A 55,408-nucleotide genomic window follows, 5' to 3' on the forward strand; every position below is an offset into this window, starting at 1 on the left:
CCTCGACGCAGTTCTCCGATGGCGGCGAGTTCGGCATGGGGGCCGAGATCGGCATCGCGACCGGCAAGGTCCATGCGCGCGGCCCTGTCGGCCTCGAGCAGCTCACCACGTTCAAGTATCAGGTCCACGGCGACGGGCAGACGCGGCCGTAAGGTCCGTTTAACTTCAATTCGAGACATCGGGCGCGGGGCAGCGCCCGGGAGAAGACGCCGCGGCAGTGCACTGCCGCGGCGTAAGCACAAGATCGAAGGGCAGGCATGAACACCGAAGCGCTCATTTCACTTGCAGGCTATTTCGTCCTCATGCTCGGCATCGGGCTCTATGCCTTCAGGGAATCGACCGACGATTCCGAAGGCTATCTCCTGGGTGGGCGCAAGCTCGGCCCGGCGGTCGGCGCATTGTCGGCCGGCGCGTCGGACATGTCGGGCTGGATGCTTCTGGGCCTGCCGGGGGCGATCTATGTCGCGGGCCTGTCGAGCGCCTGGATCGCCGTCGGCCTGACGGTCGGGGCCTTCTTCAACTACCTGCTCGTGGCGCCGCGCCTGCGGATCTATACCGAGATGGCCGACGACGCGATCACCATCCCGGATTTCTTCGAGAAGCGCTTCAACGACAGGAGCCACGCGCTGCGCATCCTGTCAGCGGTCGTCATCATCGTCTTCTTCACCGTCTACACCTCTTCGGGCGTGGTCGCGGGCGGCAAGCTGTTCGAAGCGTCCTTCGGCCTCGACTACACGCTGGGGCTGTTCCTGACGGCGGGCGTGGTCATCGCCTATACGCTGTTCGGCGGCTTTCTCGCCGTGTCCCTGACCGACTTCGTGCAGGGCTGCATCATGTTCCTGGCGCTCATCATCGTGCCGATCGTGACGATCGGCGTGCTGGGCGGCCTGGAAGACACGGGAGGCCTGCTCGAGGCGCGCAATCCCGCCATGCTCAGCATGACCGAGGCGGCGACGCCGAACGGCGCCGAGGCGCTGTCCGTGGTCGGCGTGATCTCGCTTCTGGCCTGGGGGCTCGGCTATTTCGGCCAGCCGCATATCATCGTGCGCTTCATGGCGATCCGGTCGCTCAAAGACGTCACCATGGCGCGCCATATCGGCATGACGTGGATGATCATCACCGTGCTCGGCGCGCTGGGCACGGGCCTTGCGGGCGCGGCCTATGTCGCCGCGAATGAGGGTCAGGTCGCGGAATATCTCGCGGGCAAGGGCGGCCTCGAAGCCTTCGATGCCGAGACGATCTTCATCGTCCTCAGCCAGATCCTCTTCCATCCCTATATCGCCGGCTTCCTGCTGGCCGCGATCCTCGCCGCCATCATGAGCACGATTTCGAGCCAGCTCCTCGTCTCGTCGAGCTCCCTGACGGAAGACTTCTACAAGGTCTTCGTGCGCCGGGGCGCGAGCGACCGCGAGCTCGTCACCGTCGGGCGGATCTCGGTCCTCGCCGTCTCGCTGATCGCGATCTTCCTGGCCTTCGACGACGACAGCAACATCCTCGACCTCGTTTCCAATGCCTGGTTCGGCTTCGGCTCTGCCTTCGGCCCGGTCATCCTGCTCAGCCTCTACTGGAAGCGGATGACGCGCAGCGGCGCGCTGGCGGGGATGGTCACGGGCGCGGTCGTGGTCCTGTTCTGGATCTACGGACCCGTCGGCGGCGATGTCGCCGCGATCATTCCGGGCTTCCTCGCCTCTTTGGCGGCGGTCGTCGGGGTCAGCCTCGCGACCAAAGACGTGCCCGAATACATCCAGCGCCGCCATGAGGACATGGCCGCCGTGGTCAAGGGCGATGCGCCCGAAAGCCTCGTCGCCGAACACGCCGCGGCGACGACACCGGCAAGCTGAGGAGAGGGGGCATGAGCGGGATCACGCTTCTCGCCTATGCCTTCTTCGTCGCCGCCGGGATCGGCGGCATCGCCTATCTCCTGCACCGCACCGGGCATGGCCGCCCGGCGGTGCTGGAGGAGGCGGAGGCGCGGCGGCTCCTTCAGGAGCGGACGGGAGGGCCGGTCGCCGGGCCGCCCTTCGTTACGGAGGCCGCGCTCCTTTTCGCTCTGGAAGACGGCATCGGCGTCGTGCGGGCGCAGGGTCGCTTCCCGCTCGTCCGCGTCATCGGGAAAGAGGATGTCCGCGACGTGCAGGCGCGCGCGAGGCGGCTGACCCTGCGCCTCCGGGGCTTCGACGATCCGAGGCTGGTCCTGCGCACCGATGATCCCGAAAGCCTGCGCGACTGGCTCGCCGCGGCGGGTCTCGCGGAAGAGGCCGAGCCGCGCTAGGCTCGCAGCCATGAGCCCCGAGAGCCTGCCCGATATCTCGTCCTTCGCGGCGCCGGTCTATATCGGCTTCATCCTGCTCGAGATCGGCCTGATCACCTGGCGCGGCGCGAAGGGCGCCTATGAGACGAAGGACGCGACCACCAGCCTCGCAATGGGCACGGGGAACCTGACCTTCGGCCTGATCTTCGCGGGCAGCATCTATGCGGCGATCTATGCGGGCCTTCTATGGCTGCACCAGTTCGCGCTCTTCGATATCGGCCTGTCGGTCTTCGCCGTCGCGGCCTGCTTCGTCCTCGACGACCTCGCCTATTACTGGAACCACCGCTTCAGCCACACGGTGCGCTGGGCCTGGGCGAACCACGTCATCCATCACTCGTCCCAGCACTACAATCTGACGACGGCGCTGCGGCAGCCCTGGTTCGGCTTCGCCACCGGCCTCTTCGTCCTCAAAGTGCCGCTGGTCCTTCTGGGCTTCCACCCCGGCATCGTCGCCTTCTGCGCCTCGCTGAACCTGCTCTACCAGTTCTTCATCCACACCGAGACGGTGGGCAAGATGCCCCGGTGGGTCGAGGCGGTGTTCAACACGCCGTCCCATCACCGGGTCCATCACGGCAAGAACCCGCGCTACCTCGACTCGAACTATGCCGGCGTCTTCATCCTCTGGGACCGCCTGTTCGGCACTTTCGTGCCGGAGGACGAGGCGGAGCCGGTGAATTACGGCCTCGTCAAGGATATCGGCACGTTCAACCCGCTTCGGGTCGCCGTGCACGAATATGTCGCGATCGGACAGGATGCGAGCCGCCCGGGCCTGACCCTGCGCCAGCGCCTCGCCTATGCCTTCGCGCCGCCCGGCTGGTCCCATGACGGCAGCCGCAAGACGAGCGAGGAAATCCGCGCCGAGGCCGGCCTGCCGCCGCGGCGCAAAGGGCGGGCGCCGGCCATGGCCCCGGCGGAGTAGGCCGGTCTTGTGGGGGCGGGCGGCCCTCTCTAAGTCGCGAGCACCAGTTTCGAGGAACCGCCTGTGGCCGTCATCGCTTACATCGTCAACGCGCTCATCGACCTCTACATCATCATCCTGATCGTCACGATCATCGCCAGCTGGCTCGTCGCCTTCGGCATCGTGAACCGGAACAATCAGATCGTCGATGCGATCCTGCGGACCTGCTACGGCCTGACGGAGCCCGTCCTGCGGCCGGTGCGCAACATGCTACCCTCCATGGGCGGCATCGATATCTCGCCCATCTTCGTCTTCATCGGTCTGCGCGCGATCCAGCTCGGTCTGAACAATTACGTGTTCGGTCCTGCCGTCCGGAACGGGTTCTGAGATGACCGCGCGCGTCCTCGACGGCAAGGCGCTCTCGGCGAAGCTGCGGGCGCGGGTGGCCGAAGCCGCCAAGGGCCTGCCGAATACGCCCGGCCTCGCCGTGGTGCTCGTGGGCGAGGACCCGGCGAGCCAGGTCTATGTGCGCAACAAGCACCGCCAGGCCGAAGAGGCGGGGTTCAAGAGCTTCGTTCACCGCCTGCCCGCCGACACGCCAGAGGACGAGGTGGTCGCGCTGGTCGAGCGGCTGAATGGGGATGAGGCGGTGGACGGCATTCTCGTCCAGATGCCGCTGCCGGGCGGCATGGACGCGCTGCGCGTCATCGCGGCCATCGATCCGGACAAGGATGTGGACGGGCTGACCGAAACCAATGCGGGGCGCCTGCTTCTCGGTCGCCGGGGCCTCGTTCCCTGCACGCCGCAGGGCTCGATGATGCTCGCCGCCGAGGCGCTGCCGGATCTGACCGGCAAGACGGCCGTGGTGGTCGGGCGCTCGATCCTCGTCGGCAAGCCGCTGGCGCTCCTCCTCCAGGCGGCGAATGCGACGGTCACCATGGCGCATTCGCGCACGGCGGACCTTCAAGCCGTCTGCCGGGAGGCGGACGTGCTCTGCGCCGCCGTCGGCCGCCCGGGCCTTCTGACCAAGGACCACGTCAAGCTCGGCGCCGTCGTCATTGATGTCGGCATCAACCGCGTGGATGCGCCCGAAAAGGGTGAGGGCAAGACGAAGCTCGTCGGCGACGTCGCGCCCGATGCGGCGGAGGTCGCAGGCGCGATGACGCCCGTTCCCGGCGGCGTCGGCCCGATGACCATTGCCTGCCTGCTGCGCAACACCGTCCTCGCCGCCGCGCGCAGAAGGGGTCTCGCCGACCCCGACGTCTGACCCGCCAAGGCCGGCTCAGCTCGTCAGCAGGAAGACGCCGAACCAGTCTTTCTCGTCCGTCCACATCCGGTCGAGGCGCCAGCCCGCGCGCCCGGCCAGCGCCTCGAAGCCGTCCACCGTATATTTGTGCGAATTCTCGGTGTGGATGGTCTCGCCCTCGGCGAAGGCGATCTCCTCGCCCGCCACCGTGACGGTCTGCGGCAGGGCGGAGACGAGGTGCATCTCGATCCGCTCGCGCTGCGCATTCCATCGCGCCTCGTGCCGGAAATGCATGAGGTCGAAATCGGCGCCGAGCTCGCGGTTGATGCGCGTGAGAAGGTTGAGATTGAACGCGGCCGTCACGCCGCCCGCATCGTCATAGGCCGCGCGCAGCACCGATTCGTCCTTCACGAGATCCGCCCCGACGAGGAAAGCGGCGCCGGTTCCGAGGGTCTTGAGGCTCTCGCGCAGGAAGTCCTCCGCGCCGCCCGTATCGAAATTCCCGATGGTCGAGCCGGGGAAGAAGCCGAGCCGCGAGGAGGCCTCCGAGAAGGCGGATGGCAGCGTCGTCGCTTTCGTGAAGTCGGCCGCCTGCGGGACGACCTCAAGCGCGAGGAAGCGGGTCCGGAGGCCGTCCGCCGCCTCCTCGAGAAATGCCGCGGCGATGTCGATCGGCACATAGACGGATGGCGAGATCGCTTCGATGAGGCGGACGGATTTCCGGCTCGATCCGCTGCCGAACTCGGCCACTGCCGCGCCGGAGAACCGCTCGGCAAGGTCGGGAAGCGCCTCGTCGAAGATGCCGTCCTCGGTCCGGGTGGGGTAGTATTCGGGAACCGCCGTGATCTCCTCGAACAGCTCGGAGCCGCGCTGGTCGTACAGCCATTTCGGGCTCAGCGCCTTCTGCTTCTGGCGCAGGCCGGCCAGCACCTCGCGGGCGAACTCCGTATCGGTCACTTGGTCTGTCTTTCGATTGAGGTTCAGGCGTCTGGGCTTCAGGCGTCGCGCGCGAGGCGGAGGCCGGAGAACTGCCAGCGTTTGTCGGGCGCGAAGAAGTTCCGATAGGTGGCGCGGACATGGCCCGGCGGGGTCGCGCAGGACCCGCCGCGCAGGACCATCTGGCCGGACATGAACTTGCCGTTATATTCGCCGACCGCGCCCTCGGCGGCGCGGAAGCCCGGATAGGGCAGGAAGGCGCTGGCCGTCCATTCCCATACATCGCCGTAAAGACCCGACAGCGCGCCGCCATCCTGCGGCGCCGGGCGGAGCCTGCCGCTGCCCGCATCGTTCCCTTCGGCCGGCCGATCCCGCGCAGCCACCTCCCATTCATGCTCGGTCGGCAGGCGCGCGCCCTCCCATTGCGCCGCGGCCCAGCTGGCGAAGGCATCGGCCTCGTAGAAGCTGACATGGGCGACGGGCGCATCGTCGTCGATCGGCTGGCGGCCGCGCAGGGTCATGACGCTCCAGCCGTCTTTGTCTTTCCGCCAGTATTCCGGCGCGATCCAGTCCTGCGCCTGCCGCGCCGCCCAGCCATCGGACAGCCAGAGGAGCGGGTCGTCATAGCCCCCATCCTCGATGAAGGCGCGCCATTCCCCGCAGGTCACCGCGCGATTGCGCAGGGCGAAGGGGCGCAGAAGCGCGTCATGGGCAGGTCCCTCGCAATCGAAGGCGAAGCCTCCGCCCTCGTGCCCGACCCGGAGGATGCCGCCATCATGGCTCGTCCACCCGGCGCCGTCACGCGCCGCGGTGACGGGAAGGGGGGTGGGGGACCTGTAGGCCGGCTCGATCGGGTTCTGCGCGAAGGCGTGCAGGATGTCGGTCAGGAACAGCTCCTGATGCTGTTCCTCATGGGAGAGGCCGAGCGTGACGAGCGCGGGATCCGCGGTGCCCTGTTCGAGAGCGTCCGCCATCGCCGCATCGACATGGGCGCGGTAGGAGAGGACCTCCTCAAGAGAGGGGCGGGTCAGGAGCCCCCTTCTCGCCCGCTCGTGCCGCTCTCCCACGGCCTCGTAATAGGAGTTGAAGAGAAAGCCGAATTTGGGATCGTAGGTCTCGTACCCCTCCAGCTTCGCGAGCAGGAAGGTTTCGAAGAACCAGGTCGTGTGGGCGAGGTGCCATTTGGCGGGGCTCGCATCGTCCATGGACTGGACGGTGGCATCGGCATCCGACAGGCCCTCGGCGAGGCCGAGCGTCGCGCCGCGCACCGACCGGTAGCGGTCCGCGAGAGAATGAGCAGAGCCTTGCGAACGTTCTGCCGGGGTCTTGCTGGCCAAGAGATGTCTCCCGCTCACTATGATGAGACGTTTGCAGCTTGCTTGCGCTTCGGCAACGCGGTGCGTTAGCGCGGGGCCGCCATGAGACGTCACGAGCGCGCGATACCTTCCTTCCGGCCCGGCCAGCGCGTGGGCCTGTTCGGCGGGTCGTTCAATCCGGCGCATGGCGGGCATCTCGCCGTGGCGGAGGCTGCGCGCGCCGCCTGCCGCCTCGACCGCGTGGTCTGGCTCGTCAGTCCCGGCAATCCGCTCAAGAGCGCGAAGGAGTATCTCGGCTATGGCGAGCGCCTCGCGCGGGCGAAGGCGCTGACGAAGGGGCGGCCCTGGATCGAGGTCTCGGCTGCCGAAGCCCGTCTTGGCACCCGCTACACGGCGGACACGCTGACGGCGCTCAAAAAGCGCGGGCCGAATGCGAATTTCGTCTGGATCATGGGCGCCGACAGCCTGGCGGGCTTCTCGCGCTGGCGGGACTGGCGCTTGATCGCGCAGATGATGCCGATCCTCGTGGTCAGCCGCCCCGGCGCGACCATGAAGGCGCTGAAAGGGCGGGCAGGCCTCAGGCTGTCCCGCTTCCGCCTGCCGCCGGCGCTGGCGCCGACGCTGCCGAAGCGGCGCCCGCCGGCATGGATCTTTCTTCCGGCGGTGCATGACCCGGCCAGCGCCACCGCCATTCGCGCCGAATTGTTTACCCTTCCGAAATGAACACTACCGCCGAGGCGGTCGCGCTGTTATCTTGGGACTGTCGCCGCGTCCGTGCGACGCTTGTTGAGGAGCAAGAGCTGATCGCTTCGCTTAGTTCCGGTGCCGACCTGCGGGTCGTCGCACCCGACCATGAGGGTCCGGCCGCGCCGGAAGCCTCTTCTGCGGGCCGGGCGCCCGCGCCGGCCCTGCCGCTCGTCCTGAACCGCCTCGAAGAGGACCAGGCCGAGGATGTTGTCCATATCGACCTGACCGGAAAATCCGATGTCGCGGATGCCATGATCGTGGCCTCCGGCCGCTCGCAGCGGCATGTCGGCGCCATCGCCGACAAGATCCTGCGCGATCTCAAGGATGGCGGTCACGGCACCGTCTCCGCCGAAGGCATGCCCGCCTGCGATTGGGTGCTGATCGATGCGGGAGACGTCATCGTGCACCTGTTCCGGCCCGAGGTGCGCAGCTTCTACAATCTCGAGCGCATCTGGGCGCCCGAGACCTTCGCGCCGGCCAGCGCGCCGCAAAGCACCTACGCCCCGGCGACCGACGCCGGGACCGAGTAGGCTTGCGTCTCGGCATCGCGGCCATCGGCAAGGCGAAGCCGGGGCCGCATGAGGCGCTGACGAGCGACTATCTCGGCCGGGCGCAGGCGCTCGGCCGCTCGCTCGGCCTCAACGGCCCGGACCTCAAGGCGATGGAGGCGCCGCGCGCGCTGGAGGGGGCTGCCCGCCAGGCCCGCGAAGCGGACCTTCTGCGCGACGCCATCCCGCCCGATGCCCGTCTCATCCTGCTGGACGAGCGGGGAAAGGACCGTTCGAGCCGCGAGCTGGCGGGCCTGATCGGGGCCCAGCGCGACCAGGGCACGCCCGCGCTCTTCTTCCTGATCGGAGGCGCCGACGGTTTTCCCGCGGAATTCCGAGCGGAACTCCGCCCCCGCACCGTGCAGAGCCTTGCATTCGGACGGGCGACCTGGCCGCACAGGCTGGTGCGGGCGATGCTGGCGGAGCAGATCTACCGCGCCGCGACGATCCTCGCCGGCCATCCCTATCACCGGGACTGACCTTACCCAGACTTCGCTGGCGGACCGAGCCGCCCCTGCGCTACGGGAGGTCCATGCGCCGCCTCCTGCTGCTCCTCTTCCTCCTCCCGCTGGCCGTGTCCTCCGCCGCCCATGCGCAGGACGCGACCGAGGCCGAGCGGCTGCGGGAGATCGAGCGTCTGCGCGAGGAAAAAGCGCGGGACGTCGAGGCGCTGCGCTCGCGGACCGAGCAGGCGGCGGCGACCCTGCGCCAGCTCAAGGCGCGCCTCGTCGACACGGCCGAGAGCCTTCAGGACGCGGAAGCCAGCGCCACCGAAGCCGAGGCGGCGATCGCCCGCCTCACCCGGGAGCGGCGCGAGGCGCAGAGCGAACTCCAGACGCGCCGCCGCTCGATGTCGAACGTCCTGGCGGCGCTGCAATCGCTCGAGCGGTCGCGCCCTCCGGCGCTGGTGGTCTCTCCCGAGGATGCGAACAGGGCGGCGACCGCAGCCGTCGCGCTTTCGGCGGTGACGCCGGAAATCCAGTCGCAGGCGGCCGCTCTGCGCGCCGATCTCGACCGGATCGAGGCGCTGCGCCTCGAGGCCGAGCGGGAGCGCCTGGCCCTGAGCGAGGCGGAGAGCGCGCTGGCCGAGCGGCGCCGTCTTCTCGAAGACCTCCTGGCCGAGCGCGAGCGCCGACAGGCGGCGGATGTCACGCGCCTCAGGCGGATCGAGCGCGAGGATGCCGCGCTGGCAAGAGAGGCGAGCACGCTGCGCGAACTGATCGAGGGCATCGACCGGCGGGACGAGGCGCGCGAGCCGGAGGCGCCGCCGCCTTCGCTGCCGACCCGCCCGCGGGCGCAGCCGGAGGTCTATGCGGCGCTGCCCGCCAGCTTCGCCGATGCCGCCGCCAAGCTGCCGCTGCCGGCGGCGGGACGCATCGTCACCCGCTTCGGCGATTCGCTCGAGGGCGGAGGACGGGCGCAGGAGCTCGTTCTCGCCACCCGCCCGGGCGCCGTGGTGACGGCCCCGTTCGGCGGCACGGTGAAATGGGCGAAGCCTTACGGCGCCCTCGGAAACATCGTGATCCTCGATGTCGGCGACGGCTATTCGGTGGTCCTGATGGGGCTGGGCAGCTTTGCGGTGCGGCGCGATGACGAGGTGCGCGCCGGCGAGCCGCTGGGCTATATGGACACTGGCGGCGAAAGAGCCCTGCGGCTGCATATCCGCCGCCAGAACGAGGCGCTCGATCCCGAGCCCTGGCTGCTGCCCGGCATGATCGCGCAGGCGCAGTGACCCGCCCTACCGGACTGTCACGGCCCGGAAGCTGCAGCACCCTTTGCCAGAGGCGCTTCACGTGCCACATTGAACCCGTATCAGAACAGGAACGCGACCTATGAAGAAGCGGCTGCCGACCTCCCGCCGGTCTCCGATCATGAGGAGTGCCTCCATGCCTGCGCTTGCCGCGTCGGCTCTGGCGGGCGGCGCGGTGACGGCCGCTTTCCTCACCAACGGCTTCGCGAGGCCCGGCTTCGATGCCGACACGTTCCGCCAGCTCGACCTCTTCGGCGAGGTCTTCGAGCAGGTGCACGAGAACTATGTCGAGGATCCCGAGGATGCGGCCCTTGTCGAAGGGGCGATCGACGGCATGCTGTCCAGCCTCGATCCGCATTCGAGCTATCTGAGCCCCGACGATTTCGGCGCCATGCAGGAGCAGACCCGCGGCTCCTTCGCCGGTCTCGGCATCCAGGTGACGCTCGAGACGGAAGAGCCGGGCAAGGGCCTCGTCAAGGTCGTCTCTCCGATCGATGACACGCCGGCCGCCCGCGCCGGCCTCGAGCCCAACGACCTCATCTACGAGATCGACGGCGAGAGCGTGTTCGGCATGACGCTGACCGACGCGATCGACCTGATGAAGGGGCCGAAGGGCACGCCGGTCGATCTCAAGATCATCCGCGAGGACGTCGACGAGCCGCTCGACTTCACGCTGGTGCGCGACGTCGTCACCGTGAACCCGGTCGTCAGCCGCCTCGAGCGGGACGGCTTCGGCTATCTGCGACTGGCGAGCTTCACGGCGCAGTCCGAGAAGAAGCTGCTCGCCGCGCTCGAAAGCCTCGAAGAGGAAGCGCCCGGAGGGCTGCGCGGCCTCGTCATCGACCTGCGGAACAACCCCGGCGGCCTTCTCGACCAGGCCGTCGCGGTGTCCGACGCCTTCCTCGAGGGCGGAGAGATCGTCTCGACGCGCGGCCGCAAGGCGAAGGATTCGATGCGCGAACTCGGCAGCCCGGGCGATCTCCTCGCGGGCAAGCCGATCGTGGTTCTCGTCAATGGCGGTTCGGCCTCGGCCTCCGAGATCGTGGCCGGCGCGCTCCAGGACCGGAACCGCGCCCTGCTTCTGGGAACCAAGACCTTCGGGAAGGGCTCGGTCCAGACCGTGCTGCCGCTGCAGAACGGCATGAACGGCGCGCTTCGCCTGACCACGGCGCGCTACTACACGCCGTCGGGCCGCTCGATCCAGGCCCAGGGCATCGTGCCCGACATCGTCATGCCGATCACCCGGCCCGGCCAGGAAGAGCCGACGGAACGCCGCTCCGAAGCCGATCTCCGCGGCGCCCTCGACGTGCCCGCCGAGGACGACCAGCTCAGCACCTCCCAACAGATCCTGATGGAAGGCCAGGCGGAGCTCGAGCGGCAGGAGCGCGAAGAAGAGAATGCCACGGCGCTCTTCGTCGAGCCGGTGGAGTGCCCCGAGGGCGAAGATTGCCAGCTCAACCGGGCGCTCGACATTCTCGAGGACCAGGTCCGCTACGACCAGCTTCTCGCCGATGCCGGCATGATCGAGCGGCGCTGACGCGCCGCTCTTTCCTCGCCGGCCGTCACTCGGCCGGCGATGCCGCTTTCCTGCCGGTGGGCGTGTCGGGCTCCGTCGTCGGAACGCCCGCCGCCGCGGCCTCCTTGCGCTGGGCCAGCAGGATGTTGCGATAGCGGCTCTGCACCACCGACACGCAGACCATCACGAAGATCACGAAGTAGAAGGTCGCCTTCGACATCGCCTGCACCTCGAAGCCGAAGAAGTGCATGTGGGCGAGGTGGCCCGCATCCGACAGCAGCAGGACGCCGACGACCAGAAGGATGAAGAGCCCGAGCACCTCATAGGCCCGGTTCTTCTCCAGGAAGGTCGCGACATGATCCGAGAGCCAGATCATCAGGCCGCCGCCCGCCAGGATCGCCACGGCGAGGATGACGAAGACCTCCGACAGCGCGATCGCCGAGAGCAGGCTGTCGAAGCTGAAGATCAGGTTCATCGCCACGATCCAGAACAGGGCGCCGCCGACGCTGCGCTTCGGGCTCGTCTCGGCATGTTCCAGGTGATCGACCGATAGCAGGTGGAAGATCTCCTTCATCGCCGTCCAGATGATGAATCCTCCGCCGAACAGCGTGACCAGCGCCCGCACCGTGAACTCGCCTGTGAAGGGCCGGGTCTCGATCGAGAACAAGGGCTCGGTCATCGCCGAGAACAGGAACAGGACCAGGATCAGGAGGACGAGGCGGAAGGCCACGGCCAGGCCGATGCCCATGCGCCGCACGAAGCGCTGCCGCTCAGGCGCCACGCGGCGGCTTTCGATCGTGATGTAGAGAAGGTTGTCGAAGCCCAGAACCGCCTGAAGCAGAATCACCATCAGAAGCGTGAACAGGTTGGAAAGCGTGAACACGCCCTCGAAGCTGAAGATATCGGTCACGTGTCACTCCCTCGAATCCCGTTGCAGGATGGCGACTTGCGGCAGCCTGTCCAGAGGGCATGACCGTCGCGGCCGGCCGGCGGCCGAAAAGGCGAAGGCCCGCACGAGCAGGGCGGGCCTTCGGTCTTCGATCGGAAGGTTTCGTACAGGAGGTACCCGGGCGTCCTCGCAACAAGCGTGCCACCCGAAGGCGCGCCGCCTTCAGCCGGGGCGCAGCCAGCCGAGCCGGTAGAAGACGAAGCCGAGAAGCCCGCCCAGTGCCGCGCAGAACGCGCAGACGATCCAGAATGCCGGCTGCCATTCCGCCCCCGGCATGCCCGCGACATTGATGCCCAGAAGGCCGGTGACGAATCCGAGCGGCAGGAAGACCGCCGACACCACGGAGAGGATCATCATGTTCCGGTTCATCTCGTCGGCGCGCCGCGCGGCGATCTGCTCGTGGATGACGGCGGCGCGCTCGCGCGTGATGTCCAGCTCTTCGACGACGCGCGTCACCCGGTCGGCCTCCTCGCGCGCCGTCACCCTTTCGGAGGCCGGCAGCAGGGGCGACTCGGTGGTGGCGAAGCGCATCACGGCTTCGCGCTGCGGCGCGATATAGCGGCGGAAGACGAGCGCGTCGTGGCGCATGGAGGACAGCTCTGCGCGGATATCGGCCGCGTCGGGGCGAAGGCTCAGCTCCTCGAGGCCGTCCACGCGGTCCGACAGGGCGTCCACGACGGGCTCGATCCGGTCGTTGAGGCCGGACACGATGCGCAAGAGGAGCGTTCCGGGATCGGCGGGAGCCCTGTCCGAACGCAGATCCTCGCGGATGGCCTCGATCGCGACCGAGCGCTGCCGCCGGACCGTGATGAGGCGGCCGGGCTCAAGGTGGATGCGCAGGGACAGCATCTCTTCGGGCTCGTGGCCCTCATTGAGGTTCACGCCCCGCAGGTTCATCAGGATCTGGCCGTCATGGGGCGTGAAGCGGGGACGGGTCTCCAGCGCGAAGAGCGCCCGCTGCGTCGTCTCGTCGAGATCCATGTGGACCGGCGCCCAGAGGCGCGCCGCGTCGAGTTCGAAATGCAGCCAGACATAGCCGCCCTCGGGCGGGCGCAGGGCGGGGTCGGCTGCGAGCGTTTCGGGCAGGATCGGATGCGCGCCGCCATCGGCATCCACGAGGAAGCCTTCGAGCAGCCCGGTCCGGGAGGCCGGGGCAGGAGGAGCGGGCCTTTCTAAAGGGGAGGACATGGCCCGACCCTAGGGGGGTTCGGCGCGGCGCGGTAGGGAGGTGGTAGCGGAGGAGGGACTTGAACCCCCGACACGCGGATTATGATTCCGCTGCTCTAACCAGCTGAGCTACTCCGCCAACGCGGTGTCCTATGCCCAAGAGTGCAGGCGCTTGTCAACGCGAAGCTTGCGGCTCTTCGCGGGGGGCGTGTTACACTTCGCGACACAGACGGCTCGTCACGGCGCAATCCTGCGACGCGCGCTCCCTAAAGAAGAGAGACCGGCAGCCAGAACGCTGCCAGACGAGGAGACCGGAATGAAACAGATCATGATCCCCGCCGCCTGCATCCTGGCGCTGACCGCGTCGGCTCTCGCCGGACCCGGCCACGAGGGCGGGCGCGACCGCGAGATGACGCGGGACGCCGTGGCCGAGCGCGCCGAGGCGCATTTCGACCGGGTCGATGCCAATGCCGACGGCTATATCTCCAAGACCGAGGCCGAAGAGGCGAAGGCGGCCAGAAAAGCGCGGATGGAGGAGCGGAGCGACGAGCGGGGCCGGCGCTTCGAGAGGCGCCGTCATCATGGCGCCGACATGTTCGCCAAGGCCGATGCGGACGGCGACGGCTTCGTCTCGAAGCGCGAAGCCGTCGCGGCGGCGACCCGCCGCTTCGATGCTCTGGATGCCGATGAAGACGGCACGGTGACGCGCGACGAGATGCGGACGCATATCGAGGCGGAGCGGGCGCGCCGAGCCTCCGACGCCTGAGCGGAAGGGGGAGGGCCGGTATGAGACGCCGCGGCGACGACAGGCCGGCCCTTCTGGTGGTCGATGACGAGCCGTCCATCGCAGAGCCTCTCTCGGACTATCTCGAGGGCCGGGGCTTTGCCGTCTCCTGCGCGGGTGACGCCGCAGAAGCCCGCGCCATGCTGGCCGCGGAGACCTTCGACCTGGCCGTCATCGACATCATGATGCCGGGCGAGGACGGGCTGTCCCTCACCCGCTGGGTGCGGGCGACGAGCGAGCTGCCCGTCATCCTGCTGACCGCGCGCGGCGAGCCCATGGACAGGATCATCGGGCTGGAGATGGGAGCCGACGACTATCTGCCGAAGCCCTTCGAGCCGCGCGAGCTCCTGGCTCGCATCCGCACCGTCCTGCGCCGCGCGGAGGGCGGGCGCAGCGAGGGCGGGAGCTATGCCTTCGCGGGGTTCGTACTGCATGCGGAGGAACGCAGGCTGCTCGATGCGGACGGGGCGGAGGTGCCGCTGACGGGCGGAGAATTCGCGCTCCTCGTCGCGCTTCTGGACGCCGCGCCGCGCGTGGTCGACCGCGACCGGCTGCTGACGGCGACGCAAGGGCGCGAAGCGCATGCCTTCGACCGCAGCGTCGACAACCAGATCAGCCGCCTGCGCAGGAAGATCGAGCCGGACCCCAGGACGCCGTCGATCATCAAGACCCACCGCGGCGGCGGCTATGCCCTCGCCGCGAAGGCCGTCAGGCGCTGAAGGGCGGCGGGCGATGGCTTTGTGGCCGAAACGGCTGACGGGGCAGCTCGCGCTGGTCGTGGCGCTGGCGCTCCTCCTCGGCCAGCTTGCGAGCTTCGGCCTCTTGGCAAGGGCGGAGAGCCGGCTTGCGGAGAGCCGGGCGGAGGCGCTGGCGCAGAGCGTCCTCCTGCGGGCCGCCGAGTGGGAGCGGAGCGGAACCGCCGCCATGCGTGAGCGGCGCATGCGGCGCCGTCTCGACCGCAGGCGCGGCCTGATCCTCGGAACCGAGCCGCCCGAGGGAGGACGGCCCTGGCCCGCGGCTGCCGCGCGCCTCGCAGAGGGGCTCGAGGAGCGCGGCTTCGATGCGCGGGAGGTGAGGGCGGCGCGCATCACGCGGCAAAGCGAGCGCGGGCCGAGGCGGGCCGTCGCCCTGTCGGCGAGCCTGCCCGGCGGCTGGCTGACGGCCAGCGTGCCCCTGCCGCCGAGAGGCCCTGTCGCCCTGCTGCCGCTGATCGCGCAGACCGCGCTCATCTATCTCGCCGTCCTCCTGCCCGTCCTCTGGCTCGGCAGGCGGATTTCCCGGCCTCTGGCGCAGCTGACGGAGGATCTGCGCGGCTATGGCGCCGCGGTCCCGCCCCCGCGCCGGGAGGAGGGGCCGGAGGATGTGCGGGCGCTGTCCGCGGCCTTCGCGGAGCTTCACGAGCGGATCAGGGCCATGCTGGCGGAGCGCGACGCGCTGCTGGGGGCCATCGGCCATGACCTGAGGACTCCGATCACGAGCCTTCGTCTGCGCGCGGAGCGTATCGAGGACGCGGTCCTGCGCGAGAAGATGATCGGCACGCTGCGCGAGACCGAAGGGATGCTGGAGGATGTGCTGGCACTGGCGCGCACGGGCGCGCCGGCCGAAGCGGCTGCGCCGGCGGATCTCGCGGCGCTCCTGCGCGAGGCCGCCGAGGAGGCGGTCGCAGCCGGGCGGAAACTGACGCTCGGTCCGGCGGGCCCTGTCGTCGCCCCCGTTCACAGGGAGCTTCTCAAGCGGGCCCTGCAGAACCTCATCGACAATGCCGACCGCTATGCCGGAGGCGGCACTATCGGCCTGGCGCGGGAAGGCGGACAGGCGGTGTTCACTATCGCGGACGAAGGACCGGGCATTCCTCCGGGCCCGGCGGACAGGCTTCTGGAGCCGTTCGCGCGGGGGGAGGCTTCACGCAGCCGGCGCACCGGCGGCGCGGGGCTCGGCCTCGCCATCGCGGCGCGCGCAGCGCAGCTTCATGGCGGAACGCTCAGCCTTCGCAACAAGGAGACGGGCGGGCTCGAGGCCCGCCTGTCCCTGCCGCTGTCCTAGGCGGACAGGTAGCCGCCATCGGTGAGGTGCTGCACGATCGTCTCGGCAGCCTCCTCGGCGGTCATGTCGACCGTGTTGATCCGCAGCTCCGGATGGCGCGGCGGCTGGTATTCGGAATCGATGCCGGTGAAGTTCTTGATCTCCCCGGCGCGCGCCTTGGCGTAGAGGCCCTTGACGTCGCGCTGCTCGGCCACTTCGAGCGGCGTGTCGACATGGATCTCGATGAACTCGCCATCGGGGACGAGGTTCCGCGCCATCTGCCGTTCGTCCCGGAACGGAGAGATGAAGGAGACCATGACGATCAGTCCGGCATCGAGCATCAGCTTGGCCGTCTCGGCGACGCGGCGGATGTTCTCGACCCGGTCGGCATCGGTGAAGCCGAGATCCTTGTTCAGGCCGTGGCGGACATTGTCGCCGTCGAGGATCGCGGTGTGGCGGCCCATGTCGTAGAGGCGCTTCTCGACGAGGTTCGCGATGGTCGACTTGCCCGAACCCGACAGGCCGGTGAACCAGAGCATGGCCGGCCGCTGGTGCTTGAGCGCCGCCCGCTCCTCGCGGCCGACCTCGAGGTCCTGCCAGACGACGTTCGCCGCGCGCCGCAGGGAGAAGTCGATCATGCCGGCGCCGACCGTGGCATTGGTCTGCCGGTCGATGACGACGAAGCTGCCGGTCTGCCGGTTCTCCTCATAGGGATCGAAGGCGATCGGCGCGGACAGGTTGAGGTTCACCGCCGCGATCTCGTTGAGCGCCAGCGTCTTGCCGGGCTTCTCCGCGAGCGTGTTCACGTCGATCTTGTGCTTGAGCTTCGAGACCTGCCCCGGGACGGTGTTGTTGGCCGTCTTGAACAGGTATTGCCGCCCGGGAAGCATGGCGTCGTCGGCCATCCAGAGGAGGCGGGCCGAGAACTGGTCGGATTGCTCGGCGGGCGAGTCCTTGCCGCAGATCATGTCGCCGCGGCTGATGTCGATCTCGTCCTCGAGCGTCAGCGTGACCGCCTGGAGCGGGCCGGCTTCCTGGAGGTCGCCGTCCATGGTGACGATGCGCGAGACCGTGCTGCGGCGGCCCGAGGGAATGGCGATGATCGGATCGCCCGGCTTGATCGAGCCCGAGGCGACCGTGCCGGAAAACCCGCGGAAATCGAGGTTCGGCCGGTTCACCCACTGCACCGGCAGGCGGAAGGGAGCCTCTTCCTGGCGCGTGCTCGAAACGCTCTCGAGATGTTCGAGCAGCGGCGGGCCGTCATAATAGGGCGTCTTGTCCGATGGCGTGGTGATGTTGTCGCCGGTGAGCGCCGACATCGGAATACAGAGGATGTCGTCGAAGCCGAGATCCTTGGCGAAGGCCCGGTAATCGGCCTCGATCTCCTCGAAGCGCTTCTGGTCGAAATCGACCAGGTCCATCTTGTTCACCGCAAGGACGATCTTGCGGATGCCGAGGCTCGAACAGATGAAGCTGTGCCGCCGGGTCTGCGTCATCAGCCCCGCGCGGGCATCGACCAGCAGCACGGCGAGCTCCGCCGTCGAAGCGCCGGTCGCCATGTTGCGCGTGTACTGCTCGTGGCCGGGCGTGTCGGCGACGATGAATTTGCGCTTCTCGGTCGAGAAGAAGCGATAGGCGACATCGATGGTGATGCCCTGCTCGCGCTCGGCGGCGAGGCCGTCGACGAGGAGGGCGAAGTCGATGTCCTGCCCCTGCGTGCCCTGCTTTTTCGAGTCGGCGGTCAGCGAGGCGACCTGATCCTCGTAGAGCATCTGCGCATCGTAGAGCAGCCGCCCGATCAGGGTCGACTTGCCGTCATCCACCGAGCCGCAGGTGATGAAGCGCAGGAGGGACTTGTCCTCGTGGCGCTGCAGATAGCCGACGACGTCGTCTTCGATCAGCGTGCGATCGTTCTCTCCGAGCGCCATCAGAAATACCCTTCCTGCTTCTTCTTCTCCATCGAGGCGGCCTGATCGCTGTCGATCACGCGCCCCTGCCGCTCGGAGCTGGTGGAGAGCAGCGTTTCCTTGATGATGTCGGGCAGGGTGGCCGCCGTGCTCTCGACCGCGCCGGTCAGCGGATAGCAGCCGAGCGTGCGGAAGCGGACGGACTTGGTCTCGACCGTCAGCCCGTCGAGCGGCATCCGGTCGTCATCCACCATGATCAGCGTCCCCTCATAGTTCACGACGGGGCGTTCGGCGGCGAAATAGAGGTCGGGGATCTCGATCCCTTCACGGAAGATGTACTGCCAGATGTCGAGCTCGGTCCAGTTGGACAGCGGGAAGACGCGGATCGATTCGCCCTTGTGCATCCGGGTGTTGTAGATGTTCCAGAGTTCGGGCCGCTGGTTCTTGGGGTCCCAGCGATGGCCGGGCGCGCGGAAGGAGAAGATGCGCTCCTTGGCGCGGGACTTCTCCTCGTCGCGGCGCGCGCCGCCGAAGGCCGCGTTGAAGCCGTGAAGGTCGAGCGCCTGCTTGAGCGCCTGCGTCTTCATGACGTCCGTGTGATAGGCCGAGCCATGGGTGAAGGGGCCCACGCCCTCCGCCACGCCGTCGGGATTGGTGTGCACGATCAGCTCGAGGCCGAGCTCCTTGGCGCGCCGGTCGCGGAAGGCGATCATGTCGCGGAACTTCCAGGTCGTGTCGACATGCATCAGCGGGAAGGGCGGCAGGCTCGGATAGAACGCCTTGAGGGCGAGGTGCAGCATGACCGAGCTGTCCTTGCCGACCGAGTAGAGCATGACGGGGCGGTCGACCTCGGAGGCGACCTCCCGCATGATGTGCATGCTCTCCGCTTCGAGCCGATCGAGGTGAGTAAGTGATTCCATGAACAATTTGTCTCGCGAGGGGACTGGTGACGCTCGGTATTCAGGAGCCATGCCGCAGATGCGAAGGCGGCGTTTCGTTTAGGGTTGGGCGCTAGTGCTGGCAACAGCAGCGCCCTGCGGGTAACGAAGGCGTGTGTCAGGGAGGAGACCGTGAGGCAGGGGCGAGGATTGACGGGATGGGCGCTGGTCGTGGCGATGCTGCTGTCGGGCGCGCTCGCGCCTGCTAAGGCGCAGTCGCTCCAGGACGCGGTCGCGGCGGCGCTGCGGACCAATCCGCGCCTTCAGGCCGAGCGGGCTCTGCTCGAGGCGACCGGCAGCGAAGGCGCCGAAGCGAGAGCCGCCGGGCGCCCCAGCATCGAGGCGGGCGCGAATTACGAGATCGGCACCGGCGACTACACTTTGGGTCCGAACGGGGAGGCGCTGCTCGGCGAGGTTCTGGGGCCTCCCGAGCAAGGCGAGCCTTCGAGCGAAGCTCTCGCCCTTGGCGGGCAGGGCGGAGATGGCCGCTTCTCGGCCCGCCTCGGCGTGGTGCAGCCGCTCTTCACGGGGTTCCGTATCCGCAACGGCATCCGCAGGGCCGATGCCGCGACGCGGGCCGCCGAGGCGCAGCTGGCCCTGGTCGAGCAATCGGTCGTTGTGGAGACGGCAGAAGCCTATCTCGCAGTGGTGGCCGCCATGGCCCGCCTCGAAGCGGCGCTTCAGGCCGCTTCGCGCTTCCGCTCGGCCTCCCGCGCCGCGCAATTGCGCTTCGAGGCGGGCGAGGCCACCCGCACGGACACCGCGCTCGCCGATGCGCGCACGGCGCAGGCCCGGGGGCAGGTGGCCGCCGCGGAGGCCGCGCTGGCCGCGGCCCGGGCCGCGCTTTCGAGGCTCGTGGGTCCCGATATCGCGGGCCGGGTCTCTTCGGACCCCGCGACGATCGGGAATGTGCCCGCCGTGCCCGACAATGCGGAAGCCGCGATCGCTCTTGCCCTGGCGAACAGCCCGGAAATCGCGGCGGCCGATGCGGCGGTGGCGGCGCGCGAGGCGGAGTTGCGCATCGCCAAGGGGCGCCGGGCGCCGAGCCTGCGGGCGCGTGCCGGGGCGACCTATGCCGAGGACCAGTTCGTGCGCGGCGACGAGGTCACCGCCCTGACCCTGACGGCCGAACTCTCCGTCCCGCTCTTCGAGGGCGGCGCGATCTCCGCCGACATTCGCGGGGCGAGAGCGCGATTGCGGGCCCAACGGGATCTGCGGGAGGACGCGCGGCGCCGCGTCGAGGCTCGGGTCCGGACCGCCTTCGCGCAACTCATCGCCGCCGAGGCGCAGGCCGATGCGGCCGCCGCGCGGGCGGACGCGGCCGCGCTGGCCGCGCGCGGCGCCGCGCTCGAGCGGGATGTCGGCCAGCGGACGCTGCTCGACCTTCTCCTCGCCGAGCAGGATCTCGCCGAGGCGCGGTTCGCCAGGATCGATGCGCGCGCCTCGGTCTTCCTGGCTGCGTACCGCCTGCGCGAGGCAATGGGTAACCTGTTGACGGCGAAGGGAGTATCAGGGCAACTCGGGTCCGAGGGCATCAGGGGCGCAGGGCGGTGACGGCACCGGGGCGGCCGGGATGGCCGGGATAATGTCCGCCGGGAGAGGAAGCCTTGAATCCCACGAAAGCTTTGTACAGCCGCCTGTCCCACCACGCGGTCCTGCCGGACGGGGTCGAGACCCATCTTGCAGGGGTCACGCTGGAGATCATGCACTTCGAGCCGGGAGAGGTCGTGGTGCGGCGCGGGCAGGAGGCATCGAAGGCCTTCGTCGCCTGCGAGGGCTGGGCGGCGCGCTCGATCTCCCTGTCCGACGGGCGGACGCAGATCGTCAACTTCATGCTGCCGGGAGACATCTTCGACCTGCAGGTCTTCACCGGGCAGCCGGCCGACCACACGGTCAGGGCGCTGACGCCGGTGAAGGTGGCGGCGCTGAGCCGCGAGAAGGTCATGGAGATCTTCACCGTCTCCTCTCCCCTCGCCGCGGCGATGTGGTGGGCCAGCGTGCAGGAGGAGGCCATCCTCCGCGAGCAGGTGGTGCGGAACGGGCGCCGCTCCGCGCGGGAGCGGGTCGCGCACCTGCTGCTCGAACTGCATGAGCGCCTGCGCATGATCGGCGAGGTCGACGGCGACAGCTTCGTTCTTCCCGTCAGCCAGTCGCACATCGCGGACGCGTTGGGCCTGTCCTATGTCCATGTCAGCCGGGTTCTCGGCTATCTCGAGAAGAGCGGCTTCATCGAGAGGCGGCGCTCCCGGGTGACGCTTCTCGACAGGCAAGCGCTGGCCAAGCTCTGCGACTTCTCCACACTGTATCTGACAGGCGGCGAGGGGAAAGGGCGCCTTGGTTGACAGGGGCGGCGAGCAAAGCCATGCCTCGGCTGTGAATGCAGTGAGAAACTAGTGCTGCCTGGCCTCGGCTGCTTCCCCTCGGGAAGCGTGTCCTCTGAACTACAGGGGGCAATAAGTCCCGGGCGGGTTCTGGAACTTCAGCGGTGGGCGACCGTTCGGTCGGAGAGCATAGGAATCGAAGCGAAGTTGAGCGTCGAATGACCATCACGACCCGACCGCCTCTAGGCGTACTTCGTCAATTCTCCCGTGCGGTCTTCGCGGATCGGCTGATCGGCGACGAGCTGATGCGGATGACGATGGCGCGGGTCGATGTCGATCCGAGCGCGTCGAGCGCATCCGTGACCGATCTGATGGTGTCGTTCGTGCGATCCTGGCGCGCCGTCGCGCGGGAGGGGCGGCAGGAGCCCGCCCTGTTCTCCGATGCCGCGCTGATCAGCGCCCTGCCGCCGCCCCCCGACGATGCCCGCCTCATGCTGCTGCTCGTGGACGTGATGGGCTTCACGCCGGCCGAAGCGGCGCGGATCGTCGGGTTCGAGGGGGATCCGGCTGGCCTTCTCCAGCAGGGGCGGGCCGGGCTCCGCCTCGAGGACGATCCGACGGCGGTCATCATCGAAGACGAGCCGCTGATCGCCGCCGATCTCCGGGCGATCCTGCAGCGCATCGGCGTGCAGGTGACCGGCGAAGCGCGGTCGGCCGCCGAGGCCGTCCGGACCGTCTCCATCGCCCGGCCGGACGTCATCTTCGCCGACTACAATCTCGATGGCCGCGCCACCGGTATTGATGCCGTGCTCGAGATCCAGCAGGACCATGACTGCCCCGTCATCTTCATCACGGGCTATCCGGACCGGGTCCTGCAGGGAGACGAGATCGAGCCGGACTTCGTAATTTCAAAGCCTTACACGCCGAACAACGTGCGGGCTGCGGTGGTGCATTGTCTTGACGCCCGCCGGGCGTAGGAACACAACTGATCCACATCACGCTTCGCCGGATCGGCAGGTCCACAAGGAAGCGCGTTTGGAGAGGACAGGGAACAACACGGACGCTATGGCATCGTCGAATGAGAAACGCCTGTCGAAGCTTCAGATCCTCGTCACCGATACGGAGCTGAAGAATATCGACGACTGGCGCTTCGACAACCGTGCTGACAACAGGTCCTCCGCCGTGCGCGAGCTGATCGCGCTCGGCATTCTCTATACGAAGCGGCATGGGGACGATGCCAGCGAAGAGCTCGGTAGTCTGCGCACCGAGTGATGCTCGATATGCAGGAGGACCGCCCGCTGGCTGGCCTGTCTCCACTCGCGGTCTCGACGCTCCGCTTCGATCGGAGCGGAGTCGCGGTCGCGCCCAAGCGCGCGAAGCTGCCCGAACGCTTCGCGCTGCTGGACCTTTTGCGCGGCATGCCCGCTCCGCATCGGCGGACCTTCATGCTGGCCCTCCGGCGGGGGCTGGAAAAAGGACGCCCGTTCGACATCGGCTTCGAATATGAAGGCTGCTTCTTCGCCGGCAGGCTGGTCGGCACCGCGCCCGGGCGCGGCGAAGGGCTCGTCTGGGTCGCCGATGTGCCGCCGCTGGACGCCGTCCTGTCGCGGGTCGGAACGTGCTGCGGGGTCTGCCGGAGCGATGGGTGCGTCCTCGCCGCGGGAGAAGAGCATCTCGTCGGCCGTCCGCTTTCCAGCCTCGATGCGGATGCCGCGCCGCTCATCATGGATCTGCTGCAAGAGCAGGGCGACAGCCGGCGCCGACAGGCGCGCATCGTGCAGAGGCTCGCCGACCGGGAGCGCTATCTCGAGCTCACCGTCGTGCCGGTGCCGGGCACCGATCTCCTGGTCTTCAGCATTCTCGACGATACGGCCCGCCAGATGGCATCCGACCGCGCCGACCGCTCGGTGCGGGAGCTGAACCACCGGGTGCGCAATGCGATGTCGGTGGTCACGGCGCTGATCAGCCTGTCCGCGCCTCACGCGGAAAGCGTCGAGGAATTCGCGCATGCCACGCTCGCTCGGATCAGCGCGCTCGACATCGCCTATTCGCTGACCGGCACCAACCCGCTCGAGCCGCATCGCTACCGGACCCAGGTGGATCTGGCCGAACTGGCCTCGAAGATTCTCGGAGCGGATCCGGCGGTCGATCTGTGCATGACGCGGCTCGCGATCACCCCGGGACAGGCGACGGCGCTCGGCCTGATCCTCCACGAGCTTGTCACCAATGCCCGCCGCCACGGCGTCCTGACGACGAGGGCGGGGCGGTTGAACGTCGAGTGGCGGGCCGATGAGTCGGGCTATGTGATCGTCTGGCGGGAGAAGGGCGGCGGCCCGGTCGACCTGTCGAGCGAACGCTTCGGCCTCTCGATCGTGCGGACCTTCGCGCAGAACTATCTCAACGGCGATGCCTGTTGGGAGCCCACGGCGGACGGCCTCGTCGTCACGATCACCGCACAGCGGGACTGACAGGCGGCCGCCCGGCCTCTGCCCGGCACGAGGTTTGCCCATCTTGCCGCATCGGCACTAGATTAGGGCACAGGTCCGAACCGAACGCCCAAGCAGGAGGCAAGACATGAGCAAGACCGGAAGCGACGCAACAGCCGCCAAGACGCAGAAGACAACCGGCGCAGCCGAAGACGATCTCAGCGCCGTCCTGCGCGAGCTGCGCAGCGATCTCGGCTCGCTGCGCCAGGACATCGATGCGCTCAAATCCGGGGGCGTCAGCCTGGGCCGGGCATCCGTGCGGACCGCCCAGCAGACGGCGCAGGAGGCTCTGGAGGACGTCCGCGAAAGGGCGGAACGGACCGTGCGGACCGTGGAGGACGACGTCCTCGCCGTGGGCGCGGACCTCAAGGAGCAGGTTCAGCGCAATCCCTATATGTCGGTCGGGCTCGCCGTTCTGGGCGGCATGCTCCTGGGCCGCATCTTCAAATCGGACTGATGCTCTTTCTCGAATCGCTTGCCCTCCGGCTCAAGCTGGCGATGCGGCGTGCGGCGGCAGGGGCCGCGGCAGGCGTGTTCCTGCTGCTGGCGCTTCTGCTTCTGGCGGCGGCAGGAATCGTCGCGATCGCGGCAAGCTTCGGCGTGGTGGCCGCATTGGTGGCGGGGGGCGTAGCCTTCTTGCTGCTCGCCGGCCTCTTCGCCCTTTTCGCCCGCGCGCGCGTCATCCCGCCCGCCGCCGCGGCCGAGCCGGGGGTGATGCCCCCGGCGGAGGAGCCGCCCGCCGCCGCCGCGCCGCGCGAGCGCCTGCTGCCGGCAGGCCTCGAAGCCGCAGCGCTCGGTCTCGTGGGGCGGGAAATCGCCAAGCGGCCGGTCGGGATGTTGGGGGCGGCGGTCGCGGTCGGCGCCGTTATCGGGATCGCGAAGATGCCGCGCAGGAGAGTATCGGCTCCGAAGCCGACAGTGCCGCCGAGGGTCGACTGAAGGCGGGATTTTCAAAGCTTACCAAAGACGAAGGGGCGGCCAGAGGCCGCCCCTTCGCTTTTCTGCCCGGACTGTGGCCTGGTCCTCAGTCCTGGATCTCTTCGCCGAGATCCTCGACGTCCTCGCCGAAGCCTTCGGTCGTCTCGCAGGCCGACAGGCCGCAAACGACGAGCAGCGCTGCCGCGAATCCTCTGATCCAGATTTTCATCGTTCACCCTCCTTCTCATGGGACAGGAAGAACAGGAGCGGGATCGCAAGAGTTCCTTCGTCCCGTCCCTGATGAAGCGTGCGGAACGCTTGTGACCTCGATGACACACTCATGTCACTCATGTCCCGCCTAATGCGCATGACGCCCATATCACTCACAAGTAGTGTCATGATTGATATGAAGAGGTAGGGCAGAACACGTCAGTTGTGGATAGCGTTCCATAGGATCATACCAAAATCTTTGACCCGTATTGGGGCAGGGGGTAATCGGGTCTCAACGGAATTATTCACGGAGAGAACTTCATGACGAACAACGCGATTACAGCCGCTGACCTCAATGAGTGCCTCCCCGCCTTGCAGCGCTTCGCGTTCACCCTCACCCGGAATGAAGATCGTGCACGGGACCTCGTCCAGGACTGCCTCGAACGCTGCCTCCGCAAGCAGCACCTCTTCGACGGCCAGAACCTGCGCTCCTGGATGTTCACCGTCTGCCGCCGCGTGTTTCTGAACCAGATCCGCCGGGACAAGGTCCGCGGCGTTGCCGTCGAGATGGACGACGCTCCCCAGTCGAAGCTTTCCATCGATGCCGCTCAGGAGGAGAAGATGCACTACCAGGACGTAGTCGAGGGCTTCCGGGACCTGCCGCACAACGACAAGGTCGTTCTCTCCTTGGTCGCCATCGAAGGCCTGAAATACGAAGAGGCCGCCGAACTCCTCGAAGTTCCGGTCGGCACCGTCCGCTCCCGTCTTTCCCGCGCCCGGACCCGTCTCCGCGAGTCCCTCGAAGCGCGGGATGTGGAAGGAACCGCCATCGCCGCCCGCGTGTAAGGAGGGCATGGCAGACAAAATCCATCTCATCACCGAGCAGGATGTTCACGCTTACATCGACGGCGAGCTGACGGGAGACCGTCGGGTCGCCGTCGAGGCGTTTCTGGCGGAGCGCGAAGTGCCCCTGCACCGTGCAGCCGCCTATTTGCGCAACAATTTCGACCTGCGGAGCCTCCGGGACGAAGTCTATCAGGACGAAGAGCTGCGGTCCGAGATCGAGCGCCTGCTCGCCAGGAGGCGGGCTGCGCCGGACGAGGAGGCCGAGCCCCAAGGGCTGGCGAGACAGGGCAGGCAGTAATTCTTTCTCGACCCCCGCTGGCCGCGCGGAACATCGAATTTCCCACGAAAAAACCCGCTGCCGAGGCAGCGGGTTTTTTCATGCGCGGAAGCGAGGCGGCGGGGTCGCCCGAGCGATCCCGCCGCGTGACCGCTTACGCCTGGCCGGGCGCGCTGCCGCGATCGTCGCCGACGGCGAGGGCGTTCAGCATCCAGGCGAATTCCTCATGCGTACCGATCCGCTCGGTGATGAAGTCCGCGGTGAAGGTGTCGCCGATATCCTCGGCCTTCTCGACCGTATCGCGCATCTTGCCTGCGAGATGCTGGTGGTCGAGCGCGAGTTCCCGCAGCATCTGCCCGGCTTCGGGAATGCCGGTCGGATCGTCGATCGTGCTGTCGTCGTAGAGGTTCTTCAGGCCGACCGGCGCGGGCATGCCGAGGGCGCGGATCCGTTCGGCGATCGCATCGACGGCCTTCGCCAGATCCTTGTATTGCTTGTCCGTCAGCTTATGGACGGAATAGAAGAGCGGGCCCGTGACGTTCCAGTGATAGGCCTGCGTCTTGTGATAGAGCACATAGGTGCCGGCGAGATCGTCAGCGAGCTTCTCGCAGAGCGCCTTGCGCCCATCGTGATCGAGGCCGCTTTCGACCGGGAGTTCCGGAGAGCGGGCAGTGTGAGCGAGGGCTGCTTCGTTCTTTGCCATGACATAGCTCCTTGTTGCGTGTGAAACGATGCTCCGCGAACACGGCAGCGCGAGCGCCCGTTCCGACCGCGCGTTATCGCGCCGCATGGAGAAAGCGTTGGAAGCGCTGCCGCTGCTTCCTAAATGGCGGGCATGGCCAAGACTCTTCCGGACGATACGGGCTTTTCAGAAGCCATCGCGACCTATCACGGGCGGATGGTGCCGTCCGGCTGGGCGCCGCACCGGCCCCAGCGTCCCTCCAAGCTCGAGGGCGGCAAGCGGTTCCAGGTCGTCTCCGACTACGAGCCCGCAGGCGACCAGCCCGACGCGATCGAGGAGTTGGTCGCGGGCGTGAAGCAGCACGAGCAGGATCAGGTGCTCTTGGGCGTCACGGGCTCGGGCAAGACCTTCACCATGGCCAAGGTGATCGAGGCGACCCAGCGCCCCGCGCTGATCCTCGCGCACAACAAGACGCTGGCCGCCCAGCTCTATGGCGAGTTCAAGGCGTTCTTCCCGAATAACGCGGTCGAATATTTCGTCAGCTATTACGACTATTATCAGCCGGAAGCCTATGTTCCGCGCACCGACACCTATATCGAAAAGGAATCGACGATCAACGAGCAGATCGACCGCATGCGCCACTCGGCGACGCGGGCGCTGCTCGAACGCGACGACGTCATCATCGTGGCGTCGGTCTCCTGCATTTACGGCATCGGCTCGGTCGAGACCTATACGGCGATGACCTTCACGCTGCAGGTCGGCGACGAGATCGACCGCAAGCAGCTCCTCGCCGACCTCGTTGCCCTGCAATACAAGCGCAACGACGCGGCCTTCACCCGGGGCACGTTCCGCGCGCGCGGCGATACGATCGAGGTCTTCCCCGCGCACTATGAAGACGCGGCCTGGCGGATCACGTTGTTCGGCGACGAGGTCGAGGAGATCGTCGAGTTCGACCCGCTGACCGGCAAGAAGATGGCTGACCTGCCGCGCATCAAGCTCTACGCGAACAGCCACTATGTCACGCCGCGCCCGACGCTGGCCAAGGCGATCGACGGCATCAAGACCGAGCTCGGCCAGACCCTGCCCAAGCTGCACGAGGAGGGAAAGCTCCTCGAAGCGCAGCGGCTCGAGCAGCGCGTGCAGTTCGACCTCGAGATGCTGCAGGCGACGGGCTCCTGCCAGGGCATCGAGAACTATTCGCGCTACCTGACGGGCCGGAAGCCGGGCGAGCCGCCGCCGACCCTGTTCGAATACCTGCCCGACAGCGCGCTTCTGTTCTGCGACGAGAGCCATGTGACGGTGCCGCAGATCGGGGCCATGTTCAAAGGCGACTATGCGCGCAAGCGGACGCTGGCCGAATACGGCTTCCGCCTGCCTTCCTGCCTCGACAACCGCCCGCTCAAATTCGACGAGTGGGACGCGATGCGTCCGCAGACGCTGCACGTCTCGGCGACGCCGGGACCGTGGGAGCTCGAGCATACGGGCGGCGTCTTCACCGAGCAGGTGATCCGGCCCACGGGGCTCGTCGACCCGCCGGTCGAGATCCGGCCTGTGTCCAAGGACGGTTTCAGCCAGGTGGACGACGTCATCGACGAGGTGAAGCAGACCGCCAAGGCGGGGGGGCGCAGCCTCGTCACCGTCCTCACCAAGAAGATGGCCGAGGACCTGACCGAATACATGCATGAGCAGGGCGTGAAGGTCCGCTACATGCACTCCGACGTCGACACGGTGGAGCGGATCGAGATCATCCGCGACCTGCGGCTGGGGCAGTTCGACGTCCTGATCGGCATCAACCTCCTGCGCGAAGGCCTCGACATTCCCGAATGCCAGTTCGTCGCGATCCTCGATGCCGACAAGGAAGGCTTCCTGCGCTCGGAGACCTCGCTGATCCAGACGATCGGACGGGCGGCGCGGAACGTCGAGGGGCGGGTCATCCTCTATGCGGACGGCGTCACCGGCTCGATGGAGCGCGCCCTCGCCGAGACCGAGCGGCGGCGCGAGAAGCAGCTCGAGCACAATGAGAAGCACGGCATCACGCCGCGCACGGTGAAGGCGAAGATCGCCGAGATCGTCGATTCCGACGATGCCGGCACCAAGGCCGCCTATGGCACCAGCTTCACCAGCGAGAAGCTGACCACCGGCATGGGCGCCATGGCGGAGGAGCGGGCGGCCTATGCCAAGGCGGGCGACAACATGCAGAAGCATATGAAGGCGCTCGAACAGCAGATGCGCGAGGCGGCAGCCGACCTCGACTTCGAAAAGGCGGCGGAACTCCGCGACGAGCTCAAGCGTCTTCAGGACCTCGACATGGCGGTCTGAGGATCTGTCCCTGCGCCTTCACGTCCGCGTGGGGTTCTGATTTCTGAACGTCTTCTGAACCTTGGTGTTGGCAGGTGACGGAAAATCCTTCGTCCTCTGGGGGCCTTCATGTCCAAAAGCGCCTTGTTCGCGCTGAGCGCTCTGTCGCTCGCTTCTGTCTGCGATGCCGTTCCTGCCGCTTCCGCGGCGGCCCAGTCCGCTCATGAGCGCGTGGACCCCGCAGCCTTCGCGGATGCGCCGGATTGGATGCGGAACCTCTATCGGGAGCGCGGCTACGTGCCGGTCTGGTCGGACGGCATGCGGCCGAACCGAGCTTTCTCCGATCTCGTTTCCGCGCTGCGGGCCGCCGAGGCGCGGGGAGTGGATCTCTCGCGCTACACCGTCGCCAGCGCAGAGGCGCTGCGGCGGGCGGAGCCAGCCGAGCGGGAGCGGAACGCGACCCGGATCTTCGCCGATTTCGCGCTGGACCTGATCGAGGGCCGGACGAGCCCGGAGATCGAGTATCAGCCCGGCTTCGAGGAATTGCGCGACCGGCAGAAAGGCGAGCTGGCCCGCGCGGCGTTCGGGCTCGAAAACCCGCTCGACCACCTCGATCAGGTCACGCCCGACAATTTCCTCGTCGAGCGCCTGACGGACGCGCTGGCCGAGTACCGGCTTCTGGCCGCGCGCGGGGGTTGGAACAGGCTGACGTCGCAGGACGATCTCCTGATCGAGGAGGGTGATGAGCACCCGCTCGTGCCGGATATCCGGGAGCGGCTCGCCGCCGAGGGCTTCCTCCGCCCGCTCGGCGAAGACGACGTGTTCGACAGCCGCCTGGTGGCGGCGCTGAAGGCCTTCCAGCGCTCGCGCAGCATCATGGATGACGGGGTGGTCGGCCCCTCGACGATCGCGGCGCTGAACGAAACGCCCGAAGAGCTGATCGAACGCCTGGAAATCAATATCGAGCGCGCACGCTGGCTGCCGACGGAACTCGGCGACAAGGCCGCCTTCGTGAATGCCGCCGACTACACGCTGCGCCTCTACGAGAACGGCGCGAAGGTCGGCGAAATGGCAGTCATCGTGGGCGAGGAGCGCACGCAGACCCCGATCTTCGCCGATACGATGGAGACGGTCGTCGTCAATCCGTACTGGAACGTTCCCTATTCCATCCTGACGGGCGAGATCGCGCCGAAACAGGTAGAGGATCCGAGCTACATCACGAGCAACGACTTCGAGGTTCTGGTGGACGAGGAGGTGGTGAGCCCCGCCTCGGTCGACTGGGAGGCCGCCGCCGCCGGCGAGGCGTCATTCCGTGTGCGGCAGACAGCGGGCGATCACAACGCGCTCGGGCGGATCAAGTTCCTCTTCCCGAACAAATATGCCGTATACCTGCATGACACGCCCGCTGATTCGCTGTTCGACCGCGACATCCGGACGTTCAGCCATGGCTGCATCCGCGTCGAGGAGCCGCTGCGCTTCGGCGCCTGGCTGCTCGACGAGACCGAGAGCGAGCTCGCCGCGATGATAAGGTCCGAAGAGCGGATCGAGATCGAGACGCCGCCAGTGCCGGTCTACATCACCTATTTCACCGCCTGGGCCGAGCCCGATGGCGACGTGACATTCGCGCGGGACGTCTATGAGCGGGACGCGCAGGTGCTGGCCCGGCTCGAAGGCTAGGCGCTGCCTTCCAGCATCGCCTCCAGCATCTCGATGCGATCGGCCTCGGCGCTGGGCTTGTCCCAGCGCAGGCGATTGACGCGGGGGAAGCGCATGGCGAGGCCCGATTTGTGGCGGGTCGAGCGGGCGAGGCCTTCGAAGGCGATCTCCAGCACCAGGCCCTGATCTTGATCCGCCCGGACCGAGCGGACGGGGCCGTAGCGGGCGATGGTGTTGTCGCGCACATATTTGTCGAGCTTGCGCAGCTCCTGGTCGGTGAAGCCGGAATAGGCCTTGCCGACCGGCACGAGTTCCGCGCCGTCCTCGCCCTCGCGCCAGACGCCGAAGGTGTAATCGGAATAGTATGAGGACCGCTTTCCGTGCCCGCGCTGCGCGTACATCATCACCGCATCGACGAGATGCGGCTCGCGCTTCCACTTCCACCATTCGCCCTTGGGCCGTCCGGGGACGTAGACGGAAGAGCGCCGCTTGAGCATCACTCCCTCTATGGCTTCGTCCGGCGGATTGGCGCGGGCGGCCGCGAGCGCGTCCCAGCCGCCGAGGTCCACGATGGGCGAGAGGTCGAAGCGCTCGTCGCCCGCCGGACTGGCATCGTGTTCTCCGAGAAGCGCTTCGAGCCGCGCGCGCCGCTGGGCGAAGGGCAGGGGGCGCAGGTCCTCCCCCTCGCACCAGAGGAGATCATAGGCGCGGATGAAGGCGGGATTGCTCTTGAGGAGCTTCGCGCCGACCGTCTTGCGGTTCAGCCGCTGTTGCAGGTCGTTGAAAGGCCGCACGGCGAAGCGATCCCGGATGTCCGGGTCGAAGACCAGGAGCTCGCCGTCTATGGCCGCATCGAAGGGCATGGCGCCGAGAATGTCGGGGAAGGCCGGGCCGATATCATCGCCGGTCCGGCTGTAAATCCGGGTCTGGTCCCTCTCCCGCACGGCCTGGACGCGGATGCCGTCCCATTTCCATTCCGCCGCCATCTCGGAGAGGTCGATCTTCGGCTTGTCAGCCTCCTCGATCGGGTGGGACAGCATGACGGGGCGGAAGGGGGCGTGGGCCGCCGAGGCGGGCTTGGGGCCCCGGTCCTCGAGCCAGGCGAAGAGTTCCGTATAGGGTGGTTCGAGCCCGTGCCACAGCTCCTCGATCTCCTGGATCGGCTTGTCGCCGTACTGGGCGAGCGCGACCTTGACGAGCCGGGCCGCCACGCCGATCCGCAGGCCGCCCGTGACCAGCTTGATCAGCGCCCAGCGGCCCGAGGCGTCGAGCGCGTCGAACCAGCGCTCGACCACCTCCAACGCTTCGGCGCGGGTGACGTCGTTCAGCGTCTCCACCGCGTCGGCGAGGGTCGGCACGTAGTTCTGTCCCGGCTTCTCGGGCCAGATCAGCGCGGCGGCCTCGGCGAGGTCGCCGACATAGTCGTGGCTCATGTCGAACAAGGCGCCGTCGACGCGCGCATAGACGAGCTGCTTGATCTGGGCGGGCTTGACCGACTTCACGTCGAGGTCCCGCGTGATCGCCGCGACGGCCCAACCGCGCTCGGGGTCGGGGACTTCGGCGAAATAATCCGTCAGCAGGCGCAGCTTCGCATTGCGGCCCGGCGTGAAGATCAGGCGGTCAAGCAGGTGGGCGAAGCGGATCATGCGTCGGTCGTCCTGCTATACCGCGCTGGGCATGCGCGTCCTGTGCCCGGCCCCCGGCTGTCCCGCCCGTGCTGAGCGGCGACCGCAGAGCGATCAGGGAGAAGGTAGCGGCGAGCGCCAGAGCGCACAGCTCGCCGCCATCCTCGATCAGCCCTGCGGCGATCTTCATGCGGTATCCGTCCGCCAGCCCGTGCACCATGTCGGCGCCGATCGCGAAGCCCGCCAGCAGGGCCGCGGGGATGGCGAGCAGGATGCAGGCCGCGAGCTTGTTGGTCGCCGGCCGCAAGAGCGCGAGGGCGGCCGGGATGGCGAGCACGAAAGCGGCGAGCGCCCAGGCGAGAAGCTCTCCTGTATCCTGCAGCCGCAGGCCGGGCAGGCGGGGCAGGTCGAAGAGCGGCTTGAGGACGTGGCGCGCCATGTTCTCGTGATAGCTGAAGGCGTCGTCGACGAGGGCGAAGGCGAAGAGGAGCGAGAAGGCGAGATAGAGCGGCGCGCCCCAGCGGCGCCACGCGCCGAGCAGCAGGAGCGCCGTCGTCCCGCTCAGGACATAGCCGTAGATCTCGGCCAGAGAGCGGTCGCGGGACAGGTCGAAGTGATGCGCCACGAAGGCGGGCGCATCCATTTCGGCCCATATGGAGAGGGACAGGACGATGACGAGGCTTGCGGCCAGGAGCGGCAGCACCCTGCTGCAGACGGCGTCCGCCCGGACCGTGCGCCAGGCATGGAAGGCTGCAAGGCGCAGCGCCGAGATGACCTCCCGAAGGACCGATCCCGTCCGGCTCGCGCCTCCGTTCGCTGCGCTCCAGTCCCCTGCGCCCATTTCCCGCGCCTGCCCCTCGTTACGGGTTCCTCATCTAAGGCGCACAGCTTGCGCGGCAAGCCGCGCAGGGCGGCGAGGGCTCAATCGTTCTCGTCCTCATAGCCGACGAGGCGCAGCGGTTTGGCGTAGCGGCCTTCCACCTCGGCCCAGCGGACGAGGGCGTCCTCGCGTCCATGGGTGACCCAGAGCTGCGCGGGGTCCACCTCCCGCACGGTGTCGGTCAACTCGTCCCAATCGGCATGGTCCGAAACGATGAGCGGCAGCTCGACGCCCTTTTGCCGCGCGCGCTGGCGAACGCGCATCCAGCCGCTGGCAAAGCAGGTGATCGGGTCGGCGAAGCGGCGCGCCCAGGCTGCGTTCATGGCCGAGGGCGGGCAGACCACGACCTTGCCCGCGAAATCCTGCTTCGCCCCGCGCCCGTCCTTGACCGTGGCATCGGCGAGGGGGCCGAGATCGACCCCGAGCCGGCTATAGAGGTCGCAGAGCTTCTTCATCGCGCCGTGGATGAAGATCGTCTCGTCATAGCCCTCTTCGCGCAGGTGGCAGATGATGCGCTGCGCCTTGCCGAGCGCATAAGCGCCGACGAGATGGGTGCGCTCCGGGAACCGGCGCAGGGAGGCGAGAAGCTTTCGCACCTCTCCGGCAGTGTCGGGATGGCGGAAGACGGGCAGGCCGAAGGTCGCCTCCGAGATGAGGACGTCGCAGGAGACGGGCTCGAATGGCAGGCAGGTCGGGTCGCGCCGCCGCTTGTAATCGCCGGTGACCACCATGCGCATGCCCTGATATTCGACCACGGCCTGCGCCGAGCCGAGCACGTGGCCCGCGGGCACGAGCCAGACGCTGACGCCGCCGATCACCGTCACCTCGCCGATCTCGACCGGCTGGCGCGTGCGGGTGAACCCTTCGCCATAGCGGGTCGCCATGATCTCGATCGTCTCGGGCGTCGCGAGCACCGCGCCGTGCCCGGCGCGCGCGTGATCGGCATGGCCATGCGTGATCACGGCCCGGTCCACGTCGGCGACGGGATCGATGAAGAAGTCGCCGGGCGGGCAGTAGAGGCCCTTGGGCGTGGGGTGGAGGAGGGCTTCTGCTTGCACGCCTGTCACTTAGGCCGCTCATCCGCGCGGGAAAACTTATCCCCGCGCGCCGCCGCTCTGCCCATGCTCTGCGCCGACCAGTCGCACGCGGAGCACCCTCATGAACATCACCGACCGTCACGGCCTGCCCTATCTGATCGCCGATCAGGCGCAGAAGCATGTCACCGTCAACGAGACGGTCCGCGCGCTCGACGCGCTGGTGCAGATGAGCGTCCGCTCCGCGCAGGTCGCGCAGGAACCGTCCGCGCCGAAGGCGGGGGACGGCTACATCCTTCCCGCCGGGCGGACCGGCCCCGCATGGGACGGCCTTCCCGAACAGGCCGTCGCGGTGTGGCAGGACGGCGCCTGGGCGCATTTCCCGGCGCGGGCCGGGCTGACCGCCTATGTCGAGGACGAGGGCGCGCACCGGGTCTGGGACGGGGCAGCCTGGGCCGCGCTTGCGGGCGGCAGCGCGCCTGCGGCGCCGCAGACCTCGGCGCCGATCTTCGGCGTGAATGCCGACGGGGACGCGACCAACCGCCTGACGGTCAAATCCGACGCCGTTCTGCACAGCCATGACGACGCAACGCCCGGCAGCGGCGATGTCCGCCATGTCCTGAACAAGGCCGATGCGGCGGGCACGGCGTCCTTCGTCTTCCAGTCGGGATATTCGGGCCGGGCCGAACTCGGCCTGACGGGCAGCGACGATTTCGCCTTCAAGGTCAGCCCGGACGGCGTCACCTTCCACGAGGCGCTGCGGATCGACCGGAACACCGGCGCCGTCACCCTGCCCGCGACGCCTGTCGCAGGCGGCAGCGCCGGCGATGCGGCGGCCGTCGCGGCCGCCTTCACCGACGGGCTCTCCGCCTCGCTCCTCGCCAATGGCGGCGTCGGCGGCGGCAATCTCGCGCGCACCAAGCAGATCGTTCTGGCGACCAGCACGGGCAGAGTGCAGATCGGCAGCGCCGAGGACGGGAACAAGGTCGAGGTCTATGACAGCGGCGCCGATCTCGCGGCGGGGACGGTGCGGCAGCGGCTCTTTCTCGCCAAGGGCGAGATCGCGGTCATTGACGGCCTCCAGCCGGGCGCGGTCCTGACCTCGACCGCGGGCCTCGCAGGCTCCAGCGAGACCGATGCGGGACCGATGCCGCTCGGCCTCGAGGGCTTCGCGGCGGAGCATTTCTTCTTCTATGCCTACAGGGACAGCGAGAACGGCCGGGGGCAGGTCTTCGTCGCGGCGGGCGCGGTTCCCGCCAAAGTCAGGCTCATGAGCGGAGACGGAACGGTCATCGTCGACGAGGCCGAGATCGACGCCTTCGGCCTCGCGACCCTCTTCACGGACGCCGATGCAGAGTTCCAGGTGGTGGCGGACCGGCCGGTCTTCGTCGGCGTGGCGGCGCGAATGGATGCGGCCGCGCCGGCCTATTGGGATCTGCGCCTCGTGCCGCCCCTCGCCACCGAACTCATCGGCTATGGCACGCAGGGCCGGGTTTCGGCGCTCTATCCGGACACGACCATCCGCTGGTACAGGCGGGACGGGACGAGCGGGACACTGACGGCGGGGCCGGGCTATGCGGATCTTCTCTCCGCGACGGGCGCGAACGATCCCGACTACGAGGCCGATGCCTGCCTGATCCTGAGAGCGGACGGCCCGATCAGCGCCTATTCGGGCGCGGACACGTCCGGGGTCGACGCGACGCCCTTCTTCCCGCTCTCCGCGCTCTCCCAGCGCGTGCCGCTGCCGCTGGCAGGGCATGCCTATGGAGATGGCAGCGATAACGGGATCGCCGTCGCCTCTCCGCATAAGGGACGGCGAGGCTCTATTCGGCCGATGGCAGCCTCTTCGCCACGATTCCGCTCACCCGGGGCGGCGCGGCGGCGTCGCCCGCCGGTCAGCTCTGCCCCTGCGCGGGCCTCGCCGCGAAGAGCGACCCAGAGGCCACGACGGTTCTGCCCGCCGCCTTCGAGGGCGGCTATGTCGAGGCGGACGTTCCCATCTACGTCGTGCAGAACGCCAACGGGAACGAGACGGTCATCGCTGGCGGCATCAAGGCGGGCGCCAAGGAGACGGCGCTCCCCGGCATCACGCCCGAGGAGATCCGCGCGGAGATCCGCCGCGACGAAGCGGGCTTCCTGCGCCGCCGCCGCATCGACGGGAGCGGCGCCGAAAGCTGGGTCCTCTGCTAGGCCTCGGAGGCTGGCTGGAAGTCGAGCGCCACGCCGTTATTGCAGTAGCGCAGGCCGGTGGGCGAGGGGCCGTCATTGAAGACGTGGCCCTGATGCCCGCCGCAGCGCGCGCAGTGATATTCCTTCCGGGGAATGATCAGCTTGAAATCCGTCTTGGTCTCGATCGCGCCCGGCAGATGATCGAAGAAGGACGGCCAGCCCGTGCCCGAGTCGAACTTCTGTTCCGAAGTGAAGAGCGGCAGCGCGCATCCGGCGCAGACATAGGTGCCTTCGTCCCAGTTCTTGTCGAGCGGGCTCGACCCTGCGGGCTCCGTGCCTTCCTTGCGCAGGACCCGGAATTCCTGCTCGGTCAGCCGCTCGCGCCACTGATCGGTGCTGAGGCTGGACCAGTCGGTCGTTCCGTCTTGCGTCGTTGCGAGGCTCATGCGTCCCTCCGTTCGTGCGTCTGTCTGGGATTCCGGCGCGCCGCGCGAGCAGGCGGCGGCGCCGAAGGTCACGGCCACCCCGCCGCTGGCGAGCAGGCCGCGTCTGGTCATCGTCATGGGGCGGCTCCCTTCCGTCTTGCGTCCCATATGGGAACGCTTCCCGCCTGAAGCGAGGATCAGGCGGGAAGGCAGGCGAGGCCGATCAGCGCACCGGCCCAGACATTGGACTTGAAGAGGCGCAGGCAGAGCGCGCCGTCCGAAGGATCGTAGCGCAGAACCTGCCATGCGAGCTGCGCTGCCGCCGGAATGAGGAGGATGAGCCAGCCCCGCACGCCCGTCGCGAGAAGCGCTGCCGCGGCGAAGAGGATCGCAGCGGCATAGAAGAGGGCGACCCCCCGCCGCGCGCCCGCCCCGAGCCGCCGCGCGGAGGACTTCACGCCGACCAGCGCATCGTCCTCGACATCCTGGCTCGCATAGATCGTGTCATAGCCGAGGGTCCAGAACAGCCCCGAGGCGTAGAGGAGGAGGGCCGGGAGCGGCACGGCGTGGGCGACCGCTGCCGCGCCCACCGGCACGCCCCAGTTGAAGGTCAGCCCGAGCCAGGCCTGCGGCCACCAGGTGATGCGCTTCATGAAGGGATAGCCCGCGACGAGGACGAGGGAGAGGAGCCCCGTCAGGATCGCCGCGAGCGGCAGTGAGATCAGGACGAGGAAGCCGATCAGGCTCAGGCCCACGAGCAGCGCCCAGGCCTGCTTCACGCTGACGCGGCCCGAGGGGATGGGCCGCGTCGCGGTGCGGGCGACCTTGGCGTCGAAATCGCGGTCGACGATGTCGTTATAGACGCAGCCAGCGCCGCGCATGACGAAGGCGCCGATGCCGAACAGGATCGCGAGGCGCCAGAACTCGGGCGCGGTGAAATCCGCGGGACGCGCGATCAGCACGCCCCAGAGGCAGGGCAGGTATAAAAGCCACGTGCCCACCGGCCGGTCCGCCCGCATCAGGCGCAGAAAAGGGCGCACCGATCCGGGCGCGCGGTCGACGAAGCTGGTGGCGGCGTCGGGGGTGCGGATATCGCTCGTCATCGGGGGCCGCCTAGCATCCTCCGCCGCTCTTGGCAGCCTGAACGCCCGGCGGCTGGACAATCTCGCTCCGGGCCGCGACAAGGCCCCCAAATCCGCGAACCGATGCGAGACGAACAAGACCATGGCCGAACGCAGCCCCGCCAAAGAGCAGCCGGACAGCTTCGCGTGGAGCGAAGAGAACCGCGCCTGGTGCGATGAGACGCTGAAGAAATACCCCGAAGGCCGCCAGGCCTCGGCCGTCATTCCCTTTCTGTGGCGCGCGCAGAAGCAGGAAGGCTGGGTGTCGATCCCGGCTATGGAGGCGATCGCCCAGCAGCTCGCCATGCCCTATATCCGGGTCTACGAGGTCGCGACCTTCTACACGATGTTCAACCTCAAGCCGGTGGGCCGCTATTACGTGCAGCTCTGCGGCACGACGCCCTGCATGCTGCGCGGTTCGGAAGGCCTGATCGATGTCTGCCACGAGATGATCGGGGCGCAGAACACGATCACGCCTTCGGGCAATCTTTCCTGGATCGAGGTCGAATGCCTCGGCGCCTGCTGCAATGCGCCCATGGTCCAGATCAACGACTATTACTACCAGGACCTGACGCCCGAGGTCTTCCGCGACATCCTCGCAAAGCTCGACCGCGGCGAATATGTCGAGCCGGGCGTGTTCAACGAGGGACGCCACACCTCAGATCCCGAAGGCGAGAACACGAGCCTGACCGATCCCGCCCTCTATGACGGCTCGGCGGCCAAGAAGATCGACAAGCTGCCGAATTCCGAGCCCGCGCCCGCCGAGTAGGGCGCGGTCAAGACGGGGGCGTAAAGCCCTCGGGCGCCAGCTCGAAGCTGTCGAAATCGAAACCCGGCGCCACGGTGCAGCCGACGAGCGACCAGGCGCCGGTCGTCTCCGCGCTCTGCCAGGCATGGGGCGGCACCACCGCTTGGGGACGCTCTCCCTCGGTGAGCGCGCTGCCGAGCCGGTGAGTCTCTATGCCGGAGGCGCCTTCGATCCGCAGGAGGAGCGGCGCGCCGGCGTAATGGTGCCAGACCTCCGCCGCGTCGATCCTGTGCCAGTGCGAGCGTTCGCCCTCCCGCAACAGGTAATAGATCGCCGTGGATGCGCCGCGTCCCTCCGGTGCGCCTGCGTCCCGGAATGTCTCGCGGAAGGCGCCGCCCTCGGGATGCGGCTCCAGCCCCAGAAGCGCGACCACTTCGTCCGCTCTCGGCGTCACGACGCGTCCTCCCCGAGCATGTCCTTCAGCACCCGCACCGTTTCGCCCCAAGCCGGCGTGCCCGGCGCGATGAGCTCGACATGGCCGCCGGGCACCCGTACGAGCTGCGCGGCGTCGCCGGCTGCGCGCGCCTCCTGCGTCCAGCTCTCGCCCAGGGCCGGCGGCGCGATGCGGTCGTTCTCTGCATGGATGCTGACCTGCGCCACGCCGAGCGGCAGCAGGCGGTCGGGCGAGGTGTCGGCGTAAGGATCGGGCCGCTCCGAAGAGGCTGTGCCGGTGAGCCTTTCCCGCACATCGGCGAGGCAGGAGGGCAGGGTGACGGGCTCGGCCTCCGCGAGATCCGCGAGGCCGCCCGTGCTGACCACCCCATCGAGGTCGAGGCGCGAGGCGGCGGGGAAGGCGGGAAGCTGCCGCGCCGCTGCGAGCCAGAGCGCGAGATGCCCGCCCGCAGAATGGCCGTATGCCACCACGCGTCCGGTACTGAGGCCGAGCCCGGGTCCGCGCTCGGCGAGTGCTTCGGCGCTCCTCGCGATGTCCGAGAAGGTGCCGGGATAGCCGCCGCCTTCCTCGTCGACGCCGCGATATTCGGCGTTCCAGACCGCGAGCCCCTGCGCCCGGAGCGCCTCGGCGGCATAGTTCATGAGCGTGCGGTCCGCGATGTCCTTCTGCCAGCAGCCGCCATGGATCATCAGGACGACCGGGTGGGGGCCTTCGCCCTCGGGCAGCCACAGATCGGCGAGATCGGTTCCGCCCGGGCCGAAGCGGACGGTCCGGGTCGGCTCGGGCAGCGGACGCTCCGTCAGGTCCGGCCATGCCATCGGCTCCGGCGGCGCGTCTTCCGCGCTGCAGGCGAGGAGGAAGCAGAAGCAGAGAGCGGCGAGGATACGAATCATGCCCGCAGGCTCGGCGCTGGAATGTGCGGGCGCAACGGCCTCTCTCGGCGGAAGCTGCCGATCGTGCTAGCGGGCGGTCATGCCGCCTCTCCCCGAAAGCCGCCAGGACGCGCTCGCCCTCGACAGGGACGACCCGCTCGCCGCCGCCCGCGATCTCTTCGCGCTGCCGGAGGGCGTGACCTATCTCGACGGCCATTCCCTCGGCCCCGCGACCCGCGCCGCCATCGACGCGGTGCAGCGCGGGGCGGGGGAGGCGTGGGCGAACGGACTGATCGGGTCCTGGAATGCCGAAGGCTGGATCGACCTGCCGCGTACCGTCGCAGCCAGGCTCGCCCCGCTCCTGGGCGCTGCGCCGGGCGAGGTCATCGTCACCGACAGCGTCTCGGTGAACCTCTTCAAGCTCGCCGCCGCGGCGTTGCCGCTCGCCAAGGGCCGCGTTCTCGGCGTCGAGGAGGACGAGTTCCCGACCGATGCCTATGTTCTGGACGGCCTCGGCGCCCTTGTCGGCTGCGAGGTCCGGCGCCTGCCGAGCGGGCGGGGCGGAGACTTCCTCGCCGATGAGGGCGGCGTGCTGGTGCGCAGCGTCGTCAATTACCGCACGGCGCGGCTCGCGGACATGGAGGCTCACGAGGCGGCGGCGCGGCAGGGCGGAGGGCTCGTCGTCTGGGATACGAGCCATGCCACGGGCGTCGTGCCGCTCGACCTGCGTGCGCGGGGCGCCAGGCTGGCGGCGGGCTGCACCTACAAATATCTCAATGGCGGCCCCGGCGCGCCCGCCTTCGTCTATGTCGCGCAAGCTCTGGCCGGCGACCTCCAGACCCCGATCCGCGGCTGGTTCGGGCATTCCGAACCCTTCGCCTTCGGCCTCGATTACACGCCCAAGGACGGTGCGGCCCGCTTCGCGGCGGGGACGCCCCCGGTCCTTTCCCTCCTCGCGCTCGACGCGGCGCTGGGCGCCTTCGAAAGAAAGAACCCGGCAGCGCTCTGGCAGAAGGCGGGGATGCTCGGCGACCTGTGCACGGCGAGGGCCGAGGCGATGGGCTTCGAGATCCTCTCTCCTCGGGACAGGCGAGCGCGCGGCGGCCATGTCACGCTGCGGCACGAGGAGGGCTATCCCATCGTGCAGGCGCTGATCGCGCGCGGGATCATCGGCGATTTCCGGGCGCCTGACGCGATCCGCTTCGGCCTCTCGCCGCTCTTCCTGAGCCATGCGGAGCTGTGGGACGCGATGGATCAGGTCGAGGACGTGCTGGCGAGCAGGGCCTATGACGACCCCGCCTTCCGCGTGCGGGCGGCCGTTACATGACGGCAAGCGCGATCATCGGACGCCTTGCGGGTTTTGTTCCCGCCGTCTAGCTGTCGGCTCACGTTCACACGCTCTCGGACGGACCATGCTCCAGGACAAAGACCGCATCTTCACGAACCTCTACGGCCTTCAGGATCCCTTCCTCGACGGCGCGAAGAAGCGCGGCGCGTGGAACGCGACCAAGGACATGCTGGACATGGGTCCCGAGTGGATCATCCAGCAGACCAAGGAATCCGGCCTCAGGGGGCGCGGCGGCGCGGGCTTCTCCACCGGGATGAAGTGGTCCTTCATGCCCAAGGAGGTGAAGGACCGTCCGCATTATCTCGTGGTCAATGCCGACGAATCCGAGCCTGGCACCTGCAAGGACCGGGAGATCATGCGGCACGACCCGCACCTCCTGATCGAGGGCTGCCTCGTCGCCAGTTTCGCGATGAAGGCGCATGCCTGCTACATCTATATCCGCGGCGAATACATCTTCGAGCGCGAGCAGCTCCAGAAGGCGATCGACGAGGCCTATGAGGCCAAGCTGATCGGCCCCGGCAACATTCATGGCTGGGATTTCGACCTCTATATCGCGCATGGCGCGGGCGCCTATATCTGCGGCGAGGAGACGGCGCTGCTCGAAAGCCTCGAGGGCAAGAAGGGCCAGCCGCGCCTGAAGCCGCCTTTCCCGGCGGGCGCGGGCCTCTATGGCTGCCCGACCACGGTGAACAATGTCGAGTCGATCGCGGTCGTGCCGACGATCCTCCGGCGCGGCTCGGGCTGGTTCAAATCCTTCGGCCGCGAGAACAATGCGGGCACCAAGGTCTTCTGCATCTCCGGCCACGTGAACAAGCCGTGCAATGTCGAAGAGGAGATGTCGATCCCGCTCAGGACGCTGATCGACACCCATTGCGGCGGCGTGCGCGGCGGCTGGGACAACCTCAAGGCCGTCATCCCCGGCGGCTCGTCGGTGCGCTGCATCCCCAAGCCGATCTGCGACGACGTGCTGATGGATTTCGACGCCCTGCGCGAGCACCTTTCGGGCCTCGGCACGGCGGCGGTCATCGTCATGGACAAGTCCACCGACATGGTGAGGGCGATCGCCCGCATCTCCTATTTCTACAAGCATGAGAGCTGCGGCCAGTGCACGCCCTGCCGCGAGGGCACGGGCTGGATGTGGCGCGTCCTCACCCGCATGGCCGAGGGCAATGCGGAGATGCACGAGATCGACAAGCTGCTCGACGTGGCGGGCCAGATCGAGGGGCACACCATCTGCGCGCTCGGCGATGCGGCGGCCTGGCCGGTGCAGGGCCTGATCCAGCATTTCCGTCACGAGATCGAAGAGAAGATTTCTAATTACCGTACCGGACCGGCGCAGATCGCCGTGCCGCACATGGCGGCCGAATAGGCCGGAAAAGCAAGCAAAGCGCGGCGCCGCCCGGCCCGATCGTTCGGACGGGAAGCCTCAACAGGCAGACGCCGCGACGCAGGAAGCGAAGATGTCCGAGACGCGTCCAGAGAAACGTACGATCAAGGTCAATGGCAACGAGATCGAGGTCGATCCCAGCCTGACCCTCCTGCAGGCCTGCGAAGAGGCGGGCGAGGAGATTCCCCGCTTCTGCTATCACGAGCGCCTCTCGGTCGCGGGCAATTGCCGCATGTGCCTGATCGAGGTGAAGGGCGGTCCGCCCAAGCCCGTCGCCTCCTGCGCCCAGAACGTGAAGGACCTGCGCCCGGGGCCCGAAGGCGCGCCGCCCGAGCTCTTCACCAACACGCCCATGGTCAAGAAGGCCCGCGAAGGCGTGATGGAGTTCCTGCTCATCAACCACCCGCTCGACTGCCCGGTCTGCGACCAGGGCGGCGAATGCGACCTGCAGGACCAGGCCATGGCCTATGGCCGCGCGGGATCCCGCTTCGAGGAGAACAAGCGGGCGGTCGAAGAGAAATACATGGGCCCGCTGATCAAGACGATCATGACCCGCTGCATCCAGTGCACGCGCTGCGTCCGCTTCGCGACGGAAGTCGCGGGGGTGAACGATCTCGGCCTCGTCAACAGGGGCGAGAACGCGGAGATCACGACCTATCTCGAAAAGGCGGTCGACACCGAGCTTTCGGGCAATCTCATCGACATCTGCCCGGTCGGCGCGCTGACCTCCAAGCCCTACGCCTTCATGGCGCGCCCGTGGGAGCTGCGGAAGACCGAGACCATCGACGTGATGGACGCGGTCTGCGCGCCGATCCGGATGGATGCGCGCGGCCGCGAAGTTATGCGCATCCTGCCCCGCATCCATGAGGGCGTGAACGAGGAGTGGCTGGCCGACAAGTCGCGCTTCGTCTGGGACGGCCTCAAGAAGCGCCGCCTCGACCGCCCCTATATCCGCGAGGGCGGCAAGCTGCGCCCCGCCTCCTGGGACGAGGCTTTCGAGGTCGTGCGCGCGCGGCTCGAGACGACCGCTCCCGAAAAGGTCGGCGCTCTGGCGGGCGATCTGGTTCCGGCCGAGGCGGTCAAGGCGCTGAAGGACCTGACCGACAGGATCGGCACGCCGCATCGCGACTGCCGCCAGGACGGCGCGAAGCTCGGCCTGCTGCCGAACGGCGAACGCGCGCCGCGCTCCGCCTATACGCTCGGTTCGACCATCGAGGGCATCGACCGGGCGGATGCGATCCTGCTCATCGGCGCCAATCCGCGCATCGAGGCGCCGCTGGTCAATGCGCGCATCCGCAAGAACTGGCTGCAGCGCATGAACCTCAAGGTCGGGGTCATCGGCGAACGCCGTGACCTGACCTATGACTACGAGCATCTGGGCGCTGGCCCCGAAAGCCTGACCGCGCTGGCGGATGGCAAGTCCGACTTCCTCGACGTGCTCAAGAATGCCGAGCGCCCGCTCATCATCGTCGGCATGGCGGCGCTGTCGCGCGGCGATGGCGGCGCGGTGATGTCCGCCGCGATGAAGCTCGCCGAAAGCGTCGGCGCGCTCGGCGGCGAGTGGAACGGCTTCGGCGTGCTGCAGACGGCGGCCGGCCGCACCGGCGCGCTCGATCTCGGCTTCCTGCCGAAAGAGGGCGGGCGCGACTTCGCCGGCATCCTCGACGGGGCAGCATCCGGCGAGATCGAGGTCGTCTACAATCTCGGCGCGGATGAATGCGACGTCGCCAAGCTGCGCGACGCCTTCGTCATCTATCAGGGCAGCCACGGCGACCGGGGCGCCTCCGTCGCGGACGTGATCTTCCCCGCCGCCTCCTATGCCGAGCAGTCGGGCATCTACGTCAATCTCGACGGCCGGGTGCAGCAGACGATCCGGGCTTATTTCCCCTTCGGCGAGGCGCGCGAGGACTGGGCGATCCTGAGAGCCTTCTCCGCCCGCCTGGGCGAGCCGCTGCCCTATGACGACCTCTTCGCGCTGCGCCAGGCGATGATCGCGGATGCCGAGACATTCGCGCAGATCGACACCTGCGAGATCGGCGCCGCGCCGCGCTCGGCCGACTTCGAAGGGGCGGGAGAGCTCTCCTCCGATCCCTTCGGTTCGGCCTTCGAGGACTATTACCTCACCAATCCGATCGCGCGGGCATCCGAGATCCTGCGGGAATGCTCGGACACCTATGTGCCCAAGCCCGCGGCGGCGGCCGAATAGGGCGCTCCGCATTCCTCCGGCCGGTTAACCTTTCTCGAACCGGTCGGACTTTCATCAAAGATCCGGGCCCGTCCCAACCGTCCATGAAACGGTTCGCGGCACGCTTCCTTCCGAACCAGAACCGGTTCGGTGAAAAGGGAGCGCGGCATGCGGCGAGTCTTCTCCTTGGACGAGGCCGATGGGCTCGGCGATCCGTTCGAGAGCCGGTTGGACGATCTCCTTCTCGGCGAAAACGGTGCCTGCGCCTGTTGCGGCCCGGATGGGCATGTCGAATACGCGGCCGGGGACAGCGCCAGCAGCGGCGGCGTCAACAGCTACGGCAAGCCGAGCTATTCCTGGGACGAGGCGGCGCGGGAAACCTCCCGCCATGACCGCAAATGGGCGGATGGCGACAGCTACAGCTCCGGCGGCATCGGCGTCACCTTCAGCCCGAGCGGCCTCGGCAGCGGCGGCACGGTCACTTACGGCTATCTCGCAGAGACCGATGTCGGCGCCGATGAGGGCGGCCGCTCCTTCAGGGCCTTCGATGCGCAGGAAATGGCCATGGTCGAGCGCGCCATCGGCATCATCTCCGATGTCGCCGATATCGAATTCGTCCGCGTCACCGGCGCCGGGAGCGCCTACCTCGACGATGCCCAGAGCGCCGATCTGGACCTGCAAGCGGTCCTGAACTCGAATGGCGGCGTGGCGACCACCTGGTATAGCGGCGATACGATCCTGGAAGCGGTCGTATCGATCGGAGAGCAGGGTCTGGAGGATTTCGGCTCCTACGCCTTCCGCACGGCGCTGCATGAAATTGGGCACGCGCTCGGACTGTCCCACCCCGGGGACTATGAAGGTTCCGGTGCGAGCGACTACGCCTCGGACGCCGCCTATTTCGAGGACTCCGCCCAATACACGGTGATGAGCTATTGGGACGAGACCAATACGGGCGCCGATTTCGGCTATGGCACCTATTCAACGTCTGTCATGCTGCACGACATCGCGGCGCTTCAGCGCCTCTACGGCGCCAACGAGGCGACGCGCGCGGACAACACGGTCTACGGCTTCGGCTCGAACACGAATGATGCGGGCTGGTCGCTCGAGGATGCGCAGGACGTCTTCATCGGCGCGATCTGGGACGCCGGCGGCCACGACACGCTCGACCTGTCCGGCTATGCCATGGATCAGGAGATCGACCTGCGCCAGGAGGCGTTCAGCTCGACCGGCGGGCGGGTCTTCAACCTGTCGATCGCGCGGGACGTGGTGATCGAGGACGCGCTGGGCGGCGCCGGGAACGACATCATCACCGGAAACGACGCTGCGAACGTTCTCGAAGGCGGCGACGGCGACGACGTCGTCGAGGGCGGCGAGGGGGATGACATCCTCTTCGGCGACGAAGGGAACGACGTCCTTTTCGGCGGAGACGGGGACGATATCCTGATCGGCGACGGCGGAGACGCCGGCATGGGCTGATCCCGGTGCGGGCGGAACCGTAAAGGCTTGTTAACGCTTGGTCCCTGTTCTCCTCACTCATTCGTGCCTTACATTTCGACCCTGCGGGAGAGATGAAGGTTCATGGGCAGGATCGAAGAGCCGGCGAAAGCCAGTCTGGCCGCAAATGTGGCGGCCGAGGCGCGCGTCCTGCGCCTCGAGCAGGCGGACGGGCCGCTCTCGGCGTCGCCGCTCGAGATCTATCGCAGCGCGCCCAACCCCTTCGGCAAGCCGAGCCTGACCTGGGACGAGGTCGCGGAGCAGGGCTCTCGCTGGAATGCGAAATGGGACGATGAGGATTCGTCGACCGGCCGCTTGGTCGGAGCGGCATGGGACCCCAATGCGCTCGGCACCGGCGGCACGGTCACCTATGGCTATCTCGCCGATGCTGCGATCACGGCCAATACCGGAGGCGTCGACGATCCCGCCGATCATCGCGCGCTGACCGGGGCCGAGATCGAGCTCCTCGAATATGCGATCCAGCTGGTCTCGGAGGCAGCGGACATCACTTTCGAGCGGGTCATGGGCGCGGGCGGCAGCGACTATGTCACGAGCGACACCGCCGCCGAGATCGACATCTTCGGAGAACTCGGCACGAATGGCGGCTACGCCACCCCTGCCTGGTACGATGGCGAAATCTACGACTCCGCCGTCAATGTCGGGGTCAGCGGCCTGTCCCGCTATGGCAGCTACGCCTTCTCCACGGCGATCCACGAGATCGGCCACGCCGTCGGGCTGGCGCATCCGGCGGATTACGACGCTTCGGACGACGACCCGATCAGCTATGGCGGCGACGCGGTCTATTTCGAGGACAGCCGCCAATATTCGGTGATGAGCTACTGGTCCGAGCGGGAAACCGGCGCCGATTTCTCCGGCCGCGAAGTCCTGAACCTGATGCTCTACGACATCGCCGCGCTACAGAGGCTCTACGGGCCGAACACGCAGACGCGCGCGGGCGACACCACCTATGGCTTCGGCTCGAACACCGGTGACCGCGGCTGGACCCTGGATGGCAGCGGCGACTACATGATCGGCGCGATCTGGGACGCAGGCGGCCGCGACGTGATCGACGCCTCGGGCTATTGGAACGATCAGGTCATCGACCTGCGCGAGGAAGGCTTCAGCTCGCTCGGCGGCATGGTGAACAACCTCTCGATCGCGCGCGGCGCATCGATCGAGGATGCGATCGGCGGCTCCGGCGATGATCTCCTGATCGGGACGGTGGCGGATCCGGATTTCGTCGATGCCAGCGCTCTGGCGCCAGACGGCGGGCTGCTGGCCGGGGCCCCCACCGGGCGTGACGGCAACAACCTGCTCGATGGCGGCGCAGGCTTCGACACCGTGTCCTATGCGCATGCGATCGGGAGCGTCCGGATCGACCTTTCGAGCGCCTCGGGCGTCTTCGATCTCGGCCCGAACGGCGTCGACACCCTTCTGGGCATAGAGAACGTCCTCGGCGGGCGCTTCGACGATGTCCTCGCCGGGACGGATGGGCGGAACCTGCTCGATGGCGCAGAGGGCGACGACACGCTCGCGGGCGGCGTCGGAGACACGCTTCTCGGGGGAGAGGGCAGCGATACCGTCGATCTGAGCGCGGTCGGAGCAGGCGTCTTTCTCGATCTCATGCGCGCCGACGTCACGGTGCTGGGCGAGGCCGTCATGCGGGTCGAGGGCGCGGAATCGGTGATCGGCACGGCCGGCGCCGACGAAATCCTCGCCACGGCCGGCGACAACCGCCTCGAAGGCGGCGAGGGCGGAGATACGTTGGTCGGTTTCGCGGGGGATGACGTCATCGAAGGCGGCGCGGGGGACGACCTCCTGATCGGGGATGCGGGCGAAGGCTATCAATCGACCCAGATCGATTTCACCGGCACGCAGGGCGGCGACACGCTGATCGGAAACGATGCCGCGAACACGCTGTGGGGCCGGGGCGGCGCCGACCTCTTGCGGGGCGGAGAAGGCGCCGACACGCTTTACGGCGAAGCCGGCGCCGATACGCTGGAAGGCGAAGGAGGCGATGACGTCCTCGATGGCGGCACCGGCGCGGACATCCTGCGCGGCGGCGCGGGCGACGACATCCTGACGACGAGCGACGGCGACAGCCTGTTCGGCGGCGAGGGCGCGGACACGCTGACCGGATCGGGCATCGCCGACCTCCTCGACGGCGAAGCGGGCGACGACCTGATCTTCGCGGAGGGCGGCGCCGACGATGTGCGCGGCGGGGACGGCTCTGACGAGCTCTGGGGCGGAGAGGGCGAGGATACGCTCTTCGGCGGCCTCGGCTTCGACACGCTTTACGGCGAGGACGGCTCGGACGAGCTCGATGGCGGAGACGGCGACGACGTCGTCCATGGCGGCGCAGGCCACGATCTGATCTATGGCGGCGACAATGCCGAATGGGACGACCTGTTCGGCGAAGCCGGGGACGACGTGATCTTCGGCGAGGGCGGCACCGACTACGTCTCCGGCGGGGCGGGCAATGACCAGCTCTATGGCGGGGCCGGCGACGACTATCTCGCCGGCGGGGAAGGCGCCGATACGCTGATCGGCGGCGCGGGCGCGGATATCGCCTATTACGCGGCATCCGGGATCGGCGTGCAGATCGATCTCGGCGGCGGCCTCTATGGGGGCGGTGACGCCGAGGGCGACGCGCTTTACGAGGTCGAGGACGTGATCGGCAGCGCGAGCGCGGGCGATACGCTGACGGGCGACGCCGGCGACAACTATCTCGACGGCCATGGCGGCGACGACCTGATCAGGGGCGGGGACGGCGAGGATACCGTGGTCGGCAGCCTCGGCAGCGATACCCTGTTCGGCGGGAACGGAAACGACATTCTCGTCGGCGGTTTCCGCGGCGACGGCACCGGCACGGACCGGCTCACCGGCGGGGCGGGGCAGGATCGGTTCAGGATCTATGGCGATGAGGGCTTCGTGGTCGTCACCGACTTCGAAGACGGCTTCGACAGCATCGGCCTGACCGATGTCGGCGTCGGCGAATTCGCGGAGATCGGTGTCCGCGCCGGCGCCTATGAGGGCGTGGACGGCGTTCTGATCGATTTCGGCGAGCCGGGGGACGACCTGTTCCTCGAGGGCGTCAGCCTGGCCCAGATCGGCGCCGAAGACTTTCTCTTCGCCTGATGCGCCGGGACGTCGCGCAAAGAGTGGCAATTGAGGCCCGCTTGTGCCTTTGCGCGCCGCCAAGGCTGCGCTAGAGGCGCGCCATGGACATCTTCCAAGGCCTCGTGGTCCGCGACTGGACCTCTCCGCTCGGCGGCACGCTGACGACGCTGCTGCAGATCCTGGCGCTCGCCGTCGTGCTGCTCGTCAGCCTCGCATTCCTGCTGCTTTTCGACCGCAAGGTCTGGGCCGCGGTGCAGATGCGCAAGGGGCCGAATGTGGTCGGCGCCTTCGGCATGCTCCAGTCCTTCGCCGACTTCTTCAAGTTCGTGCTGAAGGAGGTCATCATCCCCTCGGGCGCGGACAAGACCGTCTTCCTGATCGCGCCGCTCGTCACCTTCATCCTCGCCTTCGTGTCCTGGGCGGTGATTCCCGTCGGGGCGGGGCTGGTGGTCGCCAACATCAATGTCGGCATCCTCTACCTCTTCGCGATCTCCTCGCTCGGGGTCTACGGGATCATCATGGGCGGCTGGGCGTCCAACTCGAAATATCCCTTCCTCGGCTCCCTGCGCTCCGCCGCGCAGATGGTGAGCTACGAGGTCTCCCTGGGCTTCATCATCATCTCGGTCCTGCTGCTGGTCGGTTCGATGAACCTGTCGGATATCGTGAACTCGCAGAATCGCGGGCTCGGCATCCTGAACTGGCATTTCATCCCGCTCTTCCCGCTCTTCGTGATGTTCTTCATCTCGGCGCTCGCCGAGACGAACCGCGCGCCCTTCGACCTGCCCGAGGCCGAATCGGAACTCGTGGCGGGCTATCAGGTCGAATATTCCTCGACGCCCTATCTCCTCTTCATGATCGGCGAGTACATGAACATCGTGCTGATGTGCGCGATGACCGCGATCCTGTTCCTGGGCGGCTGGCACTCGCCCTTCGGCGACTTTCTCGGTCTCGACGCGCTCGGCCCGCTCTGGCTCGCGATCAAGATCGTCTTCATCTTCTTCCTCTTCGCGATGGTGAAGGCCATCGTGCCGCGCTACCGCTATGATCAGCTGATGCGCATCGGCTGGAAGATCTTCCTTCCGACCTCCGTCGCCTATCTGATGGTGGTCGCCGCGCTCATGCTGCTGTTCCCGGCCTTCGCGGACTGGTTCCACAGCTGGAGAATCGACTAATGTCCCGTGTTGCACAGGCCCTCAAGGGCGCGATGCTCACCGACTTCCTGTCGGCCTTCTGGCTCGCGCTGAAATATTACGTCCGTCCCAAGGCGACCGTGAACTACCCCTTCGAGCGGGGGCCGCAGAGCCCGCGCTTCCGGGGGGAGCACGCGCTGCGCCGCTATCCGAACGGCGAAGAACGCTGCATCGCCTGCAAGCTCTGCGAGGCCGTCTGCCCCGCCCAGGCGATTACCATCGAGGCCGAGCCCCGCAAGGACGGCTCGCGCCGCACCACGCGCTACGACATCGACATGACGAAGTGCATCTATTGCGGCCTCTGCCAGGAAAGCTGCCCGGTGGACGCGATCGTCGAGGGCCCGAACCTCGAATTCTCGACCGAGACCCGCGAGGAGCTCTTCTACGACAAGGAGAAGCTGCTCTCGAACGGCGACCGTTGGGAACGCCTGATCGCGCGCAACCTGGAGCTCGACGCGCCGTATAGGTGAGGGCGCGATGTCGCCCGCCGATATCGCCGCGGCCGATGACCCGGCGCCGGTGCGGGCGCTCATCGCTATCGACCCCTCCGCCGAGGCGGTTCTCTACGACGCGGCCCTGCGCGCGGGCGCCGATGCGGTCCTGCACGAACTCGACGCGCTGGCGCTCGGCCGGCGCGGGCTCGGCACCGATACGCCCAGGATCGAGGTGCGGCTGCAATGCCATCCGGTCTTCGCGCGCCGCGACCATGCCTATCTCGCCATCATCTCCGCAGGTCATCCCGCCTATGAGGGGGACAAGCGCTTCAAATACGTCCTGCCGGATGGCAGCCGCTTCTGCACGATGGGGGCGGGGCCCAAGAACATGAACCCGCTCTTCGGCACGCTGGTCTCCGACCTCAACCGCGTCTGGGATGTGAACCAGCTCCTCCCCGACACCTATGACGCCATGATCCAGCATCCCGGCGTGACCCGCGGAGAGATCACCGAGCGCGAGGCGGTCGAATATCTCTTCGCCGCCGACAGGGCCTATGCGGACGAGACCGATTACGACATGGTCCCGTTCAGCTGGTCGGGCGGCTACAATTCGAACTCCTATATCGCAGGCCTTCTCGCCGCCGCCGGGTGGGAGGCGAAGAAGCCGCCGCGCGTTCCGGGCTGGACCAAGCCGCTTCCTCGAGAAGCCTTCGGAATCCGCTCCGACACCCCTTGATTCTTGCCGCAGGCTGGGCCACTTACGCGCTTCCTCACGCGGGCGCCTCGGCGCAGCGCAAGAGGAACGGAGAGGTGCCGGAGTGGTCGAACGGGGCGGTCTCGAAAACCGTTGAGCCCGCAAGGGTTCCGAGGGTTCGAATCCCTCTCTCTCCGCCACGCAGTCCCGAACTTCTGCTCGGAACAGGCGCTTCGGCGCCAACTGCCCTGGCTGTCCCGCCTTTTCAGCCTCATTTCATGTCCGGCGCCGCCTTTTCCGGCCCCAACAGGGCTCTTCGCGCGACCCTTCCGGGCGAGGACTCTGCAGCAAGAATGGTTGGGACGGTCTCGGCGCGGAACAGGGATATTTCGATCAACCGAGGGAAGTAACTGCGGTCCGCCCGCGGTTTCGGACATGGCAAGTCCTCTCCATGGGCAGGTCGAGGAGAAGGCGCAGCTCATCGCTTCGATCGTCACCACGCGGACGAGGGGAAGGACCTTGCACCGACCGGAGAGCCGCCGCTTCCCCCTCGCCGACGAGCGCGGCCCGATCGTGCTGATCACCGGCGACGACGGCAAGAAGATCGCGCAGAACAGCTATGACGAGTGGGGCGTGCCGACCGGCAGCCACACCGGCCGCTTCGGCTATATCGGTCAGACGAAGATCGGCGGCACCGAGCTATGGCATTCCAAGGCGCGGGCGTATTCTCCCCGCCTCGGCCGCTTCCTGCAGTCCGACCCGATCGGCTTGGGGGGGGGGGGCAGTGAGCCTCTCAAATCCTAGTGGCATGGCTCAGAATAACGGAACCTATACCTGCACAGGATCGAGAATCAGGCGTACTGCTACCACAAAAAAGCCAGCTAGCTGTGCGGTTACTGGCGGATCATATGTTTCTCCGGAGCCGATAGCAGCGATGGGTGGGGGAGCAGCGTTTGCGGATGGCGGAAGGGCTTACGGTATTGCAGGCATGCGCCTAGGAAAGCCGTTGCAGCCTCCTACCGTGGATCAGATCAAAGCTACCCAACAGCAAACGAATGGTTCACTGCTCGGGAAGGTGTGGACGCTTCCTTATACCCTCGTCGGCGCTGCGTTGGGAATGGCGAACATAACAATTGGTGCACTGCTGGGTAACGAAGTAGGGATCAGTTTCGGTAACAGCGCGGTTCAGTTTCTTGGTGGGGCTCTTGGGAAAGGGGCTTTGACATTGGGGAACTCTGTAATATACGGATCAGAAAGTCAGCCGGGCAGCTTGGGTGCCTATTAGGGCGATTGGGACCACCCTCTATTTTCCCTGGGAAAGCACGAACAGGCGCATACCTATCAAGCAGAAGTTCTGGGGCCGTTTTATCTTCCGGTTTACTTCCTGTCTGGGGCTGTCGCTGATGTTGATGGAAACAGAATGGGGAACGATGCACAGCGTTACGCTGACCCTTACGAAAATGGCGCATGGTAGAGTGGAAGATGAGATTGGTACTTTTTTTATGCTGTCGGCGTGTGAGCTAGTTTATAATCCTATAGTGAGTCCGCCAGTTCTGGTGGCGGCTGAGGGACCTCTGCTATTTCGAACGATTGGTTCGGACGGAGAAGTGTACGCTTATACTCTTAACGCTGGACAATATATATTTGTTGTCAATCATAATGAATCTGATAATCAGAGAAGTAATCGCGTATATCAGATCATGGAAAAATCCGACACAATCGTATATCAGGTTGACAGCGAGATTATCAGATCTCTCCGGCGCCAACAGCAAAAACTCGAGAGGGGTTATGTAGTTGTTCAGTGCTTAGAACGGGAGCAGCTCGGCAGAAGAATGGTCATGGCTTCGGGAAAAAATATTAAGGCTCAAAAGTGCTTATCGATTGGGACAGAATCATAATCGTGATTCGAAAGAGTATTGGAAAGGAGGGCGCGGCTGAAAACTATTTTGTGTGTCCGTTACTCGTACTCGTGGTGCAGCAATCAGCATAGGCTCAGATAGAGGGCTGCTGCCAGCGGCGGCAAGACGAGCGCAAGAAGCTTTTCATGAATAGGGGTCGCCTACGGCGGCGAAGTAGTTGCGGCACTCGCCGGGCTGGAGGCGTTCAATGGTGGTGAGTTAACGCTCGATAACGCAGTGATCTACGGCGGCGACACATCTCCTTCAGGCGCGGGTGCGTACTACGGACCAGGCAACTCCAAGGGGTGGCGCCATGGTGATGTTGTGTTTGGTGATCATGCACGAGGGCACACCTACCAGGCAGAGCTTCTGGGACCCTTCTACCTTCCGGTCTATTCGCTGTCCGGCGGTATCGCCAGCGTGTATGGCAACAGCATGGAGAATGACGCGCAATGGTACGCAAACCCTCACGAGCCTGGTGCATGGTGGAGTGGTCGCTGAAGCTCGCCGGCCTTACGCTCCTCGCAGCATGTGAGACCTTCAGTGTACCACCAATATCACAGCCGCCGGTTCTGCTGGCGGCCGAGGGATCGTTAACAATCCGCTACGAAGGCAGCGACGGCAGGACCTATACCGGTTCTTTGAAAGAAGATACGTATCGCTGGATTGGCCTGAATGCCCCAGAGGGCAACATCATGCACGGATCCCCTCAAGCAATTCTATTGCCGTCAGGTGAGGTCGCGTACGAGATTGACGAAGGAACCGTCTATTCTCTTCGGCGCCAGCAGATGGAGATCGGCAGGAGTTGGCTAGTGGTGCAGTGTCTTGAGCAGGATCGCTTAGGGCGAAGAATTGTCACGAGGCGCGGCAAGCGTATGACGAGCGCCGAATGCCTCGGGGGCGTATAATTCTTAAGCCAGGCGGACAGCTCTCACTGTGCAGCGTGTGAGCGTACGCAGAGCTCGGAGCCGGTGTGATCGTTTGTCCACTTAATTCTCTCGTCTCCTTTGCGTTCTGCTGGTGGTTCCTGCGCGAGACCCGTGCCTGATCTACCGATTGGATGCGCTGGGGAGCGAGCTACGATCATGAAGAAGTTTCTCCATTGCGCGCCGATTGCGCTTATTGCTCTCGGCACGGCCGCTGCGCAGGACTGGGTGCTGCCGCTCAATGCTGCAAGCGACCTTCCGCCGAGCGGGGAGGCCGTGACCGCTCTCGCCTTCGACGTGCAGACGCGCTTCGGCGAGGCGGCCACCGCGACCTCTACGACATCGCGCCTGCGCATCGGGACGCCCGAAGGGCTGCAGGTCGGCGATATCTCGCTCGGCTAGAGCGCAGTACTCCCGCAGAACGTGCGCCAAACTGCGCGCTGTTCGCTATAAGTCCCTGTTTCCAAAGTCGTGCAGACGCGGAGATCAGAGTTCGAGCGGACTGCTTCCACCGCCACGCAGTCCCGAACTTCTGGTCGGAACAGGCGCTTCGGCTCGTGCGAGCGGGAGAAGAGCGTTTTCGGCTGCGACAGGCATACTTTTAAAGGCTTGTCGCAGGCAGGGCTGCCGACAGGCGCCAAGGGGCGCAGTGTCTGCTGGGCCGCCGCGGCAACC

General features: G+C 67.2%; 53 protein-coding genes and 2 tRNA genes (1 of these 55 only partly in view). 39 read left to right on the forward strand and 16 right to left on the reverse strand.

Annotation, left to right across the window (positions count from 1 at the left end):
* The 6 genes from IE88_RS0109260 to folD all read left to right on the forward strand — a co-directional run.
* Window positions 1–152: the end of a glutamate-5-semialdehyde dehydrogenase gene (locus IE88_RS0109260; RefSeq protein ID WP_031553479.1), read on the forward strand. 1,117 nt of this gene lie to the left of the window's left edge; 152 of the gene's 1,269 nt are visible here — the last part of the coding sequence; its start codon lies beyond the left edge, outside the window; the stop codon is at window positions 150–152.
* A 105-nt stretch (window positions 153–257) separates the two neighbouring features.
* Window positions 258–1,841 carry a sodium/proline symporter PutP gene (putP, locus tag IE88_RS0109265; protein ID WP_051881806.1) on the forward strand — a complete coding sequence of 528 codons (1,584 nt, stop codon included), beginning with the start codon at window positions 258–260 and terminating at the stop codon, window positions 1,839–1,841.
* Window positions 1,842–1,852: 11 nt separating this feature from the next.
* Window positions 1,853–2,272 (forward strand): hypothetical protein, encoded by a 420-nt coding sequence (locus IE88_RS0109270; protein WP_031553485.1) that lies wholly within the window; start codon window positions 1,853–1,855, stop codon window positions 2,270–2,272.
* Between the two features lie 10 nt (window positions 2,273–2,282).
* Window positions 2,283–3,230 carry a sterol desaturase family protein gene (locus tag IE88_RS0109275; RefSeq protein ID WP_036766966.1) on the forward strand — a complete coding sequence of 316 codons (948 nt, stop codon included), beginning with the start codon at window positions 2,283–2,285 and terminating at the stop codon, window positions 3,228–3,230.
* A 63-nt stretch (window positions 3,231–3,293) separates the two neighbouring features.
* Window positions 3,294–3,596 carry a YggT family protein gene (locus IE88_RS0109280; RefSeq protein WP_031553491.1) on the forward strand — a complete coding sequence of 101 codons (303 nt, stop codon included), beginning with the start codon at window positions 3,294–3,296 and terminating at the stop codon, window positions 3,594–3,596.
* A gap of 1 nt (window position 3,597) precedes the next feature.
* The gene (gene folD / locus IE88_RS0109285) at window positions 3,598–4,476 is read left to right on the forward strand and encodes a bifunctional methylenetetrahydrofolate dehydrogenase/methenyltetrahydrofolate cyclohydrolase FolD (RefSeq protein WP_031553494.1); all 879 of its coding nucleotides are present in this window, start codon (window positions 3,598–3,600) and stop codon (window positions 4,474–4,476) included.
* Between the two features lie 15 nt (window positions 4,477–4,491).
* On the opposite strand, the gene egtD is transcribed toward folD, so the two are convergent.
* Both egtD and egtB read right to left on the reverse strand, forming a co-directional pair.
* Window positions 4,492–5,412, reverse strand: coding sequence for an L-histidine N(alpha)-methyltransferase (gene egtD, locus IE88_RS0109290; RefSeq protein WP_202900473.1), 921 nt, complete (start codon window positions 5,410–5,412; stop codon window positions 4,492–4,494).
* 38 nt (window positions 5,413–5,450) lie between these two features.
* Window positions 5,451–6,728: an ergothioneine biosynthesis protein EgtB gene (gene egtB, locus IE88_RS0109295; RefSeq protein WP_031553500.1), complete on the reverse strand. Its 1,278-nt coding sequence runs from the start codon at window positions 6,726–6,728 to the stop codon at window positions 5,451–5,453.
* A gap of 81 nt (window positions 6,729–6,809) precedes the next feature.
* Between egtB and IE88_RS0109300 the strand changes: the two genes are divergently transcribed.
* The 5 genes from IE88_RS0109300 (at window position 6,810) to IE88_RS0109320 (ending at window position 11,289) form a co-directional block, all read left to right on the forward strand.
* Entirely contained in the window at window positions 6,810–7,430 is a 621-nt protein-coding gene (locus IE88_RS0109300; protein ID WP_036766967.1) for a nicotinate-nucleotide adenylyltransferase, read from the forward strand.
* Window positions 7,427–7,984: a ribosome silencing factor gene (gene rsfS, locus IE88_RS0109305; protein WP_081871571.1), complete on the forward strand. Its 558-nt coding sequence runs from the start codon at window positions 7,427–7,429 to the stop codon at window positions 7,982–7,984. Before IE88_RS0109300 ends, rsfS begins: the two co-directional genes overlap by 4 nt.
* A gap of 2 nt (window positions 7,985–7,986) precedes the next feature.
* Window positions 7,987–8,481 (forward strand): 23S rRNA (pseudouridine(1915)-N(3))-methyltransferase RlmH, encoded by a 495-nt coding sequence (gene rlmH / locus IE88_RS0109310; protein WP_031553510.1) that lies wholly within the window; start codon window positions 7,987–7,989, stop codon window positions 8,479–8,481.
* Between the two features lie 53 nt (window positions 8,482–8,534).
* Entirely contained in the window at window positions 8,535–9,734 is a 1,200-nt protein-coding gene (locus tag IE88_RS0109315) for a murein hydrolase activator EnvC family protein (RefSeq protein ID WP_031553513.1), read from the forward strand.
* 154 nt (window positions 9,735–9,888) lie between these two features.
* A complete protein-coding gene (locus tag IE88_RS0109320; RefSeq protein WP_238319291.1) occupies window positions 9,889–11,289 on the forward strand; it encodes a S41 family peptidase in 1,401 nt (466 codons plus the stop codon).
* Window positions 11,290–11,314: 25 nt separating this feature from the next.
* Here IE88_RS0109320 and IE88_RS0109325 read toward each other — a convergent pair whose 3' ends face one another.
* The 3 genes from IE88_RS0109325 to IE88_RS0109335 form a co-directional block, all read right to left on the reverse strand.
* On the reverse strand, window positions 11,315–12,178 hold the full coding sequence (locus IE88_RS0109325) for a TerC family protein (protein ID WP_202900475.1): 864 nt from the start codon (window positions 12,176–12,178) through the stop codon (window positions 11,315–11,317).
* A gap of 201 nt (window positions 12,179–12,379) precedes the next feature.
* Window positions 12,380–13,405 carry a zinc transporter ZntB gene (locus IE88_RS0109330; RefSeq protein ID WP_081871572.1) on the reverse strand — a complete coding sequence of 342 codons (1,026 nt, stop codon included), beginning with the start codon at window positions 13,403–13,405 and terminating at the stop codon, window positions 12,380–12,382.
* A 41-nt stretch (window positions 13,406–13,446) separates the two neighbouring features.
* A tRNA-Met gene (locus IE88_RS0109335) sits at window positions 13,447–13,523 on the reverse strand.
* 177 nt (window positions 13,524–13,700) lie between these two features.
* Here IE88_RS0109335 and IE88_RS0109340 point away from each other — a divergent pair.
* From IE88_RS0109340 to IE88_RS0109350, 3 genes are read left to right on the forward strand one after another with little or no spacing between them, the layout of a single operon-like run.
* Window positions 13,701–14,150: an EF-hand domain-containing protein gene (locus IE88_RS0109340; protein WP_031553523.1), complete on the forward strand. Its 450-nt coding sequence runs from the start codon at window positions 13,701–13,703 to the stop codon at window positions 14,148–14,150.
* Between the two features lie 20 nt (window positions 14,151–14,170).
* Window positions 14,171–14,887: a response regulator gene (locus tag IE88_RS0109345; protein WP_031553526.1), complete on the forward strand. Its 717-nt coding sequence runs from the start codon at window positions 14,171–14,173 to the stop codon at window positions 14,885–14,887.
* A gap of 13 nt (window positions 14,888–14,900) precedes the next feature.
* Window positions 14,901–16,211 carry a sensor histidine kinase gene (locus IE88_RS0109350; RefSeq protein WP_031553529.1) on the forward strand — a complete coding sequence of 437 codons (1,311 nt, stop codon included), beginning with the start codon at window positions 14,901–14,903 and terminating at the stop codon, window positions 16,209–16,211.
* Here the strand turns inward: IE88_RS0109350 and cysN are convergent.
* Complete coding sequence (gene cysN, locus IE88_RS0109355; RefSeq protein WP_031553532.1) at window positions 16,208–18,118, reverse strand: sulfate adenylyltransferase subunit CysN; 1,911 nt, start codon at window positions 18,116–18,118, stop codon at window positions 16,208–16,210. The genes IE88_RS0109350 and cysN overlap by 4 nt on opposite strands.
* Window positions 18,118–19,017: a sulfate adenylyltransferase subunit CysD gene (cysD, locus tag IE88_RS0109360; RefSeq protein ID WP_031553534.1), complete on the reverse strand. Its 900-nt coding sequence runs from the start codon at window positions 19,015–19,017 to the stop codon at window positions 18,118–18,120. The genes cysN and cysD overlap by 1 nt, the downstream gene beginning before the upstream one ends.
* 150 nt (window positions 19,018–19,167) lie before the next feature.
* Here cysD and IE88_RS0109365 point away from each other — a divergent pair, with 150 nt between their 5' ends.
* The 7 genes from IE88_RS0109365 (at window position 19,168) to IE88_RS0109395 (ending at window position 24,781) form a co-directional block, all read left to right on the forward strand.
* Complete coding sequence (locus IE88_RS0109365; RefSeq protein ID WP_156032527.1) at window positions 19,168–20,589, forward strand: TolC family protein; 1,422 nt, start codon at window positions 19,168–19,170, stop codon at window positions 20,587–20,589.
* A gap of 53 nt (window positions 20,590–20,642) precedes the next feature.
* Window positions 20,643–21,377, forward strand: a complete 735-nt coding sequence (locus IE88_RS0109370; protein ID WP_156032529.1) for a Crp/Fnr family transcriptional regulator — start codon at window positions 20,643–20,645, stop codon at window positions 21,375–21,377.
* A 197-nt stretch (window positions 21,378–21,574) separates the two neighbouring features.
* The gene (locus tag IE88_RS17340) at window positions 21,575–22,333 is read left to right on the forward strand and encodes a response regulator (protein WP_031553553.1); all 759 of its coding nucleotides are present in this window, start codon (window positions 21,575–21,577) and stop codon (window positions 22,331–22,333) included.
* A gap of 88 nt (window positions 22,334–22,421) precedes the next feature.
* On the forward strand, window positions 22,422–22,628 hold the full coding sequence (locus IE88_RS0109380; RefSeq protein WP_031553556.1) for a hypothetical protein: 207 nt from the start codon (window positions 22,422–22,424) through the stop codon (window positions 22,626–22,628).
* Complete coding sequence (locus tag IE88_RS0109385; protein ID WP_031553558.1) at window positions 22,628–23,824, forward strand: sensor histidine kinase; 1,197 nt, start codon at window positions 22,628–22,630, stop codon at window positions 23,822–23,824. The genes IE88_RS0109380 and IE88_RS0109385 overlap by 1 nt, the downstream gene beginning before the upstream one ends.
* Window positions 23,825–23,930: 106 nt before the next feature.
* Window positions 23,931–24,299 carry an ElaB/YgaM/YqjD family protein gene (locus IE88_RS0109390; protein WP_031553561.1) on the forward strand — a complete coding sequence of 123 codons (369 nt, stop codon included), beginning with the start codon at window positions 23,931–23,933 and terminating at the stop codon, window positions 24,297–24,299.
* Window positions 24,299–24,781, forward strand: a complete 483-nt coding sequence (locus tag IE88_RS0109395) for a hypothetical protein (RefSeq protein WP_031553564.1) — start codon at window positions 24,299–24,301, stop codon at window positions 24,779–24,781. The genes IE88_RS0109390 and IE88_RS0109395 overlap by 1 nt, the downstream gene beginning before the upstream one ends.
* Window positions 24,782–24,866: 85 nt before the next feature.
* Here the strand turns inward: IE88_RS0109395 and IE88_RS17855 are convergent, their stop codons facing one another.
* Entirely contained in the window at window positions 24,867–24,989 is a 123-nt protein-coding gene (locus tag IE88_RS17855) for an entericidin A/B family lipoprotein (protein WP_081871573.1), read from the reverse strand.
* A gap of 302 nt (window positions 24,990–25,291) precedes the next feature.
* Between IE88_RS17855 and IE88_RS0109405 the strand changes: the two genes are divergently transcribed.
* The gene (locus tag IE88_RS0109405; RefSeq protein WP_051881811.1) at window positions 25,292–25,816 is read left to right on the forward strand and encodes an RNA polymerase sigma factor; all 525 of its coding nucleotides are present in this window, start codon (window positions 25,292–25,294) and stop codon (window positions 25,814–25,816) included.
* 7 nt (window positions 25,817–25,823) lie between these two features.
* Window positions 25,824–26,114, forward strand: a complete 291-nt coding sequence (locus IE88_RS0109410; RefSeq protein ID WP_031553568.1) for an anti-sigma factor — start codon at window positions 25,824–25,826, stop codon at window positions 26,112–26,114.
* Between the two features lie 133 nt (window positions 26,115–26,247).
* Here IE88_RS0109410 and IE88_RS0109415 read toward each other — a convergent pair whose 3' ends face one another.
* Window positions 26,248–26,796, reverse strand: coding sequence for a Dps family protein (locus tag IE88_RS0109415; RefSeq protein ID WP_036766970.1), 549 nt, complete (start codon window positions 26,794–26,796; stop codon window positions 26,248–26,250).
* 195 nt (window positions 26,797–26,991) lie between these two features.
* Here IE88_RS0109415 and uvrB point away from each other — a divergent pair, with 195 nt between their 5' ends.
* The gene (gene uvrB / locus IE88_RS0109420; protein ID WP_238319293.1) at window positions 26,992–29,094 is read left to right on the forward strand and encodes an excinuclease ABC subunit UvrB; all 2,103 of its coding nucleotides are present in this window, start codon (window positions 26,992–26,994) and stop codon (window positions 29,092–29,094) included.
* A 108-nt stretch (window positions 29,095–29,202) separates the two neighbouring features.
* On the forward strand, window positions 29,203–30,750 hold the full coding sequence (locus IE88_RS0109425) for a L,D-transpeptidase family protein (protein ID WP_031553574.1): 1,548 nt from the start codon (window positions 29,203–29,205) through the stop codon (window positions 30,748–30,750).
* Here IE88_RS0109425 and IE88_RS0109430 read toward each other — a convergent pair.
* The 3 genes from IE88_RS0109430 to IE88_RS0109440 form a co-directional block, all read right to left on the reverse strand.
* Complete coding sequence (locus tag IE88_RS0109430) at window positions 30,747–32,375, reverse strand: cisplatin damage response ATP-dependent DNA ligase (protein ID WP_031553576.1); 1,629 nt, start codon at window positions 32,373–32,375, stop codon at window positions 30,747–30,749. The two genes, IE88_RS0109425 and IE88_RS0109430, sit on opposite strands and share 4 nt — an antisense overlap.
* Window positions 32,350–33,195: a hypothetical protein gene (locus IE88_RS0109435; protein WP_031553580.1), complete on the reverse strand. Its 846-nt coding sequence runs from the start codon at window positions 33,193–33,195 to the stop codon at window positions 32,350–32,352. The genes IE88_RS0109430 and IE88_RS0109435 overlap by 26 nt, the downstream gene beginning before the upstream one ends.
* Window positions 33,196–33,275: 80 nt before the next feature.
* On the reverse strand, window positions 33,276–34,292 hold the full coding sequence (locus IE88_RS0109440) for a ligase-associated DNA damage response exonuclease (RefSeq protein WP_031553582.1): 1,017 nt from the start codon (window positions 34,290–34,292) through the stop codon (window positions 33,276–33,278).
* 100 nt (window positions 34,293–34,392) lie between these two features.
* Here IE88_RS0109440 and IE88_RS17345 point away from each other — a divergent pair, with 100 nt between their 5' ends.
* Window positions 34,393–36,537, forward strand: coding sequence for a DUF2793 domain-containing protein (locus tag IE88_RS17345; RefSeq protein ID WP_051881813.1), 2,145 nt, complete (start codon window positions 34,393–34,395; stop codon window positions 36,535–36,537).
* On the opposite strand, the gene msrB is transcribed toward IE88_RS17345, so the two are convergent.
* Together msrB and ubiA are read right to left on the reverse strand one after the other, a co-directional pair.
* Window positions 36,455–36,994, reverse strand: coding sequence for a peptide-methionine (R)-S-oxide reductase MsrB (msrB, locus tag IE88_RS16555; protein WP_081871577.1), 540 nt, complete (start codon window positions 36,992–36,994; stop codon window positions 36,455–36,457). The two genes, IE88_RS17345 and msrB, sit on opposite strands and share 83 nt — an antisense overlap.
* A gap of 65 nt (window positions 36,995–37,059) precedes the next feature.
* Window positions 37,060–37,965 (reverse strand): 4-hydroxybenzoate octaprenyltransferase, encoded by a 906-nt coding sequence (gene ubiA, locus IE88_RS0109455; protein WP_031553591.1) that lies wholly within the window; start codon window positions 37,963–37,965, stop codon window positions 37,060–37,062.
* Between the two features lie 121 nt (window positions 37,966–38,086).
* Here ubiA and nuoE point away from each other — a divergent pair, with 121 nt between their 5' ends.
* Window positions 38,087–38,752: an NADH-quinone oxidoreductase subunit NuoE gene (gene nuoE / locus IE88_RS0109460; RefSeq protein WP_031553592.1), complete on the forward strand. Its 666-nt coding sequence runs from the start codon at window positions 38,087–38,089 to the stop codon at window positions 38,750–38,752.
* Between the two features lie 7 nt (window positions 38,753–38,759).
* Here nuoE and IE88_RS0109465 read toward each other — a convergent pair whose 3' ends face one another.
* A complete protein-coding gene (locus IE88_RS0109465; protein WP_031553595.1) occupies window positions 38,760–39,185 on the reverse strand; it encodes a cupin domain-containing protein in 426 nt (141 codons plus the stop codon).
* On the reverse strand, window positions 39,182–40,078 hold the full coding sequence (locus IE88_RS0109470; protein WP_051881815.1) for an alpha/beta hydrolase family protein: 897 nt from the start codon (window positions 40,076–40,078) through the stop codon (window positions 39,182–39,184). The genes IE88_RS0109465 and IE88_RS0109470 overlap by 4 nt, the downstream gene beginning before the upstream one ends.
* A 79-nt stretch (window positions 40,079–40,157) precedes the next feature.
* On the opposite strand from IE88_RS0109470, the gene IE88_RS0109475 reads away from it, so the two are divergent.
* The 12 genes from IE88_RS0109475 to IE88_RS0109525 all read left to right on the forward strand — a co-directional run bounded on the left by IE88_RS0109475 (window position 40,158) and on the right by IE88_RS0109525 (window position 55,135).
* A complete protein-coding gene (locus IE88_RS0109475) occupies window positions 40,158–41,384 on the forward strand; it encodes an aminotransferase class V-fold PLP-dependent enzyme (RefSeq protein ID WP_031553601.1) in 1,227 nt (408 codons plus the stop codon).
* A gap of 85 nt (window positions 41,385–41,469) precedes the next feature.
* Window positions 41,470–42,774: an NADH-quinone oxidoreductase subunit NuoF gene (gene nuoF, locus IE88_RS0109480; protein ID WP_031553603.1), complete on the forward strand. Its 1,305-nt coding sequence runs from the start codon at window positions 41,470–41,472 to the stop codon at window positions 42,772–42,774.
* Between the two features lie 91 nt (window positions 42,775–42,865).
* Complete coding sequence (gene nuoG, locus IE88_RS0109485; RefSeq protein ID WP_031553605.1) at window positions 42,866–44,998, forward strand: NADH-quinone oxidoreductase subunit NuoG; 2,133 nt, start codon at window positions 42,866–42,868, stop codon at window positions 44,996–44,998.
* Between the two features lie 147 nt (window positions 44,999–45,145).
* Window positions 45,146–46,453 carry a M10 family metallopeptidase C-terminal domain-containing protein gene (locus tag IE88_RS16560; RefSeq protein ID WP_051881817.1) on the forward strand — a complete coding sequence of 436 codons (1,308 nt, stop codon included), beginning with the start codon at window positions 45,146–45,148 and terminating at the stop codon, window positions 46,451–46,453.
* A gap of 102 nt (window positions 46,454–46,555) precedes the next feature.
* A complete protein-coding gene (locus IE88_RS17350; protein ID WP_051881819.1) occupies window positions 46,556–49,609 on the forward strand; it encodes a M10 family metallopeptidase C-terminal domain-containing protein in 3,054 nt (1,017 codons plus the stop codon).
* Between the two features lie 83 nt (window positions 49,610–49,692).
* Entirely contained in the window at window positions 49,693–50,763 is a 1,071-nt protein-coding gene (nuoH, locus tag IE88_RS0109500; RefSeq protein ID WP_051881820.1) for an NADH-quinone oxidoreductase subunit NuoH, read from the forward strand.
* Window positions 50,763–51,251 carry an NADH-quinone oxidoreductase subunit NuoI gene (gene nuoI, locus IE88_RS0109505; protein ID WP_031553611.1) on the forward strand — a complete coding sequence of 163 codons (489 nt, stop codon included), beginning with the start codon at window positions 50,763–50,765 and terminating at the stop codon, window positions 51,249–51,251. The genes nuoH and nuoI overlap by 1 nt, the downstream gene beginning before the upstream one ends.
* A 7-nt stretch (window positions 51,252–51,258) precedes the next feature.
* Complete coding sequence (locus IE88_RS0109510) at window positions 51,259–51,951, forward strand: hypothetical protein (RefSeq protein WP_031553613.1); 693 nt, start codon at window positions 51,259–51,261, stop codon at window positions 51,949–51,951.
* A 68-nt stretch (window positions 51,952–52,019) separates the two neighbouring features.
* Window positions 52,020–52,109 (forward strand) — tRNA-Ser (locus tag IE88_RS0109515).
* Window positions 52,110–52,344: 235 nt separating this feature from the next.
* On the forward strand, window positions 52,345–52,713 hold the full coding sequence (locus IE88_RS0109520) for an RHS repeat domain-containing protein (protein WP_031553616.1): 369 nt from the start codon (window positions 52,345–52,347) through the stop codon (window positions 52,711–52,713).
* Between the two features lie 1,576 nt (window positions 52,714–54,289).
* Entirely contained in the window at window positions 54,290–54,715 is a 426-nt protein-coding gene (locus IE88_RS18145; RefSeq protein ID WP_156032531.1) for a hypothetical protein, read from the forward strand.
* Between the two features lie 177 nt (window positions 54,716–54,892).
* Entirely contained in the window at window positions 54,893–55,135 is a 243-nt protein-coding gene (locus IE88_RS0109525) for a hypothetical protein (RefSeq protein ID WP_031553620.1), read from the forward strand.
* Window positions 55,136–55,408 lie beyond the last annotated feature (273 nt).

It is taken from the genome of Parvularcula oceani (genome assembly GCF_000733125.1).
Lineage (GTDB): Bacteria > Pseudomonadota > Alphaproteobacteria > Caulobacterales > Parvularculaceae > Parvularcula > Parvularcula oceani.

Coding starts and splice junctions, on each gene's coding strand:
- putP (WP_051881806.1), top strand. CDS start 258: ATGAACACCGAAGCGCTCATTTCACTTGCAGGCTATTTCGTCCTCATG.
- IE88_RS0109270 (WP_031553485.1), top strand. CDS start 1,853: ATGAGCGGGATCACGCTTCTCGCCTATGCCTTCTTCGTCGCCGCCGGG.
- IE88_RS0109275 (WP_036766966.1), top strand. CDS start 2,283: ATGAGCCCCGAGAGCCTGCCCGATATCTCGTCCTTCGCGGCGCCGGTC.
- folD (WP_031553494.1), top strand. CDS start 3,598: ATGACCGCGCGCGTCCTCGACGGCAAGGCGCTCTCGGCGAAGCTGCGG.
- IE88_RS0109300 (WP_036766967.1), top strand. CDS start 6,810: ATGAGACGTCACGAGCGCGCGATACCTTCCTTCCGGCCCGGCCAGCGC.
- rsfS (WP_081871571.1), top strand. CDS start 7,427: ATGAACACTACCGCCGAGGCGGTCGCGCTGTTATCTTGGGACTGTCGC.
- IE88_RS0109315 (WP_031553513.1), top strand. CDS start 8,535: ATGCGCCGCCTCCTGCTGCTCCTCTTCCTCCTCCCGCTGGCCGTGTCC.
- IE88_RS0109320 (WP_238319291.1), top strand. CDS start 9,889: ATGCCTGCGCTTGCCGCGTCGGCTCTGGCGGGCGGCGCGGTGACGGCC.
- IE88_RS0109330 (WP_081871572.1), bottom strand. CDS start 13,405: ATGTCCTCCCCTTTAGAAAGGCCCGCTCCTCCTGCCCCGGCCTCCCGG.
- IE88_RS0109340 (WP_031553523.1), top strand. CDS start 13,701: ATGAAACAGATCATGATCCCCGCCGCCTGCATCCTGGCGCTGACCGCG.
- IE88_RS0109345 (WP_031553526.1), top strand. CDS start 14,171: ATGAGACGCCGCGGCGACGACAGGCCGGCCCTTCTGGTGGTCGATGAC.
- IE88_RS0109350 (WP_031553529.1), top strand. CDS start 14,901: ATGGCTTTGTGGCCGAAACGGCTGACGGGGCAGCTCGCGCTGGTCGTG.
- cysN (WP_031553532.1), bottom strand. CDS start 18,118: ATGGCGCTCGGAGAGAACGATCGCACGCTGATCGAAGACGACGTCGTC.
- cysD (WP_031553534.1), bottom strand. CDS start 19,017: ATGGAATCACTTACTCACCTCGATCGGCTCGAAGCGGAGAGCATGCAC.
- IE88_RS17340 (WP_031553553.1), top strand. CDS start 21,575: ATGACCATCACGACCCGACCGCCTCTAGGCGTACTTCGTCAATTCTCC.
- IE88_RS0109380 (WP_031553556.1), top strand. CDS start 22,422: ATGGCATCGTCGAATGAGAAACGCCTGTCGAAGCTTCAGATCCTCGTC.
- IE88_RS0109385 (WP_031553558.1), top strand. CDS start 22,628: ATGCTCGATATGCAGGAGGACCGCCCGCTGGCTGGCCTGTCTCCACTC.
- IE88_RS0109390 (WP_031553561.1), top strand. CDS start 23,931: ATGAGCAAGACCGGAAGCGACGCAACAGCCGCCAAGACGCAGAAGACA.
- IE88_RS0109395 (WP_031553564.1), top strand. CDS start 24,299: ATGCTCTTTCTCGAATCGCTTGCCCTCCGGCTCAAGCTGGCGATGCGG.
- IE88_RS17855 (WP_081871573.1), bottom strand. CDS start 24,989: ATGAAAATCTGGATCAGAGGATTCGCGGCAGCGCTGCTCGTCGTTTGC.
- IE88_RS0109405 (WP_051881811.1), top strand. CDS start 25,292: ATGACGAACAACGCGATTACAGCCGCTGACCTCAATGAGTGCCTCCCC.
- IE88_RS0109410 (WP_031553568.1), top strand. CDS start 25,824: ATGGCAGACAAAATCCATCTCATCACCGAGCAGGATGTTCACGCTTAC.
- IE88_RS0109415 (WP_036766970.1), bottom strand. CDS start 26,796: ATGGCAAAGAACGAAGCAGCCCTCGCTCACACTGCCCGCTCTCCGGAA.
- uvrB (WP_238319293.1), top strand. CDS start 26,992: ATGGTGCCGTCCGGCTGGGCGCCGCACCGGCCCCAGCGTCCCTCCAAG.
- IE88_RS0109425 (WP_031553574.1), top strand. CDS start 29,203: ATGTCCAAAAGCGCCTTGTTCGCGCTGAGCGCTCTGTCGCTCGCTTCT.
- IE88_RS0109430 (WP_031553576.1), bottom strand. CDS start 32,375: ATGATCCGCTTCGCCCACCTGCTTGACCGCCTGATCTTCACGCCGGGC.
- IE88_RS0109435 (WP_031553580.1), bottom strand. CDS start 33,195: ATGGGCGCAGGGGACTGGAGCGCAGCGAACGGAGGCGCGAGCCGGACG.
- IE88_RS17345 (WP_051881813.1), top strand. CDS start 34,393: ATGAACATCACCGACCGTCACGGCCTGCCCTATCTGATCGCCGATCAG.
- msrB (WP_081871577.1), bottom strand. CDS start 36,994: ATGACCAGACGCGGCCTGCTCGCCAGCGGCGGGGTGGCCGTGACCTTC.
- ubiA (WP_031553591.1), bottom strand. CDS start 37,965: ATGACGAGCGATATCCGCACCCCCGACGCCGCCACCAGCTTCGTCGAC.
- nuoE (WP_031553592.1), top strand. CDS start 38,087: ATGGCCGAACGCAGCCCCGCCAAAGAGCAGCCGGACAGCTTCGCGTGG.
- IE88_RS0109470 (WP_051881815.1), bottom strand. CDS start 40,078: ATGATTCGTATCCTCGCCGCTCTCTGCTTCTGCTTCCTCCTCGCCTGC.
- IE88_RS0109475 (WP_031553601.1), top strand. CDS start 40,158: ATGCCGCCTCTCCCCGAAAGCCGCCAGGACGCGCTCGCCCTCGACAGG.
- nuoF (WP_031553603.1), top strand. CDS start 41,470: ATGCTCCAGGACAAAGACCGCATCTTCACGAACCTCTACGGCCTTCAG.
- nuoG (WP_031553605.1), top strand. CDS start 42,866: ATGTCCGAGACGCGTCCAGAGAAACGTACGATCAAGGTCAATGGCAAC.
- IE88_RS16560 (WP_051881817.1), top strand. CDS start 45,146: ATGCGGCGAGTCTTCTCCTTGGACGAGGCCGATGGGCTCGGCGATCCG.
- IE88_RS17350 (WP_051881819.1), top strand. CDS start 46,556: ATGGGCAGGATCGAAGAGCCGGCGAAAGCCAGTCTGGCCGCAAATGTG.
- nuoH (WP_051881820.1), top strand. CDS start 49,693: ATGGACATCTTCCAAGGCCTCGTGGTCCGCGACTGGACCTCTCCGCTC.
- nuoI (WP_031553611.1), top strand. CDS start 50,763: ATGTCCCGTGTTGCACAGGCCCTCAAGGGCGCGATGCTCACCGACTTC.
- IE88_RS0109510 (WP_031553613.1), top strand. CDS start 51,259: ATGTCGCCCGCCGATATCGCCGCGGCCGATGACCCGGCGCCGGTGCGG.
- IE88_RS0109520 (WP_031553616.1), top strand. CDS start 52,345: ATGGCAAGTCCTCTCCATGGGCAGGTCGAGGAGAAGGCGCAGCTCATC.
- IE88_RS18145 (WP_156032531.1), top strand. CDS start 54,290: ATGGTGGAGTGGTCGCTGAAGCTCGCCGGCCTTACGCTCCTCGCAGCA.
- IE88_RS0109525 (WP_031553620.1), top strand. CDS start 54,893: ATGAAGAAGTTTCTCCATTGCGCGCCGATTGCGCTTATTGCTCTCGGC.